The organism is Pseudomonas sp. A-RE-22 (genome assembly GCF_019956035.1).
Taxonomy (GTDB): Bacteria; Pseudomonadota; Gammaproteobacteria; order Pseudomonadales; family Pseudomonadaceae; genus Aquipseudomonas; species Aquipseudomonas brassicacearum.
Window position 1 is genome coordinate 57672 of sequence record NZ_JAHBCZ010000009.1, and the last position, 57150, is coordinate 114821.

Genomic DNA, 57150 nt, shown 5'->3' on the forward strand with positions numbered 1-57150 from the left:
GGCTCAATAACGGGCAGAACCTGATCCTGAGCTTGCCCAGCAACCCCACTACCGGTTATCGCTGGGCGATCCAGGATTCGGCCGGTGGCGTGCTCAAAGGCTTGGGTCCGGAGGTTTATCGCAATCCTGAAGACGCCGGCATCGTTGGCGCCGCGGGTGTCTCGACCTGGCGCTTCCAAGCGTTCAGTACCGGCACCGGGCGCTTGCGCCTGACTTATCAACAGCCCTGGGCCCCGGAAGTGCCGCCCGTGGAAACCTTTGACTGCGCCATTTCGGTGAATTGACCGTGGGCTGGCTGATCCTTGCACTGATGGGCGCAGCCACCTACCTGTACGGCCTGAGCGTGCACGCCACACTCTTGTGCCTGCTGGTCAAGCCCATGCCGGTCCTGGCCCTGCTCGGCTGGCTGCACGATGCGCCGCCCAGTGACTATCGGCGCTGGATCAGCCTCGGGCTGATTTTTTCGCTGGTGGGTGATGTGTTGCTGGCCTGGCCGGGGGATCTGTTCGTGTTCGGCCTCGGCGCGTTTCTGCTGGCGCACCTGGCCTACCTGAAAGCCTACCTCAGCGACTGCCGCCGCCCGGCACTGCTGCCATTGGCCCTGGCCTTGGGCATCGGCGCGGTGCTATTGGGGATTCTGGTCTCGAACGGCCTCGGGCCGTTGCTGGTGCCGGTGATTGTCTACGGCCTGGCCATCAGCGCCATGCTTTGGCGAGCGTTGGCGCGGCTGGGCAGCGGCGTGCCGAAACGCTCGGCCTGGCTGGCCGCCGCCGGGGCACTGGCGTTTGTGTTCTCCGACAGCCTGATCGGCATCAACCGGTTCGTGCAGCCCTTCCATGCCGCGCCTTACCTGATCATCGTCAGTTATTGGCTGGGCCAATGGGGGATTACGGCGTCGGCGTTTATCCAAAAGCGGCACTGAACAAAGATAAATGTGGGAGCAAGGTCTGTGGGAGCAAGGCTTGCTCCCACAAAGCTCGCTCCCACAGTTTTTTTGGTTAAAATGCCGGCCTTTTCACCACCCATGCCGCTGGAACCGCCGTGAGCAAAGACCCCGATCGCCTATTCGCCCAACCCCTGGCCCAAGTGCCGGACTTCGCCTTCAACGAGGACGTGGTGCGGGTGTTTCCGGACATGATCAAGCGTTCGGTGCCGGGCTACCCGACCATCGTCGAAAACCTCGGCGTGCTCGCCGCGCAATTCGCCCAGCCCAATAGCGTGCTCTACGACCTGGGCTCGTCCCTGGGCGCCGTGACCCAGGCCCTGCGCCGCCACGTGCGCACCGACGGTTGCCGGGTAATCGCTGTGGATAACTCGGCGGCCATGGTCGAGCGCTGCCGCGAATACCTCAACGGCCAGGACTCGATGTTCCAGGAGCTGCTGCCGGTGGAAGTGATCGAAGGCGACATCCTCGCACTGACGTTCCAGCCGGCCTCGGTGGTGGCACTGAACTTCACCCTGCAATTCATCGCGCCGGACCAGCGCACCGCGCTGTTGAGCCGCATTCGCCAGTCCTTGCTGCCCGGTGGCGCCCTGATCCTGTCGGAAAAGTTGCGTTTCAACGATGCCGAGGAACACGCCCTGCTCACCGACCTGCACGTGGCGTTCAAGCGCGCCAACGGCTATAGCGAGCTGGAAATTGCCCAGAAACGCAGCGCCATCGAAAACGTCATGAAGCCCGACAGCCTCGAAGAACACCGCGAACGCCTGCTGGCGGCCGGGTTCTCGAAAGTCGTGCCGTGGTTCCAGTGTCTTAACTTCGCCTCGTTGATTGCCCTGCCATGATTGATCTGTCCCCCCTCGCCCGCCATCTGGCCGGCACGCCCCTGGCCGATTGGGCCGCGACGCTGCAGACGCAACTCGACAGCAAGATGGAAAAGGGCCATGGCGATCTGGAGCGTTGGCAAAGCGCACTCGATGCGCTACCGGCCTTGCAACCCACCACGGTCGACCTGCTGAACGGCCTGACGCTCGACACCGAGTGTTCCGACGAAACCCGTGCGCAAATGCGTACCGCGTTGATGGGCCTGTCGCCATGGCGCAAAGGACCTTTCGACCTGTTTGGCGTGCACGTGGACACCGAATGGCGCTCGGACTGGAAGTGGTCACGGGTGGCCCCGCACCTGGACCTGAAAGGCAAGCGCATCCTCGATGTGGGCTGCGGCAACGGCTATTACATGTGGCGAATGCTCGGCGCCGGAGCTGACACGGTGATCGGCGTCGACCCCAACTGGCTGTTCTTCTGCCAGTTCCAGGCGGTGCAGCGCTACCTGTCGCAGCCCAACGCCTGGCACCTGCCGTTCCCGTTCGAGGCCCTGCCAGCGGAGCTGGAAGGTTTCGACACGGTGTTCTCCATGGGCGTGTTCTACCACCGGCGCTCGCCGATCGAGCACCTGCTGGCCTTGAAGGACTGCCTGGTCAAGGGCGGCGAACTGGTGCTGGAAACCCTGGTGATCGAGGGCGACGAACACCAGGTGCTGGTGCCCGAGGACCGCTACGCGCAGATGCGCAACGTGTGGTTCCTGCCGTCGGTCCCGGCCCTGGAGCGCTGGCTGCGCCGCGCCGGGTTCAGCGATGTGCGTTGCGTGGACGTGAGCCTGACCACCGTAGAGGAACAGCGCAGTACCGAGTGGATGAAGTATCAGTCGCTGAGCGACTTCCTCGACCCCGCCGACCACAGCAAAACCATCGAAGGGCTGCCGGCGCCGATGCGGGCGGTGATTGTGGCGCGCAAGTAAATCGCCCAAGCACCACAAAACTCCACTGTGGGAGCAAGCCCTTGCTCCCACAAAGGTTCACTCCCACAGGGGGGACGGTGTCAGTCTGAGGGCTTGGCTCTTCGGGCCTTGAAGAACTCACTCAACACCGTGCTGCATTCCTCGGCCAACACCCCGCCCTCGAACATCACCCGATGGTTCAGGAAACCCTGGCTGAAGAACTGCCCCTGGCTCTGCACGATGCCAGCCTTGGGCTCTAGGGCGCCGTAGACGACCCGGGCGATACGCGAATGGACGATCAGGCCGGCGCACATGCTGCACGGTTCCAGTGTCACATACAGCGTGCTGCCGGGCAGGCGATAGTTGCTCACCGCCTGGGCGGCGGCGCGGATGGCGACCATTTCCGCATGGGCACTGGGGTCGTGGCCGCTGATGGGGCAGTTGAAGCCGCGCCCGATGATCTCGCCGTCCTGCACCAGCACTGCGCCCACCGGCACTTCGCCCAGGACTGCGCCTTGTGCGGCGAGGGCCAAGGCTTCGCGCATGAAGTCCTGGTCACGGCTGCGGTCGATGATCCTGGCAGGGCGAATCTGGCGCATCAAGCCACCTCGATGGCGGCCATCAGGCCGGTTTCCATGTGGTCGATCACATGGCAGTGGAACATCCACACGCCTGGATTATCCGCCACCAGCGCCACCTGCGCCCGCTCGTTCTTGCCCAGCAGGTAAGTGTCGGTGAAATACGGCACGACCTTGTGCCGGTTCGACGCGATAACCTTGAAACTCATGCCGTGCAAATGGATCGGGTGCTGGTACTGGGTCATGTTCTTCAATTCGAAAATGTAGCTCTGGCCTTTCTTCAGCGTGGCGATCGGCCGGTCGGCGCAGGTCTTGTCGGTGATGTCCCAGGCCTTGCCGTTGATCTGCCACAGGCTCGGCGGCTTGCCATTGTCGACATTGACCGACACCGAGCCGACCCATTCGAAATTGAAGTTGAGTTTTTCCGCATTGGCCAGGTCCGGCTCCGACACCGGGTTGGGCGGCAGCGCCGGCGGCCATTGGCTCGGCGCGTCACTGTTAGGCACCGAACGCAGGGTGCCCAGGCGCACCGGGCCATTGCGCAACGACAACTCTTCACCGGCTGGCGGTGCCTTGATCGCCAGGCAAATGCGCATGCCCGGGCCGAGCCAGTATTCCTTGCCCAACGGGCGCGGTTCGATGGGGTTGCCGTCCAGCGCATAGATCTGCGCTTCTACGCCTGGGATGTTGATGCGATACGTCAGGGTGTTGTCCAGGTTGAGCAAGCGCAACCGGGTGATCTGCCCGGCCGGCAGGTCAATCACCGCTTGCGCCACGCCGTTGATGGTCGCCAGCCGGCCGGCCGTGCCACCACGCGCCGCTTCACGGGGAATGCTGAATGCGACGAACTCGCCCTGCTCGTCCACATGCCAGCTCTTGAGACTCAGGGTCTGCTCGTATTTGAAGCCGGTGGGCTCACGCTCTTCGATGATCAACGGTCCCACCAGCCCACGCCCAAGCTCTTCGCTGCTGTTGACGTGAGGGTGATACCAATAGCTGCCGGCGTCTGGCACACGGAACTTGTAATCGAAATACTCGCCCGGCAGCACCGGCAATTGCGAGACGTACGGCACGCCGTCCATCTCCAGCGGCAAACGGATCCCGTGCCAATGAATGGTGGTGGCGACCGGCAGGTGATTGATGAAGCGTACCCGCAACCATTCGCCCTGGCGCACTCGCAGCTCGGTGCCCGGCGCCGAGGGGCCAAACGCCCAGGCCTGGGTCTTGTGCCCGGCTACCAGCTCGACGTCCAGCGGTGCGGCGATCAATTCATAGTCATGACCGGCCTCGGCATCGGCGCGCTTGCCCAACCAGTACCGCGACGCACCTCCCGCACCCACGCCAACGACAACAAGACCGGCCAGGCCACCGAGTATTTGGCGACGGGTAAAGGACATGAACGCAACCACCTATTGAATCCGCGGCGAACCGATGGGCCCGCAAAAGGCGAATACGATACACCCGCAGATGAGAAACGGTAAGGGCTGCAAAAATGAAAAAACCTATAGAAATTATCCACAGGTCTTCTCAGCCCCCATCAGCCCAACTTCCAAGGTTTCGACATCTCAGGCGCTTGATGTTGGTCCACCCCTGTGTTCCAAAGGTGACCTCCGGAAAGCTTAAATCCCGTCCCGCAATTCACGTGGCGACAGCCCATAGCGTGAGCGGAAGCGCACTGCAAAACGTGAGGCCGAGGCGTAACCACAGGCCCCGGCAATTTCACCGATCGGCCGAGAAGTGGTCTGCAGCCATTGCAACGCGGTCGCCAATCGAACGCCCTCCAGAATATTGCGGAAACTGTCCTCCTCATTCGCCAACTGGCGACGCAACGTCGACTCCCCCAGGTTCAGGTGTTGTGCGACGTCCGCCACCGTCCAGTCTCTCTCCGGGCTGCCCATTACCAACTGCTGCACACGCTCGCAAAGTGGATCGTTGCGCCCCATCAGCAAGGGGCCGAGTTGGCCGCCAAGGCACAGGCCCAGGAGAACCGCTTCCCCATAATGTGTGCGTAATACCTGGGGGGCGTCATCCCTGATGGCAGTCAGCAACTGATCCCATGCCTGGGTCGTGTGCCTGTCCAGGCGGACGCATAGATCGCTCTTCAGTACACCGCGACGGCTCATGATCTGCTGGCTATAACGGTTGCTGAAGCTGCGCAATGTCGAGGCGGGAAAGGTCACCGCATCGGCGATGTAGTGACCCTGGGGACCGGGCAGGTTTGAGAGACCCAACTCGCGCCCGGCCGGCATCAGTATCAGATGTTGCGGCCCGGCGCGCATCTCCCGGCCATCCCACTGCAACAGCTTTTCCCCTTGGCGCACTCGACACAAAGTCGTCACGAACACCGGCACCCTTGACAAGGTCAGGGGCTGGCGCGCCCGAATGACACACGCATCGATAATGCTCTCCCGGTGCTGTATGCCCTCACAAGGGTGCATCGTGCTTAACGTCCGTAAGTTGAAGTAATGGTCGCTTTGGCCAAGGCGTTGGCATTGAGCATGTACCCTACCAACGCCCCGCTGGCCTGGTTGTCGAGCGCTAGCTTATCGACTTTCAATGCCCATACGGTGAATTGATAGCGATGGGGTTTATCCCCTACTGGAGGACAGGCGCCGCCAAACTCGGATTGACCAAAGTCAGTTCGCCCTTGAACTGCACCGGCAGGCAAACTTGGCCCTGCCCCTCTTGGCAGGCTATGGACAGAAGCGGGCAGGTTAAAGACCGTCCAATGCCACCAACCGCTCCCCGTCGGCGCATCGGGATCGTAGACCGTGATCGCGTAGCTTTTAGTGCCGGTGGGGGCGTTTATCCAGGAAAGCTGCGGCGAGGTGTTGCCGCCTTCGCAACCGAAGCCTTGGAACACTTCCCGCTGGGTCAATGGGCGATTGTCGGCAATGTCCTGGCTGGACAGTGAAAAGTCGGCGGCGTATCCACTGAATGTCACAGCCAAGGAAAGTGCAGGCAGGATTGATCTGATGTTCATCGCGACTCCGTTTGAGGCTGAAAATGAAGCCAGAGTCTAGGTTGAACGCCAAATGGTCAGTGTGCCGAAACGCTCGACAATTGTGCCGAAATGCTCGAGATCCGGAAGAGAGCACCATCGCCCCACTCGAAGCCGCTAGTGCGTCGGGTTACCGCGTGGCATGAAAAAAGCCAGCGCCGCCGCGGCAATGAACAGCGCCGGCACATCGCCGAGTAAATGCCCCATATGCCGGGTCCCATCCATCTCGACGTCGAAGGACTGCACGGCCATGATCGCGCCGTGCACGATGCTCGACCATACCGTGAACCAGATCAGGCTCAGGTGTTTCATCGGATCGCGCGAAGCCATCAGCAGGAACACACCGAGGGTGGCGTAGATTCCGGCAATCATCAGCGGATAGTGGGAATGGCCGCTGTGCCACGCCCAGCCAGACGGCCACAGGTTCATCAGCGGCCAGAACGCGAAGATGGCGATCAGGCCGACAACGATCAAAACCATGCGCAAGGCGGCGAGTCGTTGGGTGTCGTTCATGGCTGGCTCCTTGTTGCGGCGTGGCTGTCGCCGTAATGGGTGCCAGGAGTATAGAACGCGCCTGTAACGCACACCGGCCAACCCATGCCGTCAGTCGCCTGGGCCGTCTCCGAGCGACTTGTCGATCATCCAGCCTCGCTCACCCGCTCCAGCCAGGCCTTGTGCGCAGCACTGGTATCGTCAGGCAGGTGGCGCAGGTAAGCCTGTAGCTCCACCTGCATACCGAACACCTTCCATATCAACGGCGCCAAGCGCGATGCAGGGTTGCCCGCCTGCTCCAACTCGCGCAGCCACTGCAGGCTGCGCTCCTTGTATTCGGCGAGTACGTCCGACTGGTAATCGTGGGCCTTACCCAGCCCGGAGATGTACATCAGCTTGGCGACTTCCACCGTGGGCCAATGAAGGGCCATGTTGAGCGGCCAATCGAGCATGGCACGCTCACCCCACATCGCGGATTTAGGCATGCGGCCGTTCGCCAGCAGCGTCAACATGAAGGCCTGGCCCAGTTCGGTCAGGTAGACCGGCAGGACCTCGGCGGTGGGATGCAGGTAGAACGAATCCACGGGCGTCTCGCGCCTCAGGCCAATGCGCGCAAGCAAGCGCTGCTCAAGGTCGAGTACCAGCGCACCGATATCAGCCTTCACCGCGCTGCCGCTTTCGGTAGTTTGCCTGGTGCGGGTCGCGCAGTCCCAGAGGCTCAGGGAAAGCTGCCATTGGGCTTGATCACCCTCACCCGAACAGCCGATCTCGCCGGTGATGAAGGACTTCATCGTCGGCGGCACGATATCGAAAAGCGCTTGGCCGTCGGCCTCACACCCCGATAGCACCGGGCCGCCGCCTTCCACGATTTGGATATAGCAAGTGCCTACATGGTCGCTCCAGTAGTGCACGGCTTCGGCCAGGTATAGAGGAATCGCGCGCGAGAAGCGTCCCAGTTCATCCTCCCGTTGCGATTCGGCGCGTTCTGCCCCGTCTGTGCTTTTGGACAGCGCGAAGAAACCGATTTCCGATGCCCCTTCCAGTTTCTGCGCGAAGAACCAATCGGCGTTGCGCAAACCGTAGTGCCAGATCGGCTGGCTCAATGCCAACGTCGCGAACTGCAGGCTTTCAGGATCCACCGGCACGCCTTGGGCGTCCTGCTTGTGCATTTGCTGGAAGGCTTGGGCAAACTGGTCGAGCTGGCTTTTGATCGGCGCAAAACCCAGGGCATACAGGCGGGCGAGCAGCGCCTCGCCTTCGGCCGCTTGGCCAAGTTCCTGATAGGCGCGCAGCAAGTTGATACCGGCCATGGGGTCGTGTTTGTGCTCATCGTAGGCGGGCTCGACCAACTCGATGATCAGTGGAATCTGGCCGTTGTTACCCAAGTCGCCCGAGATCATCATCAGCGCGCTGCCGTCGAACGTACCCGCCGTCAGCACCTGCGTGTAAAACACGCGTGCCGATTCGACATCCTTCTGTTCCAGGCAATGACGCGCCAGCCACAAGGGCGCACGCCAACTGCCGGGTAACGCAGCCACGGTACGCAGTGCCTCGAGATAACCCGCCTCGCCGGCCTTTTCCCGCTGAATGGCCGCCCACCACAACAGGCCATTCTCTTGATTCGGGTCGGCTTGAACCGCGTGCCAAAGCGTTTCGTCGGCAAGCGCCTGCTCGCCTCGGTCGCTGAAGACCTTGGCCAGGTTGGTCAGCAAGGTGCCTGTCGCGCCCACTTTCGCCATCCCCGTGCGCAGCGCGTTCTCGGCGGCAGCGAGTTGGCCGTTCTCCAGCAGCACAATGCCCTGGATGACATGGCTGCGCTCGGGATTGCTGTCGATCTCGACCAGTTGTGCCGCGGCCGGGATCAAGTCAGCGACAAAACCATCATTCAAACCCGAGATAATCAGGCTGTAGAGTTCGTCGGCAGAATTCCATTTCTCTCGCAGGTTTGGCAGGAAGACATTGTTGCGCCACTCGTTGCGGGTGATCTGCATCTCACGGCCGTAGCTGTCGTAGACCGTGATCAACTCACTCTCGTCCGGCTGGGGCGGTGGCGCGTCAGTGTGCGCGGAAGAAACCGGTGTCGACGTGCTGGATTTCTTGCCGCTCAGAGCGGACAGGATGCGTTTGAACATAAGGGCAGTGACACCGTTTCTGAGTTTGTCGGCACGGTGTTCTTGGGATGGAAGTTTGCAGTCTTGTTGTGAGCGGCCGACAGCTTTGCGCATTCACTTGCAGAGAGCGACGGACAAACGTGGACAAGCCAAGAGCAACGATGGGGAAGTTGGCATTTAAGCACAATTTAAAACCCGACTTTGTGCAGAGCCTGGGCGTCGATCGTTCCCCCGTGGCGAGGGGATTTATCCCGTTGGGCTGCGCAGCAGCCCCAGAATCGTCTTCGCGGTGTGCCAGCTTCGGTTCAGCCTCGCAAGCCAGTGACCAGATGCACCACACCGTTGTCCAGCGTCATCACGCCTGCCACACCGGCGGCACTCAAGCCCATCCGATCGATCCGCGCCACATCCCGCAGTTCCACCCGCAGCCGCGTCAGTGCCACGGGCTGATGGGTCTTGAGGTTTTCCGCACCGCCCAACGCAGCGATGATGGCCGGCGCCAGCCCATCTACCGAGGCCGGTCGCTTGGGCTCTTCCGGCACCAGGTCCGGGGTCAGGGCTTTCCAGAATGCCTGTTGCAGTTTGTCTAACATGTTCAATGCTCCATGGCCAGGGTGGCCGGGGTGGCCGTGGATGAATGAGTACGCAGGAGGTCACGCACCTGCTCGGCGCTTTCCTGGCCCAGGGCCTGTTGGGCCAGCGTACGGCACTCGCTAAGGTTCCATTCACGCACGCTGGCCTTGATCGCCGGAATCAGCGGCACACTGACCGATAGCTCATCCACGCCCAACCCCAGCAACACCGGCACCGCCAGGGGTTCCGATGCCAGCGCACCACACACCCCGACCCATTTGCCATGGGCACGGGCGGCCTCGGCCGTACGGGCGATCAGGCGCAACACAGAGGGATGCAGGCTGTCGGCCTGGCTGGCCAGGCGTGGGTGATCACGGTCCATGGCCAGGGTGTATTGGGTCAGGTCGTTGGTGCCGATGGAGAAGAAATCGACTTCTGGGGCAAACAGGTCAGCCATCAGCGCCGCCGCCGGCACTTCGATCATGATGCCCAGCTTCGGCGCCTGTTTGAGTCCCAGATGGCGGACCTCTTCGTCCAGCATCTGTCGCGCAAGGCGCAGCTCTGCCAGTTGCGTGACCATGGGCAGCATGATGTGCAGCCGCGCCAGCCCCGAACAGGCGAGAATGGCCCGGAACTGTTCACGCAACAACTGGGGGCGCTCCAGGCACAGGCGAATACCGCGCATGCCGAGGAATGGATTGGCCTCATGAGCCATCGGCACATAGGCCAGCGGTTTGTCCCCGCCCACATCCAGGGTACGTACCACCAGATTGCGCTCCGGCCCCAGGGTCCGGGCGACGGCGCTGTACAGGGCCGCTTGCTCGTCATGGCCAGGAGGGTGTGCGCGATCCAGGTAAAGCAGTTCGGAGCGCAACAGCCCGACACCTTCGCCGCCCAGGCTCATGGCCTGCTCCACGTCCCGCAGCGACCCGACATTGGCACTGACCTCGACTCGATGACCATCAAGGGTGCGAGCCGCCAGGGCCGATTGTTCGAGGTCACGCTGATGCCGCTCGTGCTGCCGGTCACGAGTGGCCTGGAATTGCTCGACCAGGGCTTGATCCGGGTTCACGTGCAGTTTGCCATTGTCGGCGTCCAGCAACACCCGGGTACCGTTATCCAGGGCCAACACGGAGTGCGCCACGCCACACAGCGAGGGCAGGCCCAGCGCACGGGCGAGGATCGCGACATGGCTGGTGGCGCCGCCACCCACGGTGACGAAACCGGCGATGCGTGAAGTGTCGAGGCTGGCGGTCTGGGAGGGCGTCAGTTGCTCGGCCACCAGGATCGCCCGTTCGGGCAGGTTCCAGGCGTTGTCCTGAACCCCCAGGATCAGCTTGAGCACCCGTTGCCCGACGTCGGCCAGGTCCGCTGCGCGCTCGGCCAGCAAAGCGCTGCCCAATTGCTGGAACAGCGCAGCGCTCGCCTCGGTAGCGGTCCTCCAGGCGAATGCCGCGCTCTTGCCCTCGGTGATCAAGGCTTGGGCCTGCTCCAGCAAGGTGGGGTCTTCCAGCAACTCTTGATGGGCGCGAAAAATCTGCGCCTGAACGCTGCCCACCGCCTCGTCCTGCAACGCCTTCAAGGCTTGCGTCGCTTGCTCCAGCCCTTGATCCAGGGCGGCCTGCTCAACCTCGATGCCGGCCCCCTTCTCCTCGATTTCCAACACTTGGGAGGCGACCTGGACCACTTCACCAAACGCCGAACCGGGCGACGCACAGACACCCCGCAGCCGGCCAGGTATCGATGGCTCGTCGGTGACGGTCGGCGCCGGCGTCAGCGGCGCTTGCACCGTTTCGCCGCACCCCGACAACAGCAAATGTTCCAACGCTTCGATGGCCTGTCCGGCCTGAGGGCCGGCGGCGCTGATCTGCACACTGTCGCCCTTGGCCGTCTGCAACGCCATGATCGCGACCAGTGATTTGGCATTGGCGCCGGCTTGCTGCTTATGCAGTTGGATATTGGCATCAAACCCCTTGGCCACCTGGGCGAACACCGCGGCAGGACGGGCATGCAGGCCACTTTCATTGGGCACGATCAGCGGCTTGGAAAACAGCACCGAGCCCTGCTGCGCCTCGTCGACAGGCCCCTGTTCCGCTGGGCACACACGCAACAACGGAGCACCACTCTCGATACAGCTCGCCCCGTCCCCGAGCAGGCTGAAGGGTTCACCGCTGACCACCAGCATCAGCGTCAACAGGCTGCGCGCATGCAGGGCGATGTAATCGGCATCGAAATCGATCAGCGGCTGGCCGGCCTCGACCCGTTGCCCCATTGTCACCCGCGAGGTGAACCCCTTGCCCGCCAGATTGACCGTGTCCAGGCCAATATGCATCAGCACCTGGACGCCGTTGTCAGCGGTGACACTCACCGCATGGGCGCTGTCCTGAAGCGTGCCGATGACACCGGACAGCGGTGCGCAAAGGGTCTGCGAGGTCGGATCGATGCAGATGCCATCCCCCACTACTCGGCTGGAGAAGACTGGATCCGGCACGCTGTCCAAGGGCATCAAGACCCCGGACAGCGGTGCGAGCAATTGCAAAGGTTGCGTTGTGTTCATGAGGCTTCACCTGCTGCTGTCTGTTCTTTTTGGCATCGCGGGCACGCAGAGATCAGCGACCCGCGCTACACGGGTCATTTCCACCAGTATTCGACTTGCAGGCCCACGTTGGAACCATGCCGCGCACCGCCAAATACACCGGTGTCCGACAGCGCCGAACCGGCTGCCAGTTCATTGGCAGCACGCTTGGCCGCCTCGTTCCAACTGGCGTAGGTGTAGTAGAGGCGTATTTCCGGGCGAGCCCAGAATTCCGGGCCCTTGGGCGACCAGGTGGGCGCAAAGGTGAATTTGCTCAGCTTGCGAGTTCCACCGCTGGCCTGAACCTGGTCATGGCCCAGTTCGGCCACCAGCTTGAACTGATCGGTGATGGCGTATGCCGGGCGAACCCCCAACGACAGCCAGTCCTGGTCAGCACCATCGGGGCGGATGTCCTTCTGGTACACCGCTTGCACCTGCCCACCGAAACGTGGCGTGACCTGCCAATCGAAAAACTCCACCAGACGATAACTCTTATTGCTGTCGTCCAATCCGGTGTCGCCGGTATAACCCAGCCCGGTGCCGGGCCCCTCGCCATATTGCAAGGCCAGTTTATTCTTCCCACCCAGGAAGTCCTGTTGCACATGCTGGGCGGTCAGGGCCCAGCCGCGATGGGCGTCGCGACGGTCCGCCCGGTCGATGAAGCTCAGGCCAAACTCCAACTCGCCACCGGGGTTGGCCTTGAAACCGGCGACGTTGAAGTCATGCCGGTTGACCGGGTCTTTCTGGTAGAGGTTGTCCTTGCGCGAGAAGGCGTAGCTGTATTTCAACCCGCCGATCAGCACGTCCTCGATCCCGCCACCGGTAGCACTCTGGTTCCAGTAGTAGAAATCCGAGATATGGATGTCGTTACGTTTGTAGTAACGCCGACCGGCCCACAGCGACCCGCCGTTCAGGCTGGGCATGTTCGACCATTGGGCATACATCTGCGGCATGCGCGCCGAGCCGTTTTCACCCTGGAAAGTCGGCGTGCGGTCATAGCGGTTGTACAGCGACGCCATGCCGTCCACGCTCAACACCGAGCCATCGTCGAGGGTGAAAAGATCCTGGCGCAGTTCCAGTTCCCCGTACTGCTCGCATTCATTGCCCAACCGATATTTAGTCTGCGCCCCGGGCAACTGGAAGCAGGATTGTGAACGGCCATTGGTCGCGCTGCCGACGCCGCTGCGCAGATAACCGGAAAACTCCAGGGCCTGAACCGGGAACGGCAGCGCCAGGCAGATACAGGACGCGGCAAGGCCACGGTTTATTATTGTTTTCATACGCCTCTCCATTATTTCTTATTGTTTTTTTTGCTCCATGACTTCCCCCCTTAGCCGCCATTTGGCTGACGACAAAGGGCCCACGATGCGTCTGGCGCAACGTGTTCGCTGTCAGGCATTGCCTGGGTCAGGGGAAGTTTTTATTCAGTCGCTCAGGTGCAACACAAACGACTCGTAAGGCCGCAAGCGCAGCCGTCGGTATCGGTGTTCGCCGGCCTCGTAGTTGCCGATCACCCAGCGTTGTTTCGTATCATGGGTGAGGACCCCTTCGGGCAGTTCCACCTCGCAGTCGCCTCCATAAAAATGGCTGACCACCAACAGGCGCTCGCCTTGCCCTTCGCGCAGGTACGCCCACACGTGTGGATGTTCGGGCAATAGCAGGCGGTAGACGCCGTCCTGGATCAAGACTTCGCTGCGGCGCAGGGCGATCAATTGACGGTAGTAATGCAGCACCGAGGTCGGGTCTTGCTGTTGCTGCTCGACGTTGATGAACGCGGCGTTGGCGGGCACGCCGATCCAGGGTTCGGCCCGGCTGAAACCCGCGTTCGGCCCGGCATTCCACTGCATCGGCGTGCGCCCGTTGTCACGGGATTTCTGCATGATCGGCGCCATGGCGTCGGCCTCCGACACCCCGGCGTTGCGCTTGAGACGATAGATGTTCAGGGTTTCCACATCGCGATACTGCTCGATGTGCTCGAAGCCCGGATTGGTCATCCCCAACTCCTCGCCCTGGTACACGAACGGGGTGCCCTGGAGAAAGTGCAACGCCGTGGCGAGCATCTTCGCCGAAGGCTCGCGGTACTCGCCGTCATCACCGAACCGCGACACCACCCGCGGCTGGTCATGGTTACACCAGAACAGCGCATTCCAACCGTCACCGGCCTGCATGCCGACTTGCCAGTCGGACAGGATGCGTTTGAGTTCAAGAAAATCGAAGTCGGCCCGCACCCACTTTTGCAGGTTCGGGTAGTCCACCTTCAAGTGATGGAAATTGAACGTCATCGACAGTTCACGGGACGCCGGGCACGAATAACGAACACAGTGTTCGAGGCTGGTGGACGACATCTCGCCGACGTTGATCAGGTCGAACCCCTCGAAGACTTCCCGATGCATTTCCTGCAGGTAGCGATGCACGTTAGGACCGTCGGTATAAAAACGCCGGCCATCGGTATGGTCGTCAGGGAAGTCGGCCGGCTTGGAGATCAGGTTGATCACATCGAGACGAAAGCCCCCCACCCCCTTGTCCCGCCAGAAACGCATCATCTTGAACACTTCGGCGCGCACCTGGGGGTTGTCCCAGTTCAGGTCGGCCTGGGTGTGGTCGAACAGGTGCAGGTAATACTGGCCGGTCTGCGCTTCGTACTCCCAGGCCGAGCCGCCGAACTTGGATTCCCAGTTGTTCGGCTGGTCCCGCCAGATATAGAAATCGCGGTACGGGTTGTCGAGGCTGCTGCGGGCGGCCTGGAACCAGGGATGTTCGATGGAGGTGTGATTGACCACGATGTCGAGCATCAGCTTGATACCGCGCTTGCTCGCTTCGGTAATCAATAATTCGCAATCGGCCATGGTGCCGTAGCTGGGGTCGATGGCGTAGTAGTCGCTGATGTCATAGCCGTTGTCCCGTTGCGGCGAACGCAGGAACGGTGTCAGCCACAGGAAATCCACACCCAGCCAGTGCAGGTAGTCGAGCTTGTCCACCACCCCTCGCAAATCACCGGTGGCCTGGCCGCCATGGCTGTAGAAACTTTTTGGATAAATCTGGTAGATCACTGAGCGTTGCCAGTCTTGCATGGCGAAATTCCTTCGTTCTGTTTGGTACTGGCCCTGCGGGCCTTATCGCGGGCAAGCCCGGCTCCCACAGGTGTCAGGCCACCCGATACCCTGGCCGGACGATCTTCATGCTCAACGCGCAGGTCAGGGCAAAGGGCACGCTCATGGCGATGACCATGCCGACCACGAACATCGGTATGTAATCGGGCACGATCGAAATGAAACCCGGCAGGCCCCCGACGCCAATCGCCGAGGCCTTGATCTTGTTCAGCGACAGGAAAATGCAGCCCAGGGCCGAGCCGGCCAGCGCGCAATAGAAAGGGAATTTGTAGCGCAGGTTGACGCCGAACATTGCCGGCTCGGTGATGCCGAAATAAGCGGAAATCGCCGACGTGGACGCCATGCTCTTGTCCCGCGCATTACGGGTCATGTAGAACACCGCCAGCGCCGCGCTGCCCTGGGCCAGGTTGGACATGACGATCATCGGCCAGATGAAGGTGCCACCCTGGGTCGAGATCAATTGCAGGTCCACCGCCAGGAACATGTGGTGCATGCCGGTGACCACCAGCGGCGCATAGAGCAGGCCGAAAATCGCCCCGCCAATCACCGGCGCCAGGTCGAACAGCGCCACCATGCCTTCGGTAATCAGGATGCCCAGGTGCCGGGTGACCGGACCGATGATGGCAAGGGCCAGTACACCGGTGATTACGATGGTGGTGATGGGGATCACGAGCAACTGGATGGCGTTGGGCACCCTGGCCCGCAACCATCGCTCGATCACGCTCATGACATAGGCCGCCAGCAGGATCGGCAGGATCTGCCCCTGGTAGCCGACTTTCTCGATCCGGAACCAGCCGAAGATGTCGAAGTACGGCAGGCTCTGGCCTTCCAGCCCCGCCACGGCCTTGCCGTAGTTCCAGGCGTTGAGCAGGTCCGGGTGGACGAGCATCAGGCCCAGCACGATGCCAAGGATCTCACTGCCGCCGAAACGCTTGGCCGCCGACCAGCCCACCAGGGCCGGGAGAAAGACGAAGGAGGTATTGGCCATGAGGTTGATCAGGCTCCAGACGCCATCCAGGTTCGGAAAGGCATCGAGCAACGTCTGCCCGGCAATGAACATGCCCTTGGCACCCAACAGGTTGTTGACGCCCATCAGCAGGCCGGCGATCACCAGCGCAGGCAGGATGGGCATGAAGACATCGGACAGTACCCGCACCAGGCGCTGCATGCCGTTGCCCTTCTGCGCGCCCTGGCGCTTGACGTCGGCAATGGTCGCGGCGGCCAGGCCCGTCAGCTCGCGCAGGGCGGCATAGACCTTTTCCACCTCGCCCGGGCCGATGACCACCTGGAACAGGCCACCGGTAAAAAACGAACCCTTGACCAGGTCGATCTGGTTCAGCGTGGCACTGTCCACCCGGGCCGCGTCCTTGAGGGACAGGCGCAGGCGCGTCACGCAATGGGCAGCCTGCTCGATATTGTCGACGCCACCCAAGCTTTGCAGCAGCTCGCTGGCGATTTTGGAGTAATCGTGGCTCATGCTTTTTTCTTCCGCGTCATTCTTGTTATTGAGAGTCGACAGCACGTGGAAGAGAAATTACTCGTCTGTACGAGTTAAATCAACAACTCGTACAGACGAGTTTTGTTTTTGTTTATGATAAGCCTCCGAAAACCGGGAAACGTCCTACGCTCCTGTCGTCAAATGACGACAGCCGAATGGACAACTCCCCCACTTGGCCCGTAAGGTTCCGCCCCGGTGAACAGCGCGGTACAGAGCCCTCTCCATGAGCAAATACAACCAGATCTACAACGATCTGCTGACCAGCATTACCACCGAACGCCTGGAGCGAGGCGCTCGTCTGCCCTCCGAAACCGAACTGATGGACAGCTATCAGGCCAGCCGTGGCACGGTGCGCAAGGCCATCGAACAACTCCAGGAGCGCGGCTTCGCCCAGAAGATCCATGGCAAGGGCACCTTCGTGCTGTCGACCCAGCCCATCGAATTCCAGCTCGGCGGCATCGTCAGCTTCCAGGAGACCTACCCGCGCCTGGGCAACGATGTCAGTACCGAAGTGGTCGAGTTCAGCCAGTTGCCGTTGGAAGGAGCGCTGCTCGAACACTTCAAGGCCCCCGCAGGGAGCCCGATCACCCGCATCAAGCGGGTCCGGCGAATCGACGGCAAGCGCGTGATCCTGGACATCAACCACTTCGTCAGCGACGTGATCCCCGGCCTGACCCGCGACATCGCCATGCAGTCGATCTACGCCTTCATCGAACAGACCCTGCACCTGCAAATCGCCTACGCCCAGCGCACCATCGAAGCAGTCCGCTGCGGCAAGGACGACCAGCAACACCTGGACCTCGACGGCCAGAGCCATGTGATCGTGGTGAGTAACCAGACCTTTCTTCAGGACGGCCGGCAGTTCGAGTACACCGAATCGCGGCATACGCTGGACAAGTTTTATTTTTCGGATGTGGCGCGGCGGTGAAGTCGGCGGTGCCCTGAATGGCGGCGACGACATGCTTCAGTGGTTCGACTAAGCCGTAGTTTCCGTTGGGACGTTGGTTGCCCACTGCGTCACGAATGCATCAGTTTGGCCGACGGCACCGCGCGACGGACGTCACCCAGAGCGCTAAGCACTGCCTTCGCCGCATCTGGAGCATCACGAGTGTATTCAAGCGCCAGCCGACCAGACTGACCAATGCCTACCAGAGCATCGTCGCAGCCAGCTTCACCCAATCGCTCGACCAGCTCATCCGAGTCACGGTTATCTTCAACAAACTGATATTTCAAGGTAAAGGTATATTCCATTGTTCTGTTCCTCAGCATCGTTATGCGACAGCGTTTCGCGAGGCATGCCGGCGAAGCTCCCGTTTGGATCTCGCCGTTCGACGATAAGTATTTCTCGACGCCCGTTGAGGCGGGGAATCGTAGCGAAAGATGACTGAACCGCCTGGTGACACAGCCACGCTGTGGCGAGAGGGCACGCTCCCTCGCCACGGTTGCGTTCACGATTTATCAGTCGAACTTGACCAAGTCCTTGAAGATCAGTTGACCCCAGCTATTGCCGCGAGCCTGCACAAGCAGCCCACCTTCCGAAAGCCCGCCCAGCTTGATCGGCGAAAAACCGAGATTTTTCGCAAGCGCGCCAACCTCCGCTGCGGCATCGTCATCGTCGCTCGCCAGGAATACGACGCGCCTGCCACCCTGTACGGCCGGATCCTGGCCAAGCACGGCAGCGGCCAAATGGTTGAAGCCCTTGACCAGTCTTGCACCGACGAAGGTCTGCGCGACGACCTTGGAGGACGGTTGCCCTCTAAGCTCCTCAGGGGACACGCCGTAGGCATTGGTCACATCGATGAGGGTCTTGCCCTCCCAGGTCGGAAGCGCCCTGGCGACATCCCGGTGCGACTCGAAACGGACGGCCAAAAAGATAACGTCCGCCTTGACGGCTTGCGCCAATGTTTGGGGAATGATCTCGGGGCCGATCGCGGCCGCATCGGCGGCAAAGCTTTCCGGCTCGCGAGTGGTTGCAACGCAGACTTCGATGCCGCTTCGGGCGAACGCCTTGGCGAGCGCCTGGCCGATCTTGCCGAAGCCAATAATTGCGTAGCTCATATATTTTCCTCAGGTTTACCACGCCCTACGGGCTCCGAATGATCGAACCGAGTGACCGCCCGGGCGCAACGAGTCAGATTTGCGCCAGGCCACCGTCGACGGCGACCTCGCTGGCGGTCATGAAGCTGCTGTCCGGCGATGCGAGAAAGGCGGCCACCGCTCCGATCTCCGCCGGATCGGCCATACGCTGGAGCGGATTCATCGAGGCGAAGACCTTCATGCCGTCCTCACCCAGCGCCGCCTTCGCCAGTTCGGTCGCCGTCGGCCCAGGCGACAGCACGTTCACTCGGATGCCGCTGCCCTTCAGGTCCTCTGCCCAGGTCCGCGCCAGATTGCGCACTGCCGCCTTGCTCGCGCTGTAGACGCTGAATGCCGGGGCGCCCGTGGTGCCCGCACTGGATCCGGTCAGGATGATCGAACCGCCCTCGCCCATCAGCGGCAGGGCCTTCTGCACCGTGAATATCAAGCCCTTCACATTGGTCTCGAAGATTTCGTCGATGTGCTCGGCGGTGATCTCGCCAAGGGCAAGCGGGCTTCCCGCCCCGGCATTGGCGAAGACGACGTCGAGGGTTCCGCGCTCGGCCTTCACCGCCGCGTAGAGTCGGTCGAGGTCGGCCTGGTCGGAGACCGAGCCCTTCACCGCACGGGCATTGGGCCCAAGCTCAGCCACAGCGGCGTCAAGCGCTTCCTGTCGGCGGCCGAAGATAAAGACAAACGCGCCCTCCTCGATGAAGCGCTTTGCTGCGGCGCGGCCGATGCCGGTAGCGCCGCCAGTGATCACCGCAGTCTTTCCATTCAGTCTGGTCATGTCGTGCATCCTTCGTTGGAGTGATATGCAAGCAGGGAACTGTTTGCTTGAGAACGAGGATGCAGCCCTGATAACCTAAGGACAAGTATGCACCTTTTGGTAAGTATCCAAAAAATGACCCAATCTACTGAAATCTGCGACACCGGCTGCGGGCTCAACGCCACGCTTCGCATCATCTCGGGCAAGTGGAAACCGCTGGTCCTGTTTTTTCTGCGCGACGGCCCGAAGCGCTACGGCGAGCTCAAGCGCTTGATCCCCGGCGTCAGCGACAAGGTGCTGATCCAGCAGTTGAAAGACCTGGAAGCCGATCACGTGCTGGCGCGGACCGACTACAAGGAGGTGCCGCCGCGCGTGGACTACGCACTGACTCCGCTCGGTCGCAGCCTGGCCGAGGCAATCGTCCCGCTATGTACTTGGGGGACCGAGAATGCGGCGCAAATGGCGAGCATCTTCGCCAAACGCGACGCTTTGCCCTAGAAACTGCCTGAACCCAAAAACAAAAAAGCCCGCAATCCAGCGGGCTTCAGGGTGTTTCATGCTAGTGACTGCCGATGAGTGCCGGATGCCCAATCATCGCTACTCTGTCATCACCAGACAATTTCACCCATTGCCAAGACGTGTTGTGACATACGATGAGTAGATGCTTTCCCTGTCGCCGGACATCGGCCTGCTTCTATAAAATCTGGATGGTGATGATCAGCGCGCTTCTCATCGCCTGCCAATCGCCGCGCGAGGCACTGCAACAACTGGCTGAAGAGCACGGCCGACAATTGGAGGTCCTGCCGGGACACGCCTTCCCCCTTCTCATACTTGCGCCGCAAACTACAGAAAAGATAACTCGCCTGCGTGTCTATCTGGAAGGCGATGGCCATTCCTGGGCGACGGCCACTCAACCCAGCCTGGATCCGAGCCCGCACAATCTGTTAGTGCCACGGCTGGCGGTCGATGATCCGACACCGAATGCGTACCTGGCACGCCCCTGCCAGTTCGTCGTGGCCGCAAACTGTCAATCAGCACTCTGGACCAATCGACGATTCTCCCAGGAAGTGGTCACCCGCCTCAGCCAGGCGCTGGACCAATTAAAACAGCGATATGGCAACAGGGAGTTCGAACTGGTGGGGTATTCAGGTGGCGCCGCTCTCGCATTATTGTTAGCGGCGCAGCGCAATGATGTTACCCAGGTGCAAACCCTTGCTGGCAATCTCAGTCCTCGTCTATGGGCGACGATGAAAGGACTGTCGCCACTCGACGGTTCACTGGATCCGCTGGACTTTCGTAATCGACTCGCCTTATTACCCCAGCGTCATCTCATCGCAGAAGCAGACCAGATTATTCCAGGTAGTTTGGCTGATAGGTACCAACAGGCGCTTGGCTCGCCCCTCTCCCAATGCGTCCATGTATCAGGAGCAAGCCATGATAAGGGCTGGGAAGCGACATGGAACCAATGGGTTAGAATTCCGTTGGCACATGAGAATCCTCAGATTAAGGGTGGGCAGGTCCGTTTAAAAACATCCGAATACCATTTCCCCTAGTGCCTGGCCCGGGCGCGACCGCAACGGCGACCCTGAAGTTCCGCTTATTGTTGAATAATCCCGTAAAGCCGCAAAAAACAACTGTAGCGTCGCATTTTTCAGCTTTTTCTTCGTCATTGATTCTTTTTATGATGAATTGTCCTACAAGCATCGTGTAAATTTGCCCGCGCTTGAATCAGCACTTCACTGACAAGCTGGCAGGGATGCCTAAAACGGACGCTGACGCGTGGGTTGTTCCCTGTCAGTTTCTGCCCTGTAAGGATACTGCCTTGAACATTTCCCACCTGCGCCGCTCGTTGTTGGCGCTGTCCGTCGCGGCTACCACTGCCACGGTCCATGCCGCCCCCGCACTCGACCTCAACCACGACCTGAGCACAGGGGCTTACAGCAGCTCCGATGATGTTTTCAATAACGCCACCTTCACCGGGACGTCGCAAAACGCTGGTGTAGAGTTGACCGACGTGACCCTGGCGGGCAACCTGGTCAACCAGGGCAAAATCAACCTGACGGCTGCGAACTCCAGCGACATCCCGGCCGGTATCTCCATGACCCTCAATTCCACCGTCGCTGGCGATCTGGTCAATAATGGCGACATTACGGTGAGCGGCAACGGCGCCATGGGGCTGGACCTGTATCTGGCGAATATCGCCGGTGAAGTGAACAACAACGGCAACATCACTGTGACTGGCGAAAATGCCAATGGCATGATGATCACCTCGACCCAGGCGCGCATCAATAACTCGGGCACTATCACCGCTCGCGGCATCGACTCTGCGGGGATCGAGATCGAGAACGCTCACTTTACCGGTCAGATGACAGGTGCCCCCTTCAAGAGTGATATCAACAACAGCGGAACTATCTCCGCCGACGGAGTCGGTATCCATTTTCTCAGCCTGGCCCCCCCCGGCAATATGTTCTCCATCACGCAGACAAATGGCCTGATCGAGGGCGGTACCGCAGCGATTCTGGCGGACGACAATGCATCTTTCTCGTATTTTTACTGGCAAGGAGGGCAAGTAAAGGGTGACGTGCTGGGCCTCAGTGGTGTGCTGGTGCAAGGGGACGCGATGTTCGATGGCTCGACCATCCGCGCCGGTTACGTCGATATCGGCGATGGTCGCCTGACTCTGCTTCGTCCGCAGACTACGATTGCGGGCGACCTCGACATGGACAGCGAAACTGCGCGCTTGCGCCTGCTGCTGGATAACAACACACAGCCCAACACGCCGATCCTGAAAGTCACCGGCAATACCTACTTCTCTCCAGGCAGCCAGATCGAACTGCAGGCTCGCTCCGACGACTTCCGCACCTCGGCCCAGGGCACCCGCTACACCCTCATCAACTCTGGCACTTGGGAAGAACCGCAGAACCTGTCCGTGGTCTCCTCCTCGGCGCTGCTTGAGGTGAGAAATTTCGGTATTGAAGGCCAGGACGTAAAAGCACTGGTTGCCACCCGCAGTGATGAGGTGATCACGCAAGACCTGCTGGGTGCCCGTGGTTCGCGCAACGCGGTGAACGCCATCAATCCGTTCAAGAATACGGTCATGGGCCAGCTGGACGAAAGCGACCCGGTATTCCAGCGTTTCGCCAACGCCGCCACCAGTGAAGACCTGGCCAAACTTGCCGAAACACTGACCCCGGACGTCAGCCGTGGGGCGATCAACGCCGCCACCAACAGTCAGAACCTGGTCGCAGGTGCCATCAACCACCGCGCCAGCAAAGCGCGTAGCGGTCTGTCCTCTGGTGACGTCCTGGCAGAACAAGGTGTATGGCTGCAAGCGCTGTCCAGCGATGCCAACCAGGACCGCCGCCACGGTATCGACGGCTATGACGCCAACACCAACGGCATCGCCGTGGGTGCTGACGGCAAGCTCAATGCAGATACCACTGTAGGCTTGGCTTACAGCTACCTGACCAGCGACGTCAAATCCGACCAGGGCAACAAAACCGACGTCAGCGGCCATGCACTGACCCTGTACGGCAACTGGTCCCGTGACAACTTCTTTGTCGATACCTCGCTGATGTATGGCTGGAACGACAACGAGTCCAAACGCTACATCGCCGGTACCCGCGCCAAGGCTGACTACGACAGTGAGATCTTCGGCGTCAACGCACTGGCTGGCTATACATTCCATCTCGACAAGCAGTGGCTGCTGGAGCCACAGATCGGTGCGCGCTATGCCAACGTATCGATGGATTCGTACCGTGAAAAAGGTAGCTCAGCCGCCCTCAACGTCGGCAGCCAGCGCTATGAAATCGGCGAAATGGGCCTGGGCGCTCGTCTGGCGGCCGCTTTTGACGTAGGTGTGGGCAGCCTGGAACCGGAAGCCAAGCTGATGGCCTGGCACGATTTCATCGGCGACAAGGCCGGCACCACCTCCACCTTCGTGCTCGGCGGTACCCCGTTCACCACCACAGGCGCAACACCGGCACGCGACAGCTACGAGCTGGGACTGGGCGCGAACTACCGCATGAGCGCGTGGAGCGTGGGAGGGACGTACAACTACCTGACCAGCAGTGGTTTCAACGCAGACACCTTCACTGCGAACGTGCGTTACGACTTCTGATCAACGCCTTCGCCTGAAACAACAAAACCCGTCAATGCGGGTTTTGTTGTTTCAGGCTGAGGGTAAAGCCCGTAAGCGCCTGGCGTCGCTGAATCAAAACCGCCCCAGACCGTAACTGCCTCTGCGCAGAAAAGCGCTATCGATACCCTGTCGGCACTACTCTACCGAACAGGGAACAGAGCGTACAGACAAACCTCACTCCCACTCAATCGTCGCCGGCGGCTTGCTCGACACGTCATAAGTGACGCGGGAGATGCCTTCGATTTCGTTGATGATGCGCCCGGAAACGGTTTCCAGCAGCTCGTACGGCAGGTGTGCCCAGCGCGCGGTCATGAAGTCGATGGTTTCCACGGCACGCAGGGCCACGACCCAGGCGTAACGACGGCCATCGCCGACCACGCCCACCGATTTCACTGGCTGGAACACCACGAACGCCTGGCTGACCTTGTGGTACCAGTCGGCCTTGCGCAGTTCTTCGATGAAGATGTGGTCGGCGCGACGCAGCAGGTCGGCGTATTCCTTCTTCACTTCACCGAGGATCCGCACGCCCAGGCCCGGGCCCGGGAATGGGTGACGGTAGACCATGTCGTACGGCAGGCCCAGTTCCAGGCCGAGGCGACGCACTTCGTCCTTGAACAGTTCGCGCAACGGCTCGACCAGCTTGAGGTTCATCTCTTCCGGCAGGCCACCGACGTTGTGGTGGGACTTGATCACGTGGGCCTTGCCGCTCTTGGCGCCGGCCGACTCGATCACATCGGGGTAGATGGTGCCCTGGGCCAGGTACTTGATGTTGTCCAGCTTGTTGGACTGGGCATCGAACACGTCGATGAAGGTGCGGCCGATGATCTTGCGCTTCTTCTCCGGGTCGGACTCGCCGGCCAGGTTGTTCAGGAACTGCTCTTCGGCGTTGGCGCGGATCACTTTGACGCCCATGTTCTCGGCGAACATGGCCATCACTTGCTCGCCTTCGTGCAGGCGCAGCAGACCGTTGTCGACGAAGACGCAGGTCAGCTGGTCGCCAATGGCCTTGTGCAGCAATGCGGCAACCACCGAGGAGTCAACGCCGCCAGACAGACCCAGCAGCACGTTGTCGGTGCCAACCTGGGCGCGCACCTGGGCGATGGCGTCTTCAGCGATTTTCGACGGGGTCCACAGGGCTTCGCACTCGCAGATGTCGAGGATGAAGCGCGACAGGATGCGGCCGCCCTGCTTGGTGTGGGTCACTTCAGGGTGGAACTGCACACCGTAGTAACGGCGATCATCGTTGAACATGCCGGCAATCGGGCAGCTCGGGGTGCTGGCCAGGATGTGGAAGTCTTCCGGCATCCTGGTGACCTTGTCACCGTGGCTCATCCACACGTCCAGGCCGAACAGGCCGTCGGCGTCGACGTGGTCCTCTATGCCGTCCAACAGGCGGCTCTTGCCGACTACGTCAACGCGGGCATAACCGAACTCACGCAGGTCCGAACCTTCGACCTTGCCGCCCAGCTGTTCAGCCATGGTCTGCATGCCGTAGCAGATACCGAAGACGGGCACGCCCAGGTCGAACACGGCTTGCGGGCAGCGCGGGCTGTCGGCTTCGTGCACGGACTCGGGGCCGCCGGCGAGGATGACGCCTTTAGGCGCGAATTCGCGAATCGCTTCATCATCCATGTCGAACGGATGCAATTCGCAGTACACGCCGATTTCACGCACGCGGCGGGCGATCAGCTGGGTGTACTGGGAACCGAAGTCGAGGATCAGGATGCGGTGAGCGTGAATGTCGAGGGCCATGACTCATTCTCATGTAGTGAATCAGAAACAACTCGGGGCTGAATGAACAGCCCCGGTGATTAACGTTTTGCTGGAAGCCTTAACCTACGCGGTAGTTTGGCGCTTCCTTGGTGATCTGCACGTCGTGGACATGGGACTCGGCCATGCCAGCGCCGGTGATACGCACGAATTCCGGCTTGGTGCGCATCTCTTCGATGTTGGCGCTGCCGGTGTAGCCCATGGAAGAACGCAGGCCGCCCATCAGTTGATGGATGATGGCGCTCAGGGTGCCTTTGTACGGCACGCGACCTTCGATGCCTTCCGGCACCAGCTTCTCGGCACCCGCGGAGGAGTCCTGGAAGTAACGGTCGGAAGAGCCCTGGGCCTGGGACATGGCGCCCAGCGAACCCATGCCGCGATAAGCCTTGTAGCTACGGCCCTGGAACAGCTCGATCTCGCCCGGAGCTTCTTCGGTACCGGCGAACATCGAACCCATCATCACGCAGGAGGCACCGGCCACGATGGCCTTGGACAGGTCACCGGAGAACCGGATACCGCCGTCGGCGATCAACGGCACGCCAGTGCCTTCAAGGGCGGCGGCGACGTTGGCGATGGCGCTGATCTGCGGCACGCCGACACCGGCAACGATGCGGGTGGTGCAGATCGAGCCTGGGCCGATACCGACCTTGACCGCGTCGGCGCCGGCTTCGGCCAGGGCCTTGGCGGCAGCGCCGGTGGCGATGTTGCCGCCGATCACCTGCACTTCAGGGAAGTTCTGCTTGACCCAGCGAACACGGTCGATCACGCCTTTGGAGTGGCCGTGGGCGGTGTCGACCACTACCACGTCAACACCGGCACTGACCAGGGCGGCGACACGGTCACCGGTGTCCTTGCCGGTGCCGACCGCAGCGCCGACGCGCAGACGACCTTGGTCGTCCTTGCTCGCCAGCGGGTAGGCCTTGGCTTTTTCGATGTCGTTGACGGTCATCATGCCCTTGAGGGCGAATTTGTCGTCGACGATCAGCACGCGCTCGATGCGGTGCTTGTGCAGCAACTCGCGGACTTCTTCCTTGTTGGTGCCTTCCTTGACCGTGACCAGGCGCTCTTTAGGCGTCATCACTTGGCGGACGGTGGCATCCAGGCGATTCTCGAAACGCACGTCGCGGGAGGTGACGATGCCGACCAGGTCGCCATCGTGCAGCACCGGAACGCCGGAGATGTTGTGCATGCGGGTCAGTTCGAACAGATCCCGGACCGTGGCGTCAGCCTCGATGGTGATCGGATCCTTGACCACGCCAGCCTCGAACCGCTTGACCTTGCGCACTTCGGCGGCCTGCTGTTCGATGGTCATGTTCTTGTGGATGATACCGATACCGCCTTCCTGGGCCATGGCAATGGCCAGACGGGCTTCGGTCACGGTGTCCATGGCGGCGGAAACCAGGGGGATATTCAGTTCGATGCCACGGGTGAGACGGGTTTTGAGACTGACTTCGTTAGGCAGTACTTCGGAATAACCGGGCACTAGGAGAATGTCGTCGAAGGTCAGAGCTTCTTGGCTGATACGCAGCATCGCGGGGGCTCCCGAGCGGGAAAATGGAAGCGCGCCATTATACTCATGGACCCCGTCTGGCTCAATGTAAAACTCTGTCTATTATTGCCGGGCTGATTGACGGGCTAAATCACTGCCCGATTGCCAACACATTCCCTGTGGGAGCGAGCTTGCTCGCGATGGCGGCGTATCAGTCAACACCGCACCAACTGACCCGACGCCATCGCGAGCAAGCTCGCTCCCACACTCGCTCATCGGTGTCCTTACAACTCCACCTTCACCCAACTCACCGGCTGATCGAGCCAATCGGCGAATTCATCGAGAAAGTCCTGCTTGAACCCCGCCTCCAGCCAATTGTTGAAGATGAACCCCAGGTTGGAAAAACCGCAGGGCTGCAGGAACAGGAAGCCGTTGATGTCGTCTTCATGAGCGCATTCTGGGCAAGTGAAGTTGTCGGTGCGCGCCGGCATCCAGTCTTCCAGGCTTTCGAACAGCGCTTCGCCGACTTCCTTGCGGCACTCGGCGCAACCGGCTTCTTCGAGAAAGCCCTTGGCCGGTGTATAAATGCAGCGCTTGGTGATGATCTCCAGGCCATTGATCGCTTCACCGAACGGCAAGGCTTCGGGATGCAGGACCACCTCGCGGGCTCCAGGGGCGATGGCGTGGGCCATGCGATTGCCGGTGCGCCCGCAGGTGGTCAGTTGTTCTTCGACGATATTCTTGCGCACCAGCCAGCGCACGATCGCCCGGGCCCGAGGCTCGTGGACCGGCAGGGTGGAAATTTTCGGAACGATGATGCTTTGCGAGTTCATGGCGAGGCCTGGCTGTTTCCCTGGCAGGGTCTGATCAAAGGCCGGCAGCTTAATCCCTGGCGGGGCCAGGTCAAGCACTCAGGTAGCGCCCGATCAACGCGAGGCCGCTGGCAAGCACCAGCCAGGTGACCAGCCGCACGAATGCCTCTCGCGACATCTTCATGGTCAAGCGACGCCCTACCCACAACCCCAGCGCCATGGCCGGCAACAAACACAGCGCCAGTACCAACAAGGGTAGCTCGGCATAGACCCCGGCCACGATAAACAGACTCAGGCGCACCACGGTGCTGCAACTGATCAGGGCACTTTGCGTGGCTCGGGCCGGGTCCTTGGGCAAGCGACTGTTCAGGTAGATGGCATATAAAAAGCCGCCACTGCCAAACAACGCGCCGAACATCCCGCCCACCGTGCCCATCGGAACCGCCCACAGCGATGACAACTGCGTCGGCCGGGTCTTGATCAGCAGGCTGTAGATCGCATAGCAACTGATGAACACCCCCATCAGCAGCAGCAACAGGTCGGACTTGAGGTTGAGCAGGAAAATCACCCCGAGGGTGCAGCCCAGCGCCATGCACGGCAACAACCGCAGCAGCTCCGGCCGGGACACGTCCCGGCGCGACGGCAGCAAGTTGCCGAAGGCCGCGACAAAATCCAGCAAGACCAGCAGCGGGACGATTTTCGACAGGGGCATGAACAGCAGCAGAATGGGCGCGGCCACCAGCGCTGTGCCGAACCCGGCGATACCGAAGACGATATAGGCCAGGGCAATGGCCGAGCCGATCACCAGCCATTGCGTGGGGGCAAATGCCCACTGGCCCAACCATGGGAGAAGACTCATCCGGTACTTCCTTGATGGCGAAAGCGGCGACTTTAGCCAGATGCGGGGGGTTACTTCCAGCATTTGTGGTGATTGGCCTATCGCTATCGCGAGCAGGCTCGCTCCCACATTTGATCTTCAGTGCGACATAGATCTCCTGCAGGAGCGAGCTTGCTCGCGATGCAGGCAACCCGGTCTAATTGTCTGCACACCACCGGCGAATCCCCTTATCATGCCGCCCATGATTAAAGATCCCTTTGCCCGACTGGGCCTGGACCGCGAGGTCCTGACTGTCAGCCAGCTCAACGGCCGTGCGCGGGTGTTGCTTGAAGACGTGTTCAGCAACATCTGGGTCGAGGGCGAAATCTCCAACCTCGCCCGTCCGGCCTCCGGCCATGTGTACTTCACCCTCAAGGACAGCGGTGCCCAGGTGCGTTGTGCGCTGTTCCGGCAGAATGCCGCGCGGGTGCGCCAGGCCTTGAAAGACGGGCTGGCGGTGAAAGTGCGCGGCAAGGTCTCGCTGTTCGAAGGCCGTGGCGACTATCAACTGATCCTCGACACCGTCGAGCCGGCCGGCGATGGCGCACTGCGTCTGGCCTTCGATGCCTTGAAGGAAAAGCTCAGCGCCGAAGGCCTGTTCAGCGCCGAACGCAAGGTGCCGTTGCCGGCCCATCCGCAACGCATCGGCATTATCAGTTCACCCACGGGAGCGGTGATCCGCGACATCATCAGCGTATTCCGCCGCCGCGCGCCGCAGATTGCCCTGACCCTGATTCCCACTGCCGTGCAAGGCCGCGAAGCCACCGCACAAATCGTCCGCGCCCTGAAGCTGGCCGACGCCCGTGGTTTCGATGCGCTGATCCTGGCCCGGGGCGGCGGTTCGCTGGAAGACTTGTGGTGCTTCAACGAAGAAGCCGTGGCCCGGGCGGTGGATGCCTGCGTCACGCCGATCGTCAGCGCCGTGGGCCATGAGACCGACGTGTCCATCAGCGATTTCGTCGCCGACGTACGCGCCCCGACCCCGTCCGCCGCCGCCGAACTGCTGGCCCCGGATGCCGGCGACCTGGTGCGTCGGGTCGAAAGCCTGCATCGCCGGCTGGTGATGCGCATGCGTGACCGGCTGATGCGCGATCAACTGCGTCTCGAAGGCCTCACCCGACGCCTGCGTCACCCCGGCGAACGCCTGCGCCAGCAAGCCCAGCGCCTCGACGACCTGGACATGCGCATGCGCCGGGCGTTCGAGCGCAGCCTCAATACCCGCCGCGAACGCCTGATCCGCCTGGAAACCCGCCTGGCCGGGCAACACCCGGGCCGACAACTGGCATTGCTGCGCCAGCGCCTGGACAGCCTGGCCGAACGCCTGCCCCGGGCCATGCGCGAAGGCCTCAAGACGCGCCGCGTGCAATTGCACAACCAGATGCAGACGCTGCACATTGTCAGCCCCCTGGCGACCCTCGGCCGCGGCTACAGCATTTTGCTCGACGAACGCGGCCAGGCGATCCGCAGTGCCGGGCAAACCCAGACCGGCCAGCGCCTGACCGCCAAGCTCGGCGAAGGCGAATTGCTGGTACGGGTCGAAGACAATCACCTGACGCCGGTCACCCTTTCTTTACTGGATTGATTCATGCCGCGATATCTCGCCCCCTTGCTCTTGCTGTGCCTGACCTTCAACGCCCACGCCGACAGTTACATCACCCGCCTGCTGAACAAACCAGTGCCCGGCGGCGTGGCCGTGGTGGACCTGGGCAGCGCCGCCAAGGCACCGAAAGCCAGTTACCAGGGCAAGCCGGTGCTGGTGGTCAAGGAACAGGACAACTGGCTGGCGATTGTCGGCATCCCGCTGACGGTCCAGCCCGGCACGCAGCAAATCAGCAGTGGCGGCGGCACCCAGCCGTTCGTGGTCGGCTACAAGAAGTACCCCGAGCAACACATCACCCTGAAGAATAAGCGCCAGGTCAACCCGAACCCGGCGGACCTCAAGCGCATCGACGCCGAGCTGGCGGTGCAACTGAAGGCTTATCGCAGCTTCAGCCCGAACATCCCCAGCAACCTGCTGCTGGACAAACCGGTCGACGGCCCGCTGTCGAGCAAGTTCGGCGTGCGCCGCTTCTTCAACGGCGAAGAGCGCAACCCCCACGCCGGCCTGGACTTCGCCGTGCCCGCCGGCACGCCGATCAAGACCCCGGCCGCCGGCAAGGTGATCCTCACCGGCAACTACTTCTTCAATGGCAACACCGTGTTCGTCGACCATGGCCAGGGCTTCATCAGCATGTTCTGCCACATGTCGAAGATCGACGTGAAGGTCGGCCAGCAACTGGCCCGGGGCACCGTGGTGGGCAAGGTCGGCGCCACCGGCCGCGCGACGGGGCCGCACATGCACTGGAACATCAGCCTGAACGATGCGCGGGTGGATCCGGCGATTTTTATCGGGGCGTTTCAACCCTGAATATTTTCGGTGAGGCCACTGGCCTCTTCGCGAGCAAGCCCGCTTGCACAGGTACAGCGTTGATTTTGAGATCGCCAACATTCCCCTGTGGGAGCGGGCTTGCTCGCGAAAGGGCCAGCGGCATCGCAACTCTTCGTCATGGATTGCCGAGTGACAAGCATCGACGCAATAAAACTACAAATACCTCATATTCACGCGATTAAATCTCGCAAACCCGCCTAAAAGCAGAACTTATCTCAATTTTTTCCGACTGCTTGCGATCCTCTCCTCACGCGGTTAGGGTTGAAGGCATGAAAACCTCTCACACCCTCATTCAGCTTCGCCAGCACCGCAGCCTGTGCCTCGTCAGCGCACGACTGCCGGGCTGAATCGCGGCACCTCGTCCCGGCTGTGAAGCCACCCCCATCGAACCACCGGCAGGCCGCCTTTTTCCGGCCACGACAATAAGGATTTCCCCATGAGCATGCTCAAAGACCCGTCTTCCAAATACCGCGCCTTCCCGACCATCAACCTGCCGGATCGCACTTGGCCGTCGAAGACCATCACCGCCGCGCCGATCTGGTGCAGCTCCGACCTGCGCGACGGCAACCAGTCGCTGATCGAGCCGATGGACGCGGTCAAGAAGCTGCGCTTCTGGAAAACCCTCGTCGCGGTGGGCGTGAAGGAAATCGAAGCTTCGTTCCCAGCCGCTTCGCAGACCGACTTCGACTTCGTGCGTACCCTCATCGAAGAAGGCCACATCCCGGACGACACCACCATCCAGGTGCTGACCCAGGCCCGTGAAGACCTGATCGCCCGTACGTTCGAATCCCTGCGCGGCGCGAAAAAGGCCATCGTTCACCTGTACAACGCCACCTGCCCGTCGTTCCGCCGCATCGTGTTCAACCAGGACAAGGAAGGCGTGAAGGAAATCGCGGTGAACGCGGCCAAGCTGTTCGTCAAATACGCCGCGCAGCAACCGGAAACCCAATGGCAGTTCGAATACTCGCCAGAGACTTTCAGCGCCACTGAGCTGGAGTTCGCCAAGGAAGTCTGCGACGCGGTGATCGAAGTCTGGAATCCGACGCCAGAGCGCAAGGTGATCCTCAACCTGCCCGCTACCGTGGAAGTCGCCACGCCGAACATCTACGCCGACCAGATCGAGTGGTTCCACCGCAACATCACCCGTCGTGACAGCGTGCTCATCAGCCTGCACACCCACAACGACCGTGGCACCGGCGTAGCCGCTACCGAGCTGGGCCTGATGGCCGGCGCCGACCGTGTCGAAGGCTGCCTGTTCGGCAACGGCGAACGCACCGGTAACGTCGACCTGGTGACCGTGGCGCTGAACCTCTACACCCAGGGTATCAACCCTGAGCTGGACTTCTCCGACATCGACGGCGTGCGCAAAGTGGTCGAGGAATGCAACCAGATCCCGGTACACCCGCGTCATCCGTACGTTGGCGACCTGGTCCACACCGCGTTCTCCGGCTCGCACCAGGACGCCATCCGCAAGGGCTTCGCCCAGCAGAAATCGGACGGTCTGTGGGAAGTGCCTTACCTGCCGATCGACCCGGCCGACATTGGCCGCAGCTACGAGGCGGTGATTCGCGTCAACAGTCAGTCGGGCAAGGGCGGCATCGCCTACCTGCTGGAACAGGAATACGGCATCAGCCTGCCGCGTCGCATGCAGATCGAGTTCAGCCAGGTGGTACAGCGCGAAACCGATCGCCTGGGCCTGGAAATGACTGCCCAGCAGATCCACGCCCTGCTGCAGCGTGAATACCTGCAAGCCAACACCCCGTACGCGCTGGTCAGCCATCGCCTGCAGGAAGAAAACGGCAACAGCGCCGTGGAAGTGGAAGTGGCGAGCAAGGGCCAGGGCGAGACCAACCTGCACTGGCGCGGCAAGGGCAACGGCGCGCTGGAAGCCCTGGTGGCCGGCCTGCCAATTCCGGTGGAGATCATGGACTACAACGAACACGCCATCGGCGCCGGCACCAATGCCAAGGCGGCGGCGTACATCGAACTGCGGGTCAACGGCGAGCGTGCGGTGCACGGCGTGGGCATCGATGAAAACATCACCACTGCCAGCTTCAAGGCGCTGTTCAGCGCACTGAACCGTTCCCTGAGCCAGCCGGAAGCCAAAGCGGCCTGATCGGTCGCTGAAAAATCAAAAAGGCCCCGGGGTGTGAACCCCGGGGCCTTTTTGTTTGGCTGATGGTTTTGTGTGGTCTGGTAGGGCCTCATCGCGAGCAAGCTCGCTCCCACATTTGGATAGCGGCGCTGCCCACCTGTGGGAGCGAGCTTGCTCGCGATGGCGGTCTGTCAGACAACCAAAATGTCAGGCATGGGTATCGATCGAGACAGTCATTGCCTGCAACAGAGCGGCCTGCAGGGTCTGCAATGTGGCTTGGGTCGCCATGATCTGAGTCTGGATCGCCATGGTTTCCTGAGCTTTCTGCTCCTCCCACATTTGGATAGCGGCGCTGCCCCCCCCTGTGGGAGCGAGCTTGCTCGCGATGGCGGTCTGTCAGACAACCAAAATGTCAGGCATGGGTATCGATCGAGACAGTCATTGCCTGCAACAGAGCGGCCTGCAGGGTCTGCAATGTGGCTTGGGTCGCCATGATCTGAGTCTGGATCGCCATGGTTTCCTGAGCTTTCTGCTCCTCCCACATTTGGATAGCGGCGCTGCCCCCCCCTGTGGGAGCGAGCTTGCTCGCGATGGCGGTCTGTCAGACAACCAAAATGTCAGGCATGGGTATCGATCGAGACAGTCATTGCCTGCAACAGAGCGGCCTGCAGGGTCTGCAATGTGGCTTGGGTCGCCATGATCTGAGTCTGGATCGCCATGGTTTCCTGAGCTTTCTGCTCCTCATCAGCCCGGCTTTTTTGCACCCGAGCTAGCTGGGCTTGCTGTTCGGCCAGCAACTTCTCGGTCTGTTCGATCTGCTTCTTCAGTTGTTCGATGACATCGCCGCTGCCGCTGCTGCCACCCGCACCTGCGATATTCGCGCCGCTGGTGTCGACTTCCAATTTCTTGTCTTTGTCTTCGCTGCTGTCAGTCGATGCCACTGGACTGACCGCTTTCTCTTCTTCAGCCCCACGGATGGAGACTTTAGGGGCTGACAATGGATAAGGGTTGACGGTGGTTGCGCTGATACTGGTCATAGGGACTTCTCCTTGGCTGACCGGTTATCGGCACGCAACACCGTTCCTGAAGGGTTGAAACGTTTCAGTTAGATGAATTCGAACGAGTCGGCATCCAGGTTCGCCGGAAACCGCGTGCGATACGCCGCCAGGTCCGCTGCGTTCAAGCACACCTTGAACACACCATCCGCCTCGCCGGCGCTGAGCAAGCTCTCGCCCTGGAAATCCAGCACCTGGCTGTCACCGGTGTAGGCGAAGCCCTTGCCGTCGGTGCCAACACGGTTTACCGCCGCCACGTAGCACAGGTTCTCGATCGCCCGGGCCGGCAACAGCCGATTCCAGTGCAGACGCCGCGCCCCGGGCCAGTTGGCGGTGTACAGCAGCAGGTCGGTGTCCTCGGCGTCGCGGCTCCAGACCGGGAAGCGCAGGTCGTAGCAAATCAGCGGACGAATCCGCCAGCCCTTGAGTTCGAACAGCACCTGTCGCTCCCCCGGGGTGTAGTGGTTGTGCTCCCCCGCCATGCGAAACAGATGGCGCTTGTCGTAATGCAGCACCTCTCCATCCGGCCGCGCCCAGAGCAGGCGATTGCGATGGCTGCCGTCAGCGGCCTGGATGATCACACTGCCGGTGATCACCGCGTCCAGCTTCGCAGCCTGGGCCTTGAGCCATTGGCGCGTCGGGCCGTTCTCCGGCTCCGCCAGGGCCTCGGATTCCATGGAGAAACCGGTGGTGAACATCTCCGGCAGGATGATCAGGTCAGCCCCGCGCGCCTGCTCAAGCAGCGCTTCGAAATGTTCCAGGTTGGCCCGGCGGTCGTGCCAGGCCAGGGTGGTCTGGACCAGGGCAATGTCGAGGTCTGGCAATGTACTCAAATCACGCATAGCTTTTGCGCCGCTTCGCGCAGCGTCTCCTCGCGTTTGGCAAAGCACAGGCGCACCAGGCGCTGGCCTTGTGGTGGGTGCTGGTAGAACACCGAGATCGGAATCGTCGCCACGCCATGCTCACGGGTCATCCACACCGCCATGTCGACGTCATTCAGGTCCGGGCGAATCTGCGAATAGTCCACCAACTGGAAATAAGTGCCGGTCACGCGCTTGAAGCTGAACCGCGACGGGGCCAGCAAATCGCAGAACAGGTCGCGCTTGGCCTGGTAGAAGTCCGGCAGCTCATCGACGTGTTCCGGATGCTCGGCCATATAGTCGGCCAGGGCGTACTGCAAGGGCGTCACGCCGCAGAAGCTGACGTACTGGTGCACCTTGCGCAGTTCCGCCGTCAGGGCCGCTGGCGCCACCACGTAGCCGGTTTTCCAGCCGGTGACGTGGTAGGTCTTGCCGAACGAACTGACCACGAAGGCGCGGCGGTATAGCTCTTCATGGGCCAGGACACTGGCGTGGGCGACGCCATCGAACACCAGGTGTTCGTAGACCTCGTCGCTGACCAGGTAGATGTCACGGTCGCAAATCAGCGTCGCCAATTGATCCAGTTCGGCGCGGCTGATCAGGGCGCCGCTGGGGTTGTGCGGCGAGTTGAGGATGATCATGCGTGTACGCGGGCTCAGGGCTTCGCCGAGCTTCTCGAAGTCGATGGCGAAATCATCCAGGCCCAATGGCACGTGCACGCAACGCCCCCCGGCCAATAGCACGGCGGGCTCGTAGCTGTCGTAGCTGGGGTCGAAGACGATCACTTCGTCGCCGCTGTGGACCACCGCCGCAATGGCACAGAAAATCGCCTGGGTCGCGCCTGGGGTCACGGTGACTTCCTGATCGGCATCGACACTGGCGCCGTAGCTGCGGGCGATCTTCGCCGCGATTTGCTGGCGCAGCGCCGGCAGGCCGGTCATGGGCGAATACTGGTTATGGCCTTGGGCAATGTGCCGGCCGACCGCATCGCGCAGGGCCTGTGGGCCATCGAAATCGGGAAAGCCCTGGGACAGGTTCAGCGCGCCCGTCTGCGCGGCGAGCTGGGACATCTGGGTGAAAATAGTGATGCCGACATTCGGCAACTTGCTGGTGATCATGGAGGGTCCCTGCTCTGCACCCGGCTCTGGTGCGGCGCGGGAGAGCTCGAGGATAGCCCAATCGCCGGGCATGAAAAAGGGCGCCACCCAGGGCACCCTTCTCATGCTGAAGACTCATGCCCTGTGGGAGCCAGAGCTGTGGTAGGCAAGACTGTGAGGCCAAGCCTTGCTCCCACAGTTCCATAGGTCCACAGGTCCAGATCCAGATCCAGATCCAGACTGGATCAGCGCTTGTCGCGGCGCTTCTTGTCGGCCTTCTTGTGGTGCGACATCAAGCGGCGCTTCTTGTTGACCTGGCGGTCGGTGAGCGTGTTCTTGTTGCCTTCGTACGGGTTCTCGCCGCCCTTGAACTCGATGCGGATCGGCGTGCCGACCAGCTTCAGGACGCGACGGTAGGTGTTCTCCAGGTAACGAACGTACGACTTGGGCACCTTCTCGATCTGGTTACCGTGGATCACGATAATCGGCGGGTTGGCGCCGCCCAAGTGGGCGTAGCGCAGCTTGATCCGACGGTTGTTGACCATCGGTGGCGCGTGCTCGCCTACCGCATCTTCGAGGATCTGGGTCAGGCGGTTGGTCGGCCAGCGGGTCACCGCCGACTTGAACGAGTTCTGCACCGAAGCGTAGAGGTTGCCCACGCCCGTGCCGTGCAGAGCCGAGATGAAGTGGATATCGGCGAAGTCGACGAAGAACAGGCGACGCTGCAATTCGATCTTCACGAAATCCCGTTCGCTCGGCGTCATGCCGTCCCACTTGTTGATCGCGATGACCAACGCACGACCGGCTTCCAGGGCGAACCCCAGCAGGTTCAAGTCGTGATCGACCACGCCTTCGCGGGCGTCCATCACGAAGATCACCACGTTGGCGTCTTTGATCGCCTGCAGGGTCTTGACCACGGAGAACTTTTCTACTTCTTCGTGGATCTTGCCGCGCTTGCGCACACCGGCGGTGTCGATCAGCGTGTACTTCTCTTCGTTACGCTCGAAGGGAATGTAGATGCTGTCGCGGGTGGTGCCGGGCTGGTCGTAGACGATGACCCGGTCTTCGCCGAGCATGCGGTTGACCAGCGTCGACTTGCCCACGTTCGGGCGGCCGATGATGGCGATCTTGATCCCGTCCTTTTCGCTCGGGCCAGGAATGCGCTTGGCTTCCTCGCCTTCGGCAACGATCTCTTCCTCGCCCTCTTCCGGCTCTTCCACGTCGTCTTTCGGGAAACTCTCCAGAGCGATTTCCAGCATCTGGGTGATGCCACGACCGTGGGCGCCGGCGATCGGGATCGCCTGGCCCATGCCCAACGGTGCGAATTCGGCGCGGGCCATGTCCGGGTCGATATTGTCGACCTTGTTGGCGACCACGTAGGAACGCTTGTTACGCTTGCGCAAATGCTCGGCGATCATCTGGTCGGCGGCGGTAAAACCGGCCTTGGCGTCTACCAGGAACAGCACCACATCGGCTTCTTCAATGGCGAGCAGCGACTGCTCGGCCATTTTTTCGTCCATGCCGTGTTCATCACCGGAGATGCCGCCGGTGTCGACCAGAATATAGGTACGCCCTTGCCACTTGGCCTCACCGTATTGGCGATCACGGGTCAGACCGGACAAGTCGCCGACAATGGCGTCGCGAGTCCTGGTCAGGCGGTTGAACAAGGTGGACTTGCCGACGTTCGGTCGGCCCACCAGGGCGATTACGGGAACCATGCGGCTCTCCACTTCGTTATTTCAGAAAATACAAAAGCCGCTGCGAGGCAGCGGCTGGTGCTCGGGGCAGTCTGTGCAAGCCCTGCAAACCTTGTGAACAAGGCCGCTTGGGGGATTAGCCCCAAGCATAGTCTTACTTGATGGTCAGGGCTTCCAGTTTGCCGCTGTTGCCATACACATAGATCATGTTGCCCACCACCAGCGGACGGGCACGCAGGCCGTCGCTGTCGATGCGCTCACGGCCGACGAAACGACCGTCCACCTGGCTGAGCAGGTGCAGGTAACCTTCCAGGTCACCCACTGCGACGTAGCTGGAGAACACTTCCGGGGCCGACAGTTGACGACGGGCCAGGGAGTCGTTGCTCCACAAGGCGGTGGTGGAACGCTCGTCAACACCTTCGACGGTGCCCGAGGACAGGCTCACGTAGACGCTGCCAAAGCCTTGGGCGACACCGGCGTAGCTGGACGCATCGCGCTGCCACAGCGGACGACCGCTTTCCAGGTCCAATGCTGCAACGCGGCCCTGGTAGCTGGCGACGTACAGTGTGCCGCCAGACAGCAGCAAGCCGCCGTCGATGTCGACCACACGCTCCAGCTCCGAACGACCTTGCGGGATCGCTACGCGCTGTTCCCAGACCGGCACGCCGTTGGAAATATCCAGGGCCACCACTTTACCGGTCGACAAACCAGCCACCGCCAGGCGGTTGGTGACGACTGGTGCGCTGGTGCCGCGCAGGGTCAGTACCGCCGGGGTGCTGTCGTACAACCAGCGTTGGTTGCCGGTAGCGGCATCCAGGCCGATCAGACGGTCGTCCTGGGTCTGGACCACCACCACGTCACCGTTGGTGGCCGGCGGTGCGAGCACTTCACTGGTCACGCGGGCGCGCCATTTCTCTTCACCGCTGCTCGCGTCCAGGGCGACGATCTCGCCCTTGAGCGTGCCGATCATGACCAGGCCATAACCCACGCCAACGGCGCCGGAAACAGGCAGTTCAAGATCTTTCTTCCATTTGACGTCGCCGTTGGTGCGGTCCATCGCCATCACCACGCCCGTGACATCACCTGCATAGATGGTGTCGCCGTCAATGGCCGGCACCAGCATGTTGTAGGTTTCGCCCTGGCCATCGCCGATGGAACGGCTCCACTGCTTCTGCAGCACGACTTCTTCTTTGAAGTCGGTCAGTTCGGCCGGAGGCAGTTCTTTCTTGCTGTTGCTGCTGCAACCCGCGGCCAGAATGGCCAGAGCCAGCAATGCTGCATGTTTCCAACGGATCACGTCACGCATCCCCTTTGGCCAGGTCGTCCAGCTTGATTTGCAGGCCACCGACTGCGGCTTCATCCGACAGCGCAGCCTTGGCTTTTTGGTAGGCCGCATGGGCCTCATCGGCACGGCCCAGCTGTACCAGCAGGTCGCCCTTGAGTTCTTCGCGGGTCGCCAGGAATGCCTTGTCGGCATCACCGTCGAGCAGCTTCAAGGCGTCTTCGGCCTTGTTCTGTGCCGCCAGTACCTGCGCCAGGCGCTGACGCGCCACTTCGCCCAGGGTCGGGTTGGCCGGTTTGTCGACGATACCCTTGAGCTCGGTGGCCGCGTCGTCCAGCTTGCCGCTGTCCACCGCCACCTTGGCCACGAACAGGCGACCGTATTGGGCGTAGGCGGTGCCGCCGAATTCCTTGTCCAGCTTGCCGGCCAGGTCCGCCACGCGGGCAGCGTCAGGCTTGCCGTCCGGGGTCAGGGTGGTTTCCAGCAATTGCTGGTAGAGCACCGAGGCGCCTTGCGACTGGTTGCTCTGGTATTTCTGGTAGGCCTGCCAGCCGAACACGATGACCAGCGCCAACAGGCCGCCAGTGACCAGCGGCTTGCCGTTGCGCGTCCACCAGTCCTTCAAATCCGCCAGCTGTTCATCTTCGGTACTCGACACCCCAATACTCCTTAATCGCTAAATCGGCTGTTTGACAGCTTCAACCCTGCACGACGCAGGTGGCCAGGTGTGCAGCAAGCGCATCCCAGGCAATGCTTTGTTGTTCGCCCTGGCCACGCAGGGGTTTGAAACCTACCACTTGTTGGGCCAGTTCGTCGTCACCGAGGATCAGTGCATACAGCGCACCGCTCTTGTCGGCCTTCTTGAATTGGCTCTTGAAGCTGCCAGCACCGGCGTTGATCTGCAGGCGCAGGTTGGGCAACTGGTCGCGGATCCGCTCGCTCAACGACAGGGCTGCCAGCTCGGCGGCCTCGCCAAAGGCGCACAGGTAGACGTCGACCTGACGGGCCAGTTCTTCGGGGACCTTGTCCAAGGCTTCAAGCATCAGCACCAGGCGCTCGATGCCCATGGCAAAGCCCACGCCCGGGGTCGGCTTGCCGCCCATCTGCTCAACCAGCCCGTCGTAGCGGCCGCCGGCACACACGGTGCCCTGGGCGCCGAGTTTGTCGGTGACCCACTCGAAGACGGTCTTGCTGTAGTAGTCCAGGCCACGGACCAACTTGGGGTTGATCACGTAAGGAATGCCCACGGCGTCGAGGCGCGCCTTCAGCCCTTCGAAGTGTGCACGGGATTCGTCGTCGAGGTAGTCGGCCATTTTCGGCGCGTCGACCAGGACCGCTTGGGTCTCGGCATTCTTGGTGTCGAGCACACGCAGCGGGTTGGTCTTCAGACGGCGCTGGCTGTCTTCGTCGAGCTTGTCCAGGTGGGCGGAAAGAAACTCCACCAACGCTTCACGGTAGCGGCCACGGGACTCGCTGGTGCCCAGGCTGTTGAGCTCAAGCTTGACCGCATCGCGAAGCCCCAGCTCGCCCCACAGGCGCCAGGTCATGACGATCAGCTCGGCATCGATGTCCGGACCCTCGAGGTTGAACACCTCCAGGCCAATCTGGTGGAACTGGCGATAACGGCCTTTCTGCGGACGCTCGTGACGGAACATCGGGCCGACGTACCAGAGTTTCTGTACCTGACCGCCGCCGGTGATGCCGTGCTCGAGCACCGCACGCACGCAGGCCGCCGTGCCTTCGGGGCGCAGGGTCAGGGAATCGCCGTTGCGGTCGTCGAAGGTGTACATCTCTTTTTCGACGATGTCGGTCACTTCACCGATGGAGCGCTTGAACAGCTCGGTGAACTCGACGATCGGCATGCGGATCTGCCGATAGCCGTAGTTATCCAGCAGACGCGCCACGGTGCCCTCGAAATAGCGCCACAGGGGCGTCTGCTCGGGCAGGATGTCGTTCATGCCACGAATGGCTTGCAGGGACTTGCTCACGTGTATTCCTTAATCTTTCGACTTAACCGCGCGCGATGACCGCTGCGTCGGCTTCGACCTTTTCGGCCGCTTTCTGGCGGATCAGCCGTTCCAGCTCATCCACCAGATTGTCATTCGTCAGTTTCTGCGACGGCTTGCCGTCGATGTAAATCAGGTTCGGTGTACCGCCAGTCAGGCCGATATGGGCCTCCTTGGCTTCGCCCGGCCCGTTGACCACGCAACCGATCACCGCGACATCCAGCGGCACCAGCAGGTCTTCAAGGCGCCCTTCCAGCTCGTTCATGGTCTTGACCACATCGAAGTTCTGCCGCGAGCAGCTCGGGCAGGCGATGAAGTTGATGCCACGGGAACGCAGGTGCAGGGACTTGAGAATGTCGTAGCCGACTTTCACTTCCTCGACCGGGTCAGCCGCCAACGAGATGCGGATGGTATCGCCAATCCCTTCGGCGAGCAGCATACCGAGGCCGACGGCGGATTTCACCGTGCCCGAACGCAACCCACCGGCTTCGGTGATGCCCAGGTGCAGCGGCTGGACGATTTCCTTGGCCAGCAGGCGGTAGGCTTCGACGGCCATGAACACGTCGGACGCCTTCACGCTGACCTTGAAGTCCTGGAAATTCAGGCGTTCGAGGTGCTCGACGTGGCGCAGGGCCGACTCCACCAGTGCCGCCGGGGTCGGTTCGCCGTATTTCTTTTGCAGGTCTTTTTCCAGGGAACCGGCGTTCACGCCGATGCGGATCGGGATGCCCCGGTCGCGGGCGGCATCCACCACGGCACGGACACGGTCTTCGCGACCGATGTTGCCCGGGTTGATGCGCAGGCAATCCACACCCAGCTCGGCAACACGCAAGGCGATGCGGTAGTCGAAGTGGATGTCGGCCACCAAGGGCACCTTGACCAGTTGCTTGATCTTGCCGAACGCCTCGGCGGCGTCCATGTCCGGCACCGATACCCGCACGATGTCGACACCGGCGGCTTCCAGGCGGTTGATCTGGGCGACCGTGGCGGCCACGTCATTGGTGTCGCTGTTGGTCATGCTCTGCACAGCGATAGGCGCATCGCCGCCCACGGGCACGTTGCCGACCCAGATTTTTCGGGATTCGCGACGCTTGATTGGAGATTCGCCGTGCATGACTTATTGACCCAACTTCAGGCGAGCGGTCTCGCCACTGGTGAACGGAGCGATGTCGACCGGCTGGCCGTTGTAGCTGACCTGCGCGCCACGGGCATAACCCAGGCGTACGGCAAAGGGTGGCTTGCCGTTGATGGAGGTGCTGTCGCCCTTGCGCTTGAGGCCACTGAACAACACCTTGCCGTTGCCATCGGTGATCTGCGTCCAGCAGTCGGCGACAAACTGAATCTGTACCTGGCCTTCACCTGCCGCTGGAGCCGGGGTCGGGGCCGCCGGAGCTGCCGGAACAACCGGCGCGGCTGGAGCCGCGTGGGTCGCAGGCGCAGCCGCGGTTGGCGCTGGCGTGCTCGGTGCGGCAGGGGCGGTGGCAATCGGTGCAGTCGGCGCTGTTGGTGCAGCTGGCACAGGGGCTGGAACAGCCGGCTCGGCACCCGCTTCGGCATCGGCGGCGTCCTGGCCCTGTGGCAACGCCAGGGCGGTTTCGCCTTCGGCCTGGCCTTCGACGACAGCCTGGTCTTCCGGCTCGTCCAACGGATGGATCTGGGTGGTGCCGTCGGCGCCTTCGACCTCAACGTGCTCAGGGTTCATGGCGACCGGCTCCTTGTTGCGCAAGGAAGCCTGATCCTGCCACCAGACAAAACCGCCGCCAATCACCGCGATCAGCAGCAACAGGCTGACGATTCGCAAAATGGTGTGGGAAACGCGAACCGGCTCCTCGATGCGACCCAGGCTGTGCACGTTGCTGCCCTGGGCATCGGAACCGGTGTATTGATCGAATTGCTGGACCAGCACGGTCTGGTCCATGCCGAGCAACTTGGCATAGGCGCGGATATAGCCGCGGGCGAAGGTATGCCCAGGCAGCTTGTCGAACGCGCCCGCTTCCAGATTGCCCAAGGAGGCCACGGTGAGATTGAGCTTGAGGGCCACTTCGGCCAGCGACCAACCATTGCTTTCGCGGGCTTGACGCAGGGTCTCACCAGGATTTACGCGAGTCGCTGCTACAACTTCGGGATGCGCCGCTTTCATCATTGCTCCGACAGGTATTGCTGATATTCCGGCGTACCGGGATAGAGTCTTTTGAGTTGCAGGCCGTAACTTGCAGCCTTGTCGCGATCTTCAAACACATGTGCCAGCCGAACGCCGAGCAATAGACTACGTGCATTTTGCTCGCTCAGCAGGCTAAAACGCTCGTAGTAGTCACGCGCGGGCACATAATGCCTGTCTTCGTAGGACAACTCAGCCATTTCCAGCAGCGCCCGCGGTTGCTGGCGGTTGAGCCGCAGCGCCTTTTCCAGCTGCTGGCGGGCCAGGTCACGCTGGCCCAGCTGCGCGGCCGTCATGCCGAGGTTTTCGAAAACCCGCGAACGCTCAGGGTAAAGGGTGTCGGCGGCAGCCTGCTCGAAGCGCTCGTAGGCGTCCTTGTAGCGTTTCTGCTCGAAAAGAAAGCTGCCGTAGTTGTTCAGGATCCGGGCGTCTTGCGGGCGGGCAGACAGCGCCTTGCGAAAATGCTGGTCGGCCAGCTCCGGCTCCATCTCGGCCTGGAACACCAGCGCCAGGGCCGCGTTGGCGTCCGGGTCGGAATCGTCCAGCTCCAGGGCTTTCTTGAGCGGCACCTTGGCCCGTTCGGTCATGCCCTGCTGCAGGTAGCCAATGCCCAGTTGCACGTAGGCCACACGCGCCTCGTCGCGCCCTTTGCTGGTCCTCATCGGGTTGTAGTCACCCGACAGGACACAACCGGAACAAAGGCCGGCCAACAGCAAAACGAGCGCGAAGCGCAGGGACATAGAGTTCCTCTCTTAGTGACTGTTCGCAGCGTTTTGCACCGCATCGTCCGCGGCGTTCAACTCACGCACGGCAATGTAGCGTTCGCTGCGACGGGTGCGATCCAGCACCTGTCCTACCAATTGGCCACAGGCGGCGTCGATGTCTTCGCCGCGGGTGGTGCGCACGGTGACGTTGAAGCCAGCGTGGTGAAGCTGATCCTGGAAGCGACGAATCGCGTTGTTGCTCGGACGCTCGTAACCGGAATGCGGGAACGGGTTGAACGGAATCAGGTTGATCTTGCACGGGATGTTCTTGAGCAGCTCGATCATCTCGACCGCGTGTTCGACCTTGTCGTTCACATCCTTGAGCAGTGTGTACTCGATGGTCAGCACGCGCTTTTCGCCCAGGGACGACATGTAGCGCTGGCACGACTCGAGCAGCATCTTAAGCGGATATTTCTTGTTGATCGGCACCAATTGATTACGCAATGCGTCATTGGGTGCGTGCAGCGACAACGCCAGGGAGACGTCGATGTGCTTGGCCAGCTCATCGATCATCGGCACCACGCCGGAAGTGGACAGGGTCACGCGGCGCTTGGAGATGCCGTAGCCCAGGTCGTCCATCATCAGGTGCATGGCGGAAACGACGTTGTCGAAGTTCAGCAGCGGCTCACCCATGCCCATCATCACCACGTTGGTGATGGCACGGTCGACGGTCGCCGGGACGCTGCCAAAGGATTTGTTGGCAATCCACACCTGGCCGATCACTTCGGCGGCGGTGAGGTTGCTATTGAAGCCTTGCTTGCCGGTGGAGCAGAAACTGCAGTCCAGGGCACAGCCTGCCTGGGACGAAACGCACAAGGTGCCGCGTTTGCCCTGGGGAATATAGACGGTCTCGACGCAGCTGCCGGACGCCACGCGCACCACCCACTTGCGGGTGCCGTCGCTGGAAATGTCCTGGCTGACCACTTCGGGGCCGCGAATCTCGGCAACAGCCTTGAGCTTTTCGCGCAGGGCCTTGCCGACATTCGTCATGGCGTCGAAGTCGTCGACGCCAAAGTGGTGAATCCATTTCATCACCTGACCGGCACGGAAACGCTTCTCCCCGATCGAGTCGAAGAATTTCTCCATTTCCGGCTGGGTCAGCCCCAGCAGATTGGTTTTAACAGTCGATGTAGTCATGGATTCACCTTCACTCTCAAGCCAATGCTTAGCGAGCGGTTACTTCAGTAGCAGCGAAAAAGTAAGCGATTTCGCGAGCAGCAGCGGCTTCGGAGTCCGAACCGTGAACGGCGTTGGCGTCGATGGACTCGGCGAAGTCAGCACGGATGGTGCCGGCAGCAGCTTCTTTAGGGTTGGTAGCGCCCATCAGCTCACGGTTGCGAGCGATAGCGTTTTCGCCTTCCAGCACCTGAACGACAACCGGACCGGAAGTCATGAAAGCAACCAGCTCACCGAAGAAACCGCGCTCGCTGTGCTCAGCGTAGAAGCCTTCGGCTTCGGCTTTGGACAGTTGCTTCATTTTCGAAGCTACAACGCGCAGGCCAGCGTCTTCGAAGCGGGTAACGATCTTGCCGATCACGTTTTTAGCAACGGCGTCAGGCTTGATGATGGAGAAAGTACGTTGAACAGCCATGGTGTAACTCCAGAAACGGTAATTTGCGAAAAATTAAACCCGCGAATTATACGCGGGTTCAGGGGTATTGCCTAACCTGCCAGGTCGATCAGTCGATTTCTTCGATCCAGAGCGCCTGGACCGCTTCCAAGACCTTCTCGCCGCAACGGCCAGAGGTGCTGTCGAAACCGGGAAGCTCCATGATCCAGTGCTGCAGATCGACGAAATTGACCTTCAGCGGATCCACGTCCGGCTTGGCTTCGGCCAGTTCTTCTGCGATGCGTTGTACATCATTCCAACCATAGCTCATGACAGTGTCACCATCAGTGCGGCGCTTCGGCCGCATGGTTAAGCGAATATTTCGGGATTTCGACCACCAGGTCCTCGGTGCCGACCTTGGCCTGACAGGTCAGGCGCGACGTCGGTTCCAGGCCCCAGGCCCTATCAAGGTAGTCTTCTTCCAGCTCATCGGCCTCATTCAACGAGTCGAAACCTTCGCGAATGATGCAATGGCACGTGGTGCAGGCACAGACACCGCCGCAGGCGCTCTCGATCTCGATGTGGTTGTCGTGGGCCACTTCAAGAATGGACTTGCCGGTTTCGGCCTCTACCACCATACCGTCCGGGCAATGCTCGGCGTGTGGCAGAAAAATGATCTGCGGCATCAGTTATTCCTCGATTTCATTCAGGTTGCGCCCCGCCAGGGCGGCTTTCACCGTCGAGTCCAGGCGGCGGGCAGCAAAGGCGTCGGTGACGTGCGACAGACGCTTGGTCTGCTGCTCGATGGCATAGCCATCGGTGCCTTTGATCAATTCGGACAATTCCTGCATCTGCAGCTCGATGACCATGCGCTCTTCGGCATCCAACAAACGGTCGCCGTCAGCCTCAAGGGCACCTTGCACGGCTTCGATCAGGCGCTGGGCGTCGACCTGCTGCTCGCGCAGCACACGGGCGACTTTGTCGTCGCTGGCATGCTGGAAGGAATCCTTGAGCATCTTGGCGATTTCGCCGTCGGTCAGGCCATAGGACGGCTTGACCTGGATGCTCGCCTCCACGCCCGAACCCAGTTCGCGGGCGGAGACGTTGAGCAAGCCGTCGGCATCGACCTGGAAGGTCACGCGGATCTTCGCCGCACCCGCCACCATCGGTGGGATGCCACGCAATTCGAAGCGAGCCAGGGAGCGGCAGTCGCTGATCAGCTCACGCTCGCCTTGCAGCACGTGGACCATCATGGCCGACTGGCCGTCTTTATAGGTGGTGAAGTCCTGGGCGCGGGCAACGGGGATGGTGGTGTTACGCGGAATCACCTTCTCCATCAGGCCACCCATGGTCTCCAGGCCCAGGGACAACGGAATCACGTCGAGCAGCAGCAGTTCGCCGCCATCGCGCTTGTTGCCGGCCAGGGTATCGGCCTGGATCGCGGCGCCGATGGCAACCACCTGGTCCGGGTCGATTTCAGTCAGCGGCTGGCGGCCAAAGGCCTCGGCAACGGCTTCGCGAACCCGAGGCACGCGGGTCGAACCCCCAACCATGACCACGGCTTTGACGTCTTCGAGCTCCACGCCGGAATCGCGCACGGCACGGCGGCAGGCCTTGAGGCTGCGGGCGACCATGGGCTCGATCAGGGCATCAAAGGCTTCGCGGGTCAGCGTGGCTTTCCAGTCGCCATAAGCGACTTCAACCGCAGCGTCGTCGGTCAAGGCTTCCTTGGCGGCGCAGGCGGTTTGCAGCAGATGGCGCTGCGCACCCGGGTCGAGGTCAGCGGACAAACCGGCTTGCTCGATGATCCAGCCGGCGATGGCGTGGTCGAAGTCATCGCCGCCCAGGGCGCTGTCGCCGCCGGTGGCCAGGACTTCGAAGACACCGCCAGTCAGGCGCAGGATCGAAATATCGAAAGTACCGCCACCCAAGTCGTAGATGGCGACCAGGCCTTCGGCATGCTGGTCCAGGCCATACGCCACCGCAGCGGCCGTCGGCTCGTTGAGCAGGCGCAGCACGTTCAGGCCGGCGAGCTTGGCGGCATCCTTGGTGGCTTGGCGCTGGGCATCGTCGAAATAAGCCGGGACGGTAATGACCGCGCCCACCAATTCACCGCCCAGTGCCGCTTCGGCGCGCTGGCGCAAGACCTTGAGGATGTCGGCGGAAACCTCTACCGGGCTTTTCGGGCCCTGTACGGTTTCGATGAACGGCATGTGGGATTCACCGCCGACGAAGCGGTACGGCAGTTGGTCGCCCAGTTGCTTGACGTCGGACAGACCACGACCCATCAAGCGCTTGACCGAGACGATGGTGTTCAACGGGTCGGTGGCGGCGGCCAGCTTGGCCGACTCGCCCACTTCGACGTGATCGGCGTGATAGCGCACGGCGGACGGCAGGATCACCTGCCCCTGCTCATCGGCCAGCGGTTCGGAAAGACCGCTGCGCAAGGCAGCGACCAGGGAATTGGTGGTACCCAAGTCGATCCCGACAGCCAGGCGACGCTGGTGCGGTTGTGGACTTTGGCCGGGTTCGGCGATCTGCAGTAGGGCCATCGTAATCAGGACTTATCTGTAATCAGGCGTGCGACCGGAGCGGCACTGGGTTAATCGTCGAGGCGCTCTTCGAGCTGGCGCACTTCGTAGGTGAGCTTGTCGAGGAACTGCATGCGCCGCATCAGGCGTTCGGCCTGTTCGCGCTGCGCGGCATCGTTCCAGCAGGCTGCGAAGCTTTCGTTCAATGTGTGCTGGGCGTCTTTCAAGCGGCGCTTGAATACCGCGACACCGGCCAGGTCGGCGCTGTCCTGCAGGTCTTCGAGCTCTTCGCGCCATTGCATCTGCTGCAAAAGAAACTCGGGATCGTGGACCGTGACCTCCAGCGGCAACTCATGGCCGCTGATGGCGAGCAGGTAACGCGCGCGCTTGGCTGGACTCTTGAGTGTCTGGTACGCCTCGTTGAGGTTCGCAGACTGCTCAAGCGCCCGGCGCTGCTCGGCTTCGGAGGCGTCAGCAAAGCGGTCCGGGTGGACACCACGGGCCAATTCCAGATAACGCGCGGACAACTGGTCGAGATCCAGCTGGAACGCAGGCTGCATCTGGAACAACGCAAAATGACAAGGAGTACCCACAAGCTGCCTCAGATGTTGAAGCTTTCGCCGCAGCCACATTCACCGCGCACGTTGGGGTTGTTGAACTTGAAGCCTTCGTTCAACCCTTCCTTGACGAAATCCAGTTCGGTGCCGTCCAGGTACGTCAGGCTCTTGGGGTCGATGATCACTTTCTGACCATGACTCTCGAACACCTGATCGTCTTCGCCCACTTCGTCGACGAATTCCAGTACATAGGCGAGGCCAGAACAGCCCGTGGTGCGAACACCCAGGCGGATACCCTCGCCCTTGCCGCGCCCCGCAAGTGAGCGCTGGATATGGTTAGCTGCCGCTTCTGTCATCTGGATAGCCATGGAAAACTCCTTACCGTAACGCGGATCAGATCAGGCCTTTCTTCTGCTTGTAATCGCGAACGGCGGCCTTGATGGCGTCTTCGGCGAGTACCGAGCAGTGGATCTTCACTGGCGGCAGGGCCAGTTCTTCGGCCAGCTGGGTATTCTTGATGGTTTCGGCTTCATCAAGGGTCTTGCCCTTCATCCACTCGGTGGCCAGGGAGCTGGACGCGATGGCGGAACCGCAGCCGTAGGTCTTGAACTTGGCATCTTCGATGATGCCTTGCTCGTTGACCTTGATCTGCAGGCGCATGACGTCGCCGCACGCTGGGGCGCCGACCATGCCGGTGCCGACATCAGGATCCTGCGCGTCCATCTTGCCGACGTTGCGCGGGTTCTCGTAGTGGTCGATGACCTTTTCGCTATATGCCATTTGCTTCAATCCTCATCAGTGAGTCGCTCTGGTGGCGACTTCTTCAGTGCGCCGCCCACTCGATTTTCGAAATGTCGACGCCGTCTTTGTACATGTCCCACAGCGGCGACAGAGCGCGCAGCTTGGTAACGGCCTCGCAGACTTTCTGCGCGGCGTAATCGATTTCTTCCTCGGTGGTGAAACGGCCGAAGGTGAAGCGGATCGAGCTGTGGGCCAGTTCGTCGTTGCGGCCCAGGGCGCGCAGTACGTACGAAGGCTCAAGCGATGCCGAGGTGCAGGCCGAACCGGACGACACGGCCAGATCCTTGAGCGCCATGATCAGCGACTCGCCTTCAACATAGTTGAAGCTCAGGTTCAGGTTGTGCGGTACGCGGGCGGTCATGCTGCCGTTGACGTAGAGTTCTTCGAGGTCCTCGACCTGCTTGAAGAAGCGGTCGCTCAGGGCCTTGATGCGCACGTTCTCGGCAGCCATGTCTTCCTTGGCTACACGGAAGGCTTCGCCCATGCCGACGATCTGGTGGGTCGCCAGGGTGCCGGAACGCATGCCACGCTCGTGACCGCCGCCGTGCATGGTCGCTTCGAGGCGAACACGCGGCTTGCGGCTGACGTACAGCGCGCCAATGCCTTTAGGGCCGTAGGTCTTGTGGGCCGAGAACGACATCAGGTCGACTTTCAGCTTGGACAGGTCGATGTCGACCTTGCCGGTGGACTGGGCCGCGTCGACGTGGAACAGGATGCCCTTGGAACGGGTCAGCTCGCCGATGGCCGCGATGTCGTTGACGGTGCCGATTTCGTTGTTCACGTGCATGATCGAAACCAGGATGGTGTCGTCGCGCAGGGCGGCTTCGACCATGGCTGGAGTGATGATGCCGTCTTCACCTGGCTCGATGTAGGTGACTTCGAAGCCTTCACGCTCCAGTTGGCGCATGGTGTCCAGGACAGCCTTGTGCTCGATCTTGGAGGTGATCAGGTGCTTGCCCTTGGTGTGATAGAAATGCGCGACACCCTTGATTGCCAGGTTGTCGGATTCAGTGGCACCGGAGGTCCAGACGATTTCACGCGGGTCGGCGTTGACCAGGTCAGCGACCTGGCGACGGGCGTTTTCGACCGACTCTTCGGCCTTCCAGCCGAACACGTGGGAACGGGACGCCGGGTTACCGAAGTTTCCGTCGACCAGCAGGCATTCACTCATTTTTTGCGCAACACGCGGGTCAACCGGGGTGGTCGCTGAGTAATCAAGGTAAATCGGCAATTTCATGGACTCTCTCCTAAATCAGGCTGGCTGGCGTTCCGCGTGCTCTGCGGCAGTCATTCGACGGCGGACGCTTCAATCTTGTCCAGGTGCGGCGCCTTGCTATTGCAACGACGCTGGTCCTGACGCTGGGCTACTTCTTGCACCTCACGACGAGTTACAAGGTCAGCCAAGCTGATACCGCTTAGAAATTCGTGAATCTGCAGGCTGAGATCGCACCACAAGTGGTGGGTCAGGCAAGTATCGCCGCCATGGCAGTCGCCAAGGCCCTGGCATTTGGTCGCATCGACCGATTCGTTCACCGCATCGATCACCTGGGCGACCTGGATGCCCTGCATGTCGCGCGACAGCTGGTAGCCGCCGCCGGGGCCGCGAACACTGGAAACCAGGTTGCTACGGCGCAGCTTGGCGAACAGCTGCTCAAGATAAGACAGGGAAATGCCCTGGCGCTCGGAGATATCGGCCAGGGACACCGGCCCGTGCTGCGCATGCAATGCCAGATCCAGCATTGCGGTCACGGCGTATCGGCCTTTTGTAGTCAGTCGCATGGACAATTACCACGGAGTTCGGAATGGGGGCGAGTATGCAATTCCCGAGTATTTAAGTCAAGTATAAGACCTAGTGCTTTACTCAGGTTTACCCGCGAAAGAGCGCGCGCATCATAGCAAAGGCTGGCCGGCGGCGACCAGTGATACCGCGTTATCGTTTATCGCGAGCAAGCTCGCTCCCACATGGGATCTGCGGCGTACACGAATTGTGCATCCACCAAAGCCCCCCTGTGGGAGCGAGCTTGCTCGCGATGAGGCCAGTAGGGTTTCAGCTGGCCTGAGTCTCATCCTTGTCCTTCACACACGCAAAATCTTCCTCGCGCAGTTCAGGCAGGTCCTTGGCACAGTAATTACTGCCCAGGTCCTTCAGGGCGCCGCACATCCCCTCCAGGCGCCCATCGACGGCCTGCAGGTGATCGAGCAACTGGTTGATGGCGCGGGCGACCGGGTCGGGCATGTCTTCGCCGACACCGTAGGCGTCGAAGCCGATCTTCTCGGCCATGGCCTTGCGGCGGGCGTCCTGCTCATCATCGGACTTGACGATGATCCGCCCCGGAATACCCACCACGGTCGCGCCAGGCGGCACGGCCTTGGTGACCACGGCATTGGAGCCGACTTTCGCCCCCGCCCCAACCGTGAACGGCCCTAGCACCTTGGCGCCGGCGCCCACTACCACACCGTCTTCCAGGGTCGGGTGGCGCTTGCCTTTGTTCCAGCTGGTGCCGCCGAGTGTCACGCCCTGGTACAGCGTCACGTCGTCGCCGATCTCGGCGGTTTCGCCGATGACGATGCCCATGCCGTGGTCGATGAAGAACCGGCGACCGACCTTGGCGCCCGGGTGGATCTCGATCCCGGTCAGCCAGCGGCCGAAGTTCGAGACCAGCCGCGCCAGCCACTTCCAGCCCATGTTCCACAAGGCGCCGGACAGGCGGTGGATCCAGATCGCGTGCATCCCCGGGTAGCAGGTCAGCACTTCAAAGGCATTGCGCGCCGCCGGGTCACGATGGAAAACACTTTGGATATCTTCACGCAAACGTTCGAACATTTTATTTCTTCCGCTTAATCAGCTCGCCACGGGCCGCCTTCTGGGTTTCCGTGAGGATGCCGCGCAATATATTCATCTCCGCCCGGCTGACCGAGCTTCGTCCGTACAACCGACGCAGGCGCGCCATCAAGTGTCGCGGCTTTTCCGGGTCGAGGAACTCGATGTCCACCAGGGTCTGTTCCAGGTGTTCATAGAACCGTTCCAGTTCGTCCATGGTCGCCAGTGTCTCACTGCGCGGCGATGTGACCTCGGTTTTTTCGATTTTGCTGGGCTTGCCTTCGGCTGCCAGCCAAGCCATGCGCACTTCATAGCTCAACACCTGCACCGCCGCCCCCAGGTTCAAGGAACTGAACTCGGGGTCGGAAGGGATATGCACGTGAAAGTGACATCGCTGCAGCTCGTCGTTGGTCAGGCCGGAGTCTTCACGGCCGAACACCAGGGCGATCTCAAAGCCTTGCGCGGCTTCCTCGACCACTTTGGTGCCGCATTCGCGGGGGTCGAGCAGTGGCCAGGGGATACGCCGATCGCGGGCGCTGGTGCCGAGCACCAGGTTGCATCCCACCAGGGCGTCTTCCAGAGTAGCGACGACCTGCGCGTTGGCGAGGATGTCACCGGCGCCAGAGGCCCGGGCGTCAGCTTCGTGATGGGGAAACAAGCGCGGTTCGACCAGCACCAGGCGCGACAGGCCCATGTTCTTCATGGCCCGCGCAGCTCCGCCGATGTTACCCGGATGGCTGGTATTGACCAGGACGACACGAATGTTCTGCAACAAGGGAGGCGCTCTCGAACACGATAAAGGGAGCAAATCTTACATAAGCACCTACCGTTAAGCTATGAAAGCGAACACCAACCTTCTCCTGAGAAAACTTTCTGATAGAATGCGCGGCTTTCTTTAACAACCTTAGGTGACACATCCATGCAGCCCATGCTGAATATCGCGCTGCGCGCCGCCCGCAGCGCCAGTGAACTGATCTTCCGCTCCATCGAGCGCCTGGATACCATCAAGGTCGATGAAAAAGACGCCAAGGACTACGTGTCCGAGGTTGATCGCGCCGCCGAGCAAAAAATCGTCGACGCCCTGCGCAAGGCTTACCCGAACCACTCCATCCTCGGTGAAGAGACCGGCATGCACGCCGGTACTGGCATCGAAGGCGAAGAGTACCTGTGGATCATCGATCCGCTGGACGGCACCACCAACTTCCTGCGCGGCATTCCTCACTTCGCTGTCAGCATCGCCTGCAAATACCGTGGCCGCCTGGAACACGCCGTCGTGCTGGACCCGGTTCGCCAGGAAGAATTCACCGCCAGCCGTGGCCGTGGCGCCCAACTGAACGGTCGTCGCCTGCGCGTCAGCGGCCGCACCAGCCTGGACGGCGCCCTGCTGGGTACCGGCTTCCCGTTCCGCGATGACCAGATGGACAACCTGGACAACTACCTGGGCATGTTCCGCGCCCTGGTCGGCCAGACCGCCGGCATCCGCCGCGCCGGCGCTGCGAGCCTGGACCTGGCTTATGTGGCCGCTGGCCGTTTCGATGCGTTCTGGGAATCGGGCCTGTCCGAGTGGGACATGGCTGCTGGCGCCCTGCTGATCCAGGAAGCCGGTGGTTTGGTGAGCGACTTCACCGGCGGCCACGACTTCCTTGAAAAAGGCCACATCGTTGCCGGCAACACCAAATGCTTCAAGGCTGTGCTCACCGCCATCCAGCCGCACCTGCCGGCTTCGCTGAAGCGCTAAGCAACCGGCTACAGAAAAAGCACCCTTCGGGGTGCTTTTTTTATGCCTGCCTCATACGCCGATCGTTCCTCACGCTCCGCGTGGGAATGCCGCCAGGGACGCTCCGCGTTCCGCTTCTGGAAGGTGACGCAGAGCGTCACGGGATGCATGCCCACGCAGAGCGTGGGAACGATCGGTTACAACATCAGACATCCACGCAAGCTTAACCACCGCTATCGCGAGCAAGCTCGCTCCCACAGGGGGTTTGAGGTGGAGTAGTAAATGCGGGCGAAAAAAAAGCACCCCGAAGGGTGCTTCTTTCATAGCGGTTGGATCACTGAGCCGGTTCGTTCTGGCCCAGGATCAGTTGGCCTTCCTTGTTCACCGGGATCTGGTTGCCCGGGTCGCGGTCCATGCGGACTTTGCCTTCTTTGCCGTCGAGCATGTAGCGAACGTCGTAGCCTACAACCTTGTCGCTGATGTCATTGACCGTGTTGCAGCGAGTCTGGGTGGTGGTGTAGGTGTCGCGCTCCTGCATGCCTTCCTGAATCTTGTTACCGGCATAACCACCACCGGCCGCACCCGCCACGGTGGCGATCTTCTTACCGGTGCCGCCGCCGATCTGGTTGCCCAGCAGGCCACCGGCTACGGCGCCCAGGACGGTACCGGCGATCTGGTGCTGGTCCTGGACTGGCTTCTGCCGAGTCACGGTGACGTCCTTGCACACTTCACGCGGGGTCTTGATTTGGGTCTTGACCGGCTCCACGGCCAATACTTGCGCATACTCAGGGCCACTTTTTACCAAGCTGTAGGTGGCGACCGCACCACCGGCTGTTACACCGACAGCACCCAATACCGCACCAACCAGCATCGATTTGTTCACTTGAACCTCCTGACCATCACAAGCGGATTAATCCGCGCTTCTCCCAGCCTTGGAGCACAAAAAAAGGCGCGAGTTCAACTCGCGCCTTTTCAGTGGTGACGGATGGAAACCGGAGCCTTACGGGCGGTCGTCCACTTCCGTTTCAGCAGCAGCCGGAGGAATCAGGTCCTCGGTGCTCAGGTTCAGCCAGATCAGCACCACGTTGGCGATGTAAATCGACGAGTAAGTACCCGCCAACACGCCGATGAACAGCGCGATGGAGAAACCGAACAAGTTGTCGCCACCAAAGAACAACAGCGCAGCAATCGCCAGCAAGGTGGAGATCGACGTCGCCATGGTCCGCAGCAGGGTCTGGGTGGTCGAGATGTTGATGTTCTCGATCAGCGAGGCCTTGCGCAGCACACGGAAGTTCTCACGCACCCGGTCGAACACCACGATGGTGTCGTTGAGCGAGTAACCGATGATCGCCAGCACCGCCGCCAGCACCGTCAGGTCGAAGGTGATCTGGAAGAACGACAGGATGCCCACGGTCACGATCACGTCGTGGATCAGCGAGACAATCGCGCCTACCGCGAACTTCCACTGAAAGCGGAAGGCCAGGTAGAGCAGGATGCCGCCCAGGGCCATGAGCATGCCGAGGCCGCCCTGGTCGCGCAGCTCTTCACCCACTTGCGGGCCAACGAACTCGACGCGCTTGACCTGGGCCGGGTTGTCACCGCCGGCCTTCTGCAAGGCTTCAGCCACCTGGTGACCCAGCTGCGGGTCTGCACCCGGCATGCGCACCAGCAGGTCGGTGGTCGCACCAAAGCTCTGCACGATGGCATCGCTGTAGCCCGAGGTCACCAACTGCTCACGCACCTTGGTGACATCGGCCGGACGCTCGTAGGTCAGCTCGATGAGCGTACCGCCGGTGAAGTCCAGGCCATAGTTCAGGCCCTTGTGGAACCAGCTGAACAACGCCAGCAAGGTAAGGAACAATGTGACGCCGAACGCAACGTTGCGAACGCCCATGAAGTTGATTGTACGTAACATGGCAGCCCCTTAAATCCACAACTTCTTGAAGTCACGACCGCCAAAGATCAGGTTGACCATTGCGCGGGTCACCATGATGGCTGTGAACATCGAGGTAAAGATCCCGAGGGACATGGTCACTGCGAAGCCCTTGACCGGGCCGGTGCCCATGGCGAAGAGAATCCCGCCGACCAGCAACGTGGTCAGGTTGGCGTCGAGGATCGCGGTGAATGCCCGGCCGAAGCCTTCGTTGATTGCCCGTTGAACTGTCATGCCCGCGGCGATCTCTTCACGTATCCGCGAGAAGATCAGCACGTTGGCGTCCACCGCCATACCCATGGTCAACACGATACCGGCGATACCCGGCAGGGTCAGCGTGGCCCCCAGCAGCGACATCAAGGCCAGCAGCATCACCATGTTCACTGCCAGCGCGACGGTGGCGATGATGCCGAAGAAGCGGTAGATGGCGATGATGAACAGCGACACGAACAGCATGCCCCACAGCGAGGCATCGATACCCTTGGTGATGTTGTCGGCACCCAGGCTCGGGCCAATGGTGCGCTCTTCAGCGAAGTACATTGGCGCGGCCAGACCACCGGCACGCAGCAGCAGGGCCAGTTCCGAGGATTCACCCTGGCCGTTCAGGCCGGTGATGCGGAACTGGCTGCCCAGTGGCGACTGGATGGTCGCCAGGCTGATGATCTTCTTCTCTTCCTTGAAGGTCTGCACCGCGACGTCTTTCTCGACGCCGTTGACCACTTGCTTGGTGTACGTGGTAGTCGGCTTCTGCTCGATGAAGATCACCGCCATGCTGCGACCGACGTTGCTGCGCGTAGCGCGGCTCATCAGTTCGCCGCCATGGCCGTCGAGGCGAATGTTCACCTGTGGGCGACCCTGCTCGTCGAAGCCCGCCTTGGCGTCAGTCACCTGGTCACCGGTGATGATCAGGCCACGCTCGATCTGCGCCGCCGGACGATTGCCCTCACGGAACTCGAAGCTCTCGGAAGTGGCCTTGGAAGCACCCGGCTCAGCGGCCAGGCGGAATTCCAGGTTGGCGGTCTTGCCGAGGATACGCTTGGCTTCGGCAGTGTCCTGCACGCCTGGCAGCTCAACCACGATGCGGTTGGCGCCCTGGCGCTGCACGATCGGCTCGGCCACACCCAGCTCGTTGACGCGGTTACGCACCGTGGTCAAGTTCTGCTTGATGGAGTATTCGCGGATTTCCGCCAGCTTGGCCGGGGTCATCGCC

General features: G+C 61.4%; 54 protein-coding genes and 1 pseudogene (2 of these 55 running past the window's edge). 12 read left to right on the plus strand and 43 right to left on the minus strand.

Going from position 1 to position 57150, the window contains the following annotated elements; genetic code table 11:
- The 4 genes from KGA89_RS05505 to cmoB all read left to right on the plus strand — a co-directional run.
- Positions 1-284, plus strand: the 3' portion of a protein-coding gene (locus tag KGA89_RS05505; protein ID WP_003198077.1) for a protease inhibitor I42 family protein. Its footprint begins 109 nt before the window's first position; 284 of the gene's 393 nt are visible here — the last part of the coding sequence; the start codon falls outside the window, past its left edge; the stop codon is at positions 282-284.
- Between the two features lie 2 nt (positions 285-286).
- Complete coding sequence (locus tag KGA89_RS05510) at positions 287-922, plus strand: lysoplasmalogenase (RefSeq protein WP_003198074.1); 636 nt, start codon at positions 287-289, stop codon at positions 920-922.
- A 119-nt stretch (positions 923-1041) separates the two neighbouring features.
- Complete coding sequence (gene cmoA, locus KGA89_RS05515) at positions 1042-1785, plus strand: carboxy-S-adenosyl-L-methionine synthase CmoA (RefSeq protein WP_003198073.1); 744 nt, start codon at positions 1042-1044, stop codon at positions 1783-1785.
- Positions 1782-2738, plus strand: a complete 957-nt coding sequence (gene cmoB / locus KGA89_RS05520) for a tRNA 5-methoxyuridine(34)/uridine 5-oxyacetic acid(34) synthase CmoB (RefSeq protein WP_223470851.1) — start codon at positions 1782-1784, stop codon at positions 2736-2738. The genes cmoA and cmoB overlap by 4 nt, the downstream gene beginning before the upstream one ends.
- A gap of 80 nt (positions 2739-2818) precedes the next feature.
- Here cmoB and tadA read toward each other — a convergent pair whose 3' ends face one another.
- The 11 genes from tadA to treP all read right to left on the minus strand — a co-directional run bounded on the left by tadA (position 2819) and on the right by treP (position 16634).
- Positions 2819-3316, minus strand: coding sequence for a tRNA adenosine(34) deaminase TadA (tadA, locus tag KGA89_RS05525; RefSeq protein ID WP_223470852.1), 498 nt, complete (start codon positions 3314-3316; stop codon positions 2819-2821).
- Positions 3316-4692 (minus strand): multicopper oxidase family protein, encoded by a 1377-nt coding sequence (locus tag KGA89_RS05530; protein ID WP_223470853.1) that lies wholly within the window; start codon positions 4690-4692, stop codon positions 3316-3318. Before KGA89_RS05530 ends, tadA begins: the two co-directional genes overlap by 1 nt.
- A 222-nt stretch (positions 4693-4914) precedes the next feature.
- Positions 4915-5733 carry a helix-turn-helix transcriptional regulator gene (locus tag KGA89_RS05535; protein WP_223470855.1) on the minus strand — a complete coding sequence of 273 codons (819 nt, stop codon included), beginning with the start codon at positions 5731-5733 and terminating at the stop codon, positions 4915-4917.
- Between the two features lie 5 nt (positions 5734-5738).
- Complete coding sequence (locus KGA89_RS05540) at positions 5739-6278, minus strand: kinase inhibitor (protein WP_053161926.1); 540 nt, start codon at positions 6276-6278, stop codon at positions 5739-5741.
- A 135-nt stretch (positions 6279-6413) separates the two neighbouring features.
- Positions 6414-6809: a DUF6632 domain-containing protein gene (locus KGA89_RS05545; RefSeq protein ID WP_223470857.1), complete on the minus strand. Its 396-nt coding sequence runs from the start codon at positions 6807-6809 to the stop codon at positions 6414-6416.
- A 125-nt stretch (positions 6810-6934) separates the two neighbouring features.
- Complete coding sequence (locus KGA89_RS05550) at positions 6935-8920, minus strand: tetratricopeptide repeat protein (protein WP_223470859.1); 1986 nt, start codon at positions 8918-8920, stop codon at positions 6935-6937.
- 284 nt (positions 8921-9204) lie between these two features.
- Positions 9205-9492: a PTS transporter subunit EIIB gene (locus KGA89_RS05555; RefSeq protein ID WP_223470860.1), complete on the minus strand. Its 288-nt coding sequence runs from the start codon at positions 9490-9492 to the stop codon at positions 9205-9207.
- Positions 9493-9494: 2 nt separating this feature from the next.
- On the minus strand, positions 9495-12029 hold the full coding sequence (gene ptsP, locus KGA89_RS05560) for a phosphoenolpyruvate--protein phosphotransferase (protein ID WP_223470861.1): 2535 nt from the start codon (positions 12027-12029) through the stop codon (positions 9495-9497).
- 74 nt (positions 12030-12103) lie between these two features.
- Positions 12104-13327, minus strand: coding sequence for a maltoporin (locus tag KGA89_RS05565; protein WP_223470862.1), 1224 nt, complete (start codon positions 13325-13327; stop codon positions 12104-12106).
- Positions 13328-13471: 144 nt separating this feature from the next.
- Positions 13472-15118 carry an alpha,alpha-phosphotrehalase gene (gene treC / locus KGA89_RS05570; RefSeq protein WP_223470863.1) on the minus strand — a complete coding sequence of 549 codons (1647 nt, stop codon included), beginning with the start codon at positions 15116-15118 and terminating at the stop codon, positions 13472-13474.
- A 73-nt stretch (positions 15119-15191) separates the two neighbouring features.
- Positions 15192-16634: a PTS system trehalose-specific EIIBC component gene (gene treP / locus KGA89_RS05575; RefSeq protein ID WP_223470864.1), complete on the minus strand. Its 1443-nt coding sequence runs from the start codon at positions 16632-16634 to the stop codon at positions 15192-15194.
- Positions 16635-16878: 244 nt separating this feature from the next.
- Between treP and treR the strand changes: the two genes are divergently transcribed.
- Positions 16879-17583 carry a trehalose operon repressor gene (treR, locus tag KGA89_RS05580; RefSeq protein WP_223470865.1) on the plus strand — a complete coding sequence of 235 codons (705 nt, stop codon included), beginning with the start codon at positions 16879-16881 and terminating at the stop codon, positions 17581-17583.
- 98 nt (positions 17584-17681) lie between these two features.
- Here the strand turns inward: treR and KGA89_RS05585 are convergent.
- The 3 genes and pseudogenes from KGA89_RS05585 to KGA89_RS05595 form a co-directional block, all read right to left on the minus strand.
- Positions 17682-17906: pseudogene (locus KGA89_RS05585) on the minus strand (transcriptional regulator); the annotation flags it as partial.
- A gap of 207 nt (positions 17907-18113) precedes the next feature.
- Positions 18114-18713, minus strand: coding sequence for an NADPH-dependent F420 reductase (locus tag KGA89_RS05590; protein ID WP_223470867.1), 600 nt, complete (start codon positions 18711-18713; stop codon positions 18114-18116).
- Positions 18714-18786: 73 nt separating this feature from the next.
- The gene (locus KGA89_RS05595; RefSeq protein ID WP_223470869.1) at positions 18787-19521 is read right to left on the minus strand and encodes an SDR family NAD(P)-dependent oxidoreductase; all 735 of its coding nucleotides are present in this window, start codon (positions 19519-19521) and stop codon (positions 18787-18789) included.
- A 114-nt stretch (positions 19522-19635) separates the two neighbouring features.
- On the opposite strand from KGA89_RS05595, the gene KGA89_RS05600 reads away from it, so the two are divergent.
- The 3 genes from KGA89_RS05600 (at position 19636) to KGA89_RS05610 (ending at position 23620) form a co-directional block, all read left to right on the plus strand.
- Positions 19636-19998 (plus strand): winged helix-turn-helix transcriptional regulator, encoded by a 363-nt coding sequence (locus tag KGA89_RS05600; RefSeq protein WP_223470870.1) that lies wholly within the window; start codon positions 19636-19638, stop codon positions 19996-19998.
- Between the two features lie 215 nt (positions 19999-20213).
- On the plus strand, positions 20214-21053 hold the full coding sequence (locus tag KGA89_RS05605; RefSeq protein WP_223470871.1) for an alpha/beta hydrolase: 840 nt from the start codon (positions 20214-20216) through the stop codon (positions 21051-21053).
- 269 nt (positions 21054-21322) lie between these two features.
- Complete coding sequence (locus KGA89_RS05610; RefSeq protein WP_223470872.1) at positions 21323-23620, plus strand: autotransporter outer membrane beta-barrel domain-containing protein; 2298 nt, start codon at positions 21323-21325, stop codon at positions 23618-23620.
- Between the two features lie 195 nt (positions 23621-23815).
- On the opposite strand, the gene guaA is transcribed toward KGA89_RS05610, so the two are convergent.
- From guaA to KGA89_RS05630, 4 genes are all read right to left on the minus strand, one after another.
- Positions 23816-25393, minus strand: coding sequence for a glutamine-hydrolyzing GMP synthase (guaA, locus tag KGA89_RS05615; protein ID WP_003198041.1), 1578 nt, complete (start codon positions 25391-25393; stop codon positions 23816-23818).
- A gap of 79 nt (positions 25394-25472) precedes the next feature.
- A complete protein-coding gene (guaB, locus tag KGA89_RS05620; RefSeq protein WP_028237046.1) occupies positions 25473-26942 on the minus strand; it encodes an IMP dehydrogenase in 1470 nt (489 codons plus the stop codon).
- 242 nt (positions 26943-27184) lie between these two features.
- Entirely contained in the window at positions 27185-27733 is a 549-nt protein-coding gene (locus tag KGA89_RS05625) for a sugar ABC transporter ATPase (protein WP_214511323.1), read from the minus strand.
- A 70-nt stretch (positions 27734-27803) separates the two neighbouring features.
- Positions 27804-28571: a sulfite exporter TauE/SafE family protein gene (locus KGA89_RS05630; RefSeq protein WP_003198035.1), complete on the minus strand. Its 768-nt coding sequence runs from the start codon at positions 28569-28571 to the stop codon at positions 27804-27806.
- 220 nt (positions 28572-28791) lie between these two features.
- Here KGA89_RS05630 and xseA point away from each other — a divergent pair, with 220 nt between their 5' ends.
- The 3 genes from xseA (at position 28792) to leuA (ending at position 33133) form a co-directional block, all read left to right on the plus strand.
- On the plus strand, positions 28792-30171 hold the full coding sequence (xseA, locus tag KGA89_RS05635) for an exodeoxyribonuclease VII large subunit (protein WP_024616421.1): 1380 nt from the start codon (positions 28792-28794) through the stop codon (positions 30169-30171).
- A gap of 3 nt (positions 30172-30174) precedes the next feature.
- The gene (locus KGA89_RS05640; protein WP_043042538.1) at positions 30175-30996 is read left to right on the plus strand and encodes a peptidoglycan DD-metalloendopeptidase family protein; all 822 of its coding nucleotides are present in this window, start codon (positions 30175-30177) and stop codon (positions 30994-30996) included.
- Between the two features lie 457 nt (positions 30997-31453).
- Positions 31454-33133 (plus strand): 2-isopropylmalate synthase, encoded by a 1680-nt coding sequence (gene leuA / locus KGA89_RS05645; protein WP_003198029.1) that lies wholly within the window; start codon positions 31454-31456, stop codon positions 33131-33133.
- 596 nt (positions 33134-33729) lie between these two features.
- Here the strand turns inward: leuA and KGA89_RS05650 are convergent.
- The 22 genes from KGA89_RS05650 to trmJ all read right to left on the minus strand — a co-directional run bounded on the left by KGA89_RS05650 (position 33730) and on the right by trmJ (position 53065).
- On the minus strand, positions 33730-34149 hold the full coding sequence (locus tag KGA89_RS05650) for a hypothetical protein (RefSeq protein WP_003198027.1): 420 nt from the start codon (positions 34147-34149) through the stop codon (positions 33730-33732).
- Between the two features lie 68 nt (positions 34150-34217).
- Positions 34218-35009, minus strand: coding sequence for an amidohydrolase (locus KGA89_RS05655; RefSeq protein WP_028237236.1), 792 nt, complete (start codon positions 35007-35009; stop codon positions 34218-34220).
- Positions 34997-36145 carry a pyridoxal phosphate-dependent aminotransferase gene (locus tag KGA89_RS05660; protein WP_223470873.1) on the minus strand — a complete coding sequence of 383 codons (1149 nt, stop codon included), beginning with the start codon at positions 36143-36145 and terminating at the stop codon, positions 34997-34999. The genes KGA89_RS05655 and KGA89_RS05660 overlap by 13 nt, the downstream gene beginning before the upstream one ends.
- A 224-nt stretch (positions 36146-36369) precedes the next feature.
- Entirely contained in the window at positions 36370-37842 is a 1473-nt protein-coding gene (gene der, locus KGA89_RS05665) for a ribosome biogenesis GTPase Der (protein WP_003198021.1), read from the minus strand.
- Positions 37843-37975: 133 nt separating this feature from the next.
- On the minus strand, positions 37976-39127 hold the full coding sequence (bamB, locus tag KGA89_RS05670) for an outer membrane protein assembly factor BamB (RefSeq protein WP_003198019.1): 1152 nt from the start codon (positions 39125-39127) through the stop codon (positions 37976-37978).
- Positions 39120-39761, minus strand: coding sequence for a YfgM family protein (locus KGA89_RS05675; protein ID WP_003198017.1), 642 nt, complete (start codon positions 39759-39761; stop codon positions 39120-39122). Before KGA89_RS05675 ends, bamB begins: the two co-directional genes overlap by 8 nt.
- 40 nt (positions 39762-39801) lie before the next feature.
- Positions 39802-41091, minus strand: a complete 1290-nt coding sequence (gene hisS, locus KGA89_RS05680) for a histidine--tRNA ligase (protein ID WP_003198015.1) — start codon at positions 41089-41091, stop codon at positions 39802-39804.
- 22 nt (positions 41092-41113) lie between these two features.
- Positions 41114-42223, minus strand: coding sequence for a flavodoxin-dependent (E)-4-hydroxy-3-methylbut-2-enyl-diphosphate synthase (gene ispG, locus KGA89_RS05685; protein WP_003185136.1), 1110 nt, complete (start codon positions 42221-42223; stop codon positions 41114-41116).
- Between the two features lie 3 nt (positions 42224-42226).
- Positions 42227-43249: a helix-turn-helix domain-containing protein gene (locus KGA89_RS05690; protein ID WP_028237238.1), complete on the minus strand. Its 1023-nt coding sequence runs from the start codon at positions 43247-43249 to the stop codon at positions 42227-42229.
- Positions 43249-44007: a type IV pilus biogenesis/stability protein PilW gene (gene pilW, locus KGA89_RS05695; RefSeq protein ID WP_063322851.1), complete on the minus strand. Its 759-nt coding sequence runs from the start codon at positions 44005-44007 to the stop codon at positions 43249-43251. The genes KGA89_RS05690 and pilW overlap by 1 nt, the downstream gene beginning before the upstream one ends.
- Positions 44008-44019: 12 nt before the next feature.
- Positions 44020-45168 (minus strand): 23S rRNA (adenine(2503)-C(2))-methyltransferase RlmN, encoded by a 1149-nt coding sequence (gene rlmN / locus KGA89_RS05700; protein ID WP_003198007.1) that lies wholly within the window; start codon positions 45166-45168, stop codon positions 44020-44022.
- Between the two features lie 28 nt (positions 45169-45196).
- Positions 45197-45622 (minus strand): nucleoside-diphosphate kinase, encoded by a 426-nt coding sequence (gene ndk, locus KGA89_RS05705; protein ID WP_003185145.1) that lies wholly within the window; start codon positions 45620-45622, stop codon positions 45197-45199.
- Positions 45623-45710: 88 nt separating this feature from the next.
- On the minus strand, positions 45711-45911 hold the full coding sequence (gene iscX / locus KGA89_RS05710; protein WP_003198004.1) for a Fe-S cluster assembly protein IscX: 201 nt from the start codon (positions 45909-45911) through the stop codon (positions 45711-45713).
- 13 nt (positions 45912-45924) lie between these two features.
- A complete protein-coding gene (gene fdx / locus KGA89_RS05715) occupies positions 45925-46266 on the minus strand; it encodes an ISC system 2Fe-2S type ferredoxin (protein WP_003198002.1) in 342 nt (113 codons plus the stop codon).
- 3 nt (positions 46267-46269) lie between these two features.
- Entirely contained in the window at positions 46270-48132 is a 1863-nt protein-coding gene (hscA, locus tag KGA89_RS05720; protein WP_223470874.1) for a Fe-S protein assembly chaperone HscA, read from the minus strand.
- Between the two features lie 50 nt (positions 48133-48182).
- Entirely contained in the window at positions 48183-48704 is a 522-nt protein-coding gene (gene hscB, locus KGA89_RS05725; RefSeq protein WP_003197997.1) for a co-chaperone HscB, read from the minus strand.
- Positions 48705-48712: 8 nt separating this feature from the next.
- Positions 48713-49036: an iron-sulfur cluster assembly protein IscA gene (gene iscA, locus KGA89_RS05730; RefSeq protein ID WP_003185155.1), complete on the minus strand. Its 324-nt coding sequence runs from the start codon at positions 49034-49036 to the stop codon at positions 48713-48715.
- A gap of 25 nt (positions 49037-49061) precedes the next feature.
- Positions 49062-49448 (minus strand): Fe-S cluster assembly scaffold IscU, encoded by a 387-nt coding sequence (gene iscU, locus KGA89_RS05735; RefSeq protein WP_003185157.1) that lies wholly within the window; start codon positions 49446-49448, stop codon positions 49062-49064.
- Positions 49449-49491: 43 nt separating this feature from the next.
- Complete coding sequence (locus KGA89_RS05740) at positions 49492-50706, minus strand: IscS subfamily cysteine desulfurase (protein WP_003197994.1); 1215 nt, start codon at positions 50704-50706, stop codon at positions 49492-49494.
- 50 nt (positions 50707-50756) lie between these two features.
- Positions 50757-51248 carry a Fe-S cluster assembly transcriptional regulator IscR gene (gene iscR, locus KGA89_RS05745; protein ID WP_003185160.1) on the minus strand — a complete coding sequence of 164 codons (492 nt, stop codon included), beginning with the start codon at positions 51246-51248 and terminating at the stop codon, positions 50757-50759.
- Between the two features lie 268 nt (positions 51249-51516).
- A complete protein-coding gene (cysE, locus tag KGA89_RS05750; protein WP_003197992.1) occupies positions 51517-52293 on the minus strand; it encodes a serine O-acetyltransferase in 777 nt (258 codons plus the stop codon).
- 1 nt (position 52294) lies between these two features.
- Positions 52295-53065 carry a tRNA (cytosine(32)/uridine(32)-2'-O)-methyltransferase TrmJ gene (trmJ, locus tag KGA89_RS05755; RefSeq protein WP_003197989.1) on the minus strand — a complete coding sequence of 257 codons (771 nt, stop codon included), beginning with the start codon at positions 53063-53065 and terminating at the stop codon, positions 52295-52297.
- Between the two features lie 144 nt (positions 53066-53209).
- Between trmJ and suhB the strand changes: the two genes are divergently transcribed.
- Positions 53210-54028 carry an inositol-phosphate phosphatase gene (suhB, locus tag KGA89_RS05760; protein WP_003185165.1) on the plus strand — a complete coding sequence of 273 codons (819 nt, stop codon included), beginning with the start codon at positions 53210-53212 and terminating at the stop codon, positions 54026-54028.
- A 313-nt stretch (positions 54029-54341) separates the two neighbouring features.
- Here suhB and KGA89_RS05765 read toward each other — a convergent pair whose 3' ends face one another.
- The 3 genes from KGA89_RS05765 to secD form a co-directional block, all read right to left on the minus strand.
- Positions 54342-54890: a glycine zipper 2TM domain-containing protein gene (locus KGA89_RS05765; protein ID WP_003197986.1), complete on the minus strand. Its 549-nt coding sequence runs from the start codon at positions 54888-54890 to the stop codon at positions 54342-54344.
- A 117-nt stretch (positions 54891-55007) separates the two neighbouring features.
- The gene (gene secF, locus KGA89_RS05770) at positions 55008-55922 is read right to left on the minus strand and encodes a protein translocase subunit SecF (RefSeq protein ID WP_223470875.1); all 915 of its coding nucleotides are present in this window, start codon (positions 55920-55922) and stop codon (positions 55008-55010) included.
- A gap of 9 nt (positions 55923-55931) precedes the next feature.
- A protein-coding gene (gene secD / locus KGA89_RS05775) for a protein translocase subunit SecD (protein ID WP_027913128.1) crosses the window boundary here: on the minus strand, positions 55932-57150 show its 3' portion. Its footprint extends 650 nt past the window's final position; the window shows 1219 of its 1869 coding nt (coding positions 651-1869); its start codon lies off the right edge, out of view; the stop codon is at positions 55932-55934.

Excerpts from the sequence above, each read along its gene's own strand:
- xseA (WP_024616421.1), top strand. The coding sequence starts at position 28,792 with ATGATTAAAGATCCCTTTGCCCGACTGGGCCTGGACCGCGAGGTCCTG.
- KGA89_RS05545 (WP_223470857.1), bottom strand. The coding sequence starts at position 6,809 with ATGAACGACACCCAACGACTCGCCGCCTTGCGCATGGTTTTGATCGTT.
- bamB (WP_003198019.1), bottom strand. The coding sequence starts at position 39,127 with ATGCGTGACGTGATCCGTTGGAAACATGCAGCATTGCTGGCTCTGGCC.
- der (WP_003198021.1), bottom strand. The coding sequence starts at position 37,842 with ATGGTTCCCGTAATCGCCCTGGTGGGCCGACCGAACGTCGGCAAGTCC.
- iscR (WP_003185160.1), bottom strand. The coding sequence starts at position 51,248 with ATGCGACTGACTACAAAAGGCCGATACGCCGTGACCGCAATGCTGGAT.
- pilW (WP_063322851.1), bottom strand. The coding sequence starts at position 44,007 with ATGTCCCTGCGCTTCGCGCTCGTTTTGCTGTTGGCCGGCCTTTGTTCC.
- iscX (WP_003198004.1), bottom strand. The coding sequence starts at position 45,911 with ATGAGCTATGGTTGGAATGATGTACAACGCATCGCAGAAGAACTGGCC.
- KGA89_RS05625 (WP_214511323.1), bottom strand. The coding sequence starts at position 27,733 with ATGAACTCGCAAAGCATCATCGTTCCGAAAATTTCCACCCTGCCGGTC.
- KGA89_RS05550 (WP_223470859.1), bottom strand. The coding sequence starts at position 8,920 with ATGTTCAAACGCATCCTGTCCGCTCTGAGCGGCAAGAAATCCAGCACG.
- KGA89_RS05740 (WP_003197994.1), bottom strand. The coding sequence starts at position 50,706 with ATGAAATTGCCGATTTACCTTGATTACTCAGCGACCACCCCGGTTGAC.
- treR (WP_223470865.1), top strand. The coding sequence starts at position 16,879 with ATGAGCAAATACAACCAGATCTACAACGATCTGCTGACCAGCATTACC.
- KGA89_RS05555 (WP_223470860.1), bottom strand. The coding sequence starts at position 9,492 with ATGTTAGACAAACTGCAACAGGCATTCTGGAAAGCCCTGACCCCGGAC.
- KGA89_RS05565 (WP_223470862.1), bottom strand. The coding sequence starts at position 13,327 with ATGAAAACAATAATAAACCGTGGCCTTGCCGCGTCCTGTATCTGCCTG.
- leuA (WP_003198029.1), top strand. The coding sequence starts at position 31,454 with ATGAGCATGCTCAAAGACCCGTCTTCCAAATACCGCGCCTTCCCGACC.
- KGA89_RS05600 (WP_223470870.1), top strand. The coding sequence starts at position 19,636 with ATGACCCAATCTACTGAAATCTGCGACACCGGCTGCGGGCTCAACGCC.
- KGA89_RS05530 (WP_223470853.1), bottom strand. The coding sequence starts at position 4,692 with ATGTCCTTTACCCGTCGCCAAATACTCGGTGGCCTGGCCGGTCTTGTT.
- KGA89_RS05690 (WP_028237238.1), bottom strand. The coding sequence starts at position 43,249 with ATGAAAGCGGCGCATCCCGAAGTTGTAGCAGCGACTCGCGTAAATCCT.
- ptsP (WP_223470861.1), bottom strand. The coding sequence starts at position 12,029 with ATGAACACAACGCAACCTTTGCAATTGCTCGCACCGCTGTCCGGGGTC.
- KGA89_RS05590 (WP_223470867.1), bottom strand. The coding sequence starts at position 18,713 with ATGAGCTACGCAATTATTGGCTTCGGCAAGATCGGCCAGGCGCTCGCC.
- cysE (WP_003197992.1), bottom strand. The coding sequence starts at position 52,293 with ATGTTCGAACGTTTGCGTGAAGATATCCAAAGTGTTTTCCATCGTGAC.
- KGA89_RS05630 (WP_003198035.1), bottom strand. The coding sequence starts at position 28,571 with ATGAGTCTTCTCCCATGGTTGGGCCAGTGGGCATTTGCCCCCACGCAA.
- KGA89_RS05595 (WP_223470869.1), bottom strand. The coding sequence starts at position 19,521 with ATGACCAGACTGAATGGAAAGACTGCGGTGATCACTGGCGGCGCTACC.
- treC (WP_223470863.1), bottom strand. The coding sequence starts at position 15,118 with ATGCAAGACTGGCAACGCTCAGTGATCTACCAGATTTATCCAAAAAGT.
- KGA89_RS05660 (WP_223470873.1), bottom strand. The coding sequence starts at position 36,145 with ATGATCACCAGCAAGTTGCCGAATGTCGGCATCACTATTTTCACCCAG.
- cmoB (WP_223470851.1), top strand. The coding sequence starts at position 1,782 with ATGATTGATCTGTCCCCCCTCGCCCGCCATCTGGCCGGCACGCCCCTG.
- tadA (WP_223470852.1), bottom strand. The coding sequence starts at position 3,316 with ATGCGCCAGATTCGCCCTGCCAGGATCATCGACCGCAGCCGTGACCAG.
- KGA89_RS05650 (WP_003198027.1), bottom strand. The coding sequence starts at position 34,149 with ATGACCAGTATCAGCGCAACCACCGTCAACCCTTATCCATTGTCAGCC.
- guaB (WP_028237046.1), bottom strand. The coding sequence starts at position 26,942 with ATGCTGCGTATCAGCCAAGAAGCTCTGACCTTCGACGACATTCTCCTA.
- hscA (WP_223470874.1), bottom strand. The coding sequence starts at position 48,132 with ATGGCCCTACTGCAGATCGCCGAACCCGGCCAAAGTCCACAACCGCAC.
- KGA89_RS05535 (WP_223470855.1), bottom strand. The coding sequence starts at position 5,733 with ATGCACCCTTGTGAGGGCATACAGCACCGGGAGAGCATTATCGATGCG.
- treP (WP_223470864.1), bottom strand. The coding sequence starts at position 16,634 with ATGAGCCACGATTACTCCAAAATCGCCAGCGAGCTGCTGCAAAGCTTG.
- iscU (WP_003185157.1), bottom strand. The coding sequence starts at position 49,448 with ATGGCATATAGCGAAAAGGTCATCGACCACTACGAGAACCCGCGCAAC.
- KGA89_RS05605 (WP_223470871.1), top strand. The coding sequence starts at position 20,214 with ATGATCAGCGCGCTTCTCATCGCCTGCCAATCGCCGCGCGAGGCACTG.
- suhB (WP_003185165.1), top strand. The coding sequence starts at position 53,210 with ATGCAGCCCATGCTGAATATCGCGCTGCGCGCCGCCCGCAGCGCCAGT.
- KGA89_RS05640 (WP_043042538.1), top strand. The coding sequence starts at position 30,175 with ATGCCGCGATATCTCGCCCCCTTGCTCTTGCTGTGCCTGACCTTCAAC.
- rlmN (WP_003198007.1), bottom strand. The coding sequence starts at position 45,168 with ATGACTACATCGACTGTTAAAACCAATCTGCTGGGGCTGACCCAGCCG.
- iscA (WP_003185155.1), bottom strand. The coding sequence starts at position 49,036 with ATGGCTATCCAGATGACAGAAGCGGCAGCTAACCATATCCAGCGCTCA.
- ndk (WP_003185145.1), bottom strand. The coding sequence starts at position 45,622 with ATGGCTGTTCAACGTACTTTCTCCATCATCAAGCCTGACGCCGTTGCT.
- KGA89_RS05540 (WP_053161926.1), bottom strand. The coding sequence starts at position 6,278 with ATGAACATCAGATCAATCCTGCCTGCACTTTCCTTGGCTGTGACATTC.
- KGA89_RS05655 (WP_028237236.1), bottom strand. The coding sequence starts at position 35,009 with ATGCGTGATTTGAGTACATTGCCAGACCTCGACATTGCCCTGGTCCAG.
- ispG (WP_003185136.1), bottom strand. The coding sequence starts at position 42,223 with ATGCACGGCGAATCTCCAATCAAGCGTCGCGAATCCCGAAAAATCTGG.
- guaA (WP_003198041.1), bottom strand. The coding sequence starts at position 25,393 with ATGGCCCTCGACATTCACGCTCACCGCATCCTGATCCTCGACTTCGGT.
- secF (WP_223470875.1), bottom strand. The coding sequence starts at position 55,922 with ATGTTACGTACAATCAACTTCATGGGCGTTCGCAACGTTGCGTTCGGC.
- fdx (WP_003198002.1), bottom strand. The coding sequence starts at position 46,266 with ATGCCGCAGATCATTTTTCTGCCACACGCCGAGCATTGCCCGGACGGT.